General features: G+C 37.6%; 43 protein-coding genes and 5 pseudogenes. 37 read left to right on the forward strand and 11 right to left on the reverse strand.

The window, feature by feature from the left end:
• Positions 1-196 precede the first annotated feature (196 nt).
• The gene (locus SB775_RS15790; protein ID WP_410862145.1) at positions 197-1153 is read right to left on the reverse strand and encodes a patatin-like phospholipase family protein; all 957 of its coding nucleotides are present in this window, start codon (positions 1151-1153) and stop codon (positions 197-199) included.
• Positions 1154-2225: 1072 nt separating this feature from the next.
• Between SB775_RS15790 and SB775_RS15795 the strand changes: the two genes are divergently transcribed.
• A complete protein-coding gene (locus tag SB775_RS15795) occupies positions 2226-2354 on the forward strand; it encodes a hypothetical protein (protein ID WP_410862146.1) in 129 nt (42 codons plus the stop codon).
• A 660-nt stretch (positions 2355-3014) separates the two neighbouring features.
• Positions 3015-5411 carry an immune inhibitor A domain-containing protein gene (locus SB775_RS15800; protein WP_410862185.1) on the forward strand — a complete coding sequence of 799 codons (2397 nt, stop codon included), beginning with the start codon at positions 3015-3017 and terminating at the stop codon, positions 5409-5411.
• 1062 nt (positions 5412-6473) lie between these two features.
• Here SB775_RS15800 and SB775_RS15805 read toward each other — a convergent pair.
• Positions 6474-7952 (reverse strand): Lsa family ABC-F type ribosomal protection protein, encoded by a 1479-nt coding sequence (locus SB775_RS15805; protein WP_410862147.1) that lies wholly within the window; start codon positions 7950-7952, stop codon positions 6474-6476.
• Positions 7953-8794: 842 nt separating this feature from the next.
• Here SB775_RS15805 and SB775_RS15810 point away from each other — a divergent pair.
• A pseudogene (locus SB775_RS15810) lies at positions 8795-9106 on the forward strand (IS3 family transposase); the annotation flags it as partial.
• 72 nt (positions 9107-9178) lie between these two features.
• On the opposite strand, the gene SB775_RS15815 reads toward SB775_RS15810, so the two are convergent.
• Complete coding sequence (locus tag SB775_RS15815) at positions 9179-9658, reverse strand: hypothetical protein (protein WP_089362299.1); 480 nt, start codon at positions 9656-9658, stop codon at positions 9179-9181.
• A 509-nt stretch (positions 9659-10167) separates the two neighbouring features.
• Entirely contained in the window at positions 10168-10338 is a 171-nt protein-coding gene (locus SB775_RS15820) for a universal stress protein (RefSeq protein WP_089362298.1), read from the reverse strand.
• A gap of 95 nt (positions 10339-10433) precedes the next feature.
• Here SB775_RS15820 and SB775_RS15825 point away from each other — a divergent pair, with 95 nt between their 5' ends.
• From SB775_RS15825 to SB775_RS15835, 3 genes are read left to right on the forward strand one after another with little or no spacing between them, the layout of a single operon-like run.
• Positions 10434-11912, forward strand: a complete 1479-nt coding sequence (locus SB775_RS15825) for a spore germination protein (protein WP_410862148.1) — start codon at positions 10434-10436, stop codon at positions 11910-11912.
• 20 nt (positions 11913-11932) lie between these two features.
• Positions 11933-13027 (forward strand): GerAB/ArcD/ProY family transporter, encoded by a 1095-nt coding sequence (locus SB775_RS15830; protein ID WP_089362296.1) that lies wholly within the window; start codon positions 11933-11935, stop codon positions 13025-13027.
• A complete protein-coding gene (locus SB775_RS15835) occupies positions 13024-14100 on the forward strand; it encodes a Ger(x)C family spore germination protein (protein ID WP_410862149.1) in 1077 nt (358 codons plus the stop codon). Before SB775_RS15830 ends, SB775_RS15835 begins: the two co-directional genes overlap by 4 nt.
• 286 nt (positions 14101-14386) lie before the next feature.
• Here the strand turns inward: SB775_RS15835 and SB775_RS15840 are convergent, their stop codons facing one another.
• Positions 14387-14974: a tyrosine-type recombinase/integrase gene (locus SB775_RS15840; RefSeq protein ID WP_410862150.1), complete on the reverse strand. Its 588-nt coding sequence runs from the start codon at positions 14972-14974 to the stop codon at positions 14387-14389.
• Between the two features lie 767 nt (positions 14975-15741).
• Here SB775_RS15840 and SB775_RS15845 point away from each other — a divergent pair.
• Together SB775_RS15845 and SB775_RS15850 are read left to right on the forward strand one after the other, a co-directional pair.
• Positions 15742-16944, forward strand: coding sequence for a macrolide family glycosyltransferase (locus SB775_RS15845; RefSeq protein WP_410862151.1), 1203 nt, complete (start codon positions 15742-15744; stop codon positions 16942-16944).
• Positions 16945-17812: 868 nt separating this feature from the next.
• Positions 17813-18604, forward strand: coding sequence for a phosphotransferase (locus SB775_RS15850; RefSeq protein ID WP_410862152.1), 792 nt, complete (start codon positions 17813-17815; stop codon positions 18602-18604).
• A gap of 1240 nt (positions 18605-19844) precedes the next feature.
• Here the strand turns inward: SB775_RS15850 and dsdA are convergent.
• Positions 19845-21206 carry a D-serine ammonia-lyase gene (gene dsdA, locus SB775_RS15855; RefSeq protein ID WP_410862153.1) on the reverse strand — a complete coding sequence of 454 codons (1362 nt, stop codon included), beginning with the start codon at positions 21204-21206 and terminating at the stop codon, positions 19845-19847.
• Between the two features lie 150 nt (positions 21207-21356).
• On the opposite strand from dsdA, the gene SB775_RS15860 reads away from it, so the two are divergent.
• The 5 genes from SB775_RS15860 (at position 21357) to SB775_RS15880 (ending at position 26794) form a co-directional block, all read left to right on the forward strand.
• On the forward strand, positions 21357-21902 hold the full coding sequence (locus SB775_RS15860; protein ID WP_061463294.1) for a helix-turn-helix domain-containing protein: 546 nt from the start codon (positions 21357-21359) through the stop codon (positions 21900-21902).
• Between the two features lie 977 nt (positions 21903-22879).
• Entirely contained in the window at positions 22880-23722 is an 843-nt protein-coding gene (gene proC / locus SB775_RS15865; protein ID WP_410862154.1) for a pyrroline-5-carboxylate reductase, read from the forward strand.
• A gap of 49 nt (positions 23723-23771) precedes the next feature.
• A complete protein-coding gene (gene proB / locus SB775_RS15870; protein ID WP_410862155.1) occupies positions 23772-24881 on the forward strand; it encodes a glutamate 5-kinase in 1110 nt (369 codons plus the stop codon).
• Between the two features lie 18 nt (positions 24882-24899).
• Entirely contained in the window at positions 24900-26168 is a 1269-nt protein-coding gene (locus SB775_RS15875; protein WP_410862156.1) for a glutamate-5-semialdehyde dehydrogenase, read from the forward strand.
• Positions 26169-26509: 341 nt separating this feature from the next.
• The gene (locus SB775_RS15880) at positions 26510-26794 is read left to right on the forward strand and encodes a hypothetical protein (protein WP_410862157.1); all 285 of its coding nucleotides are present in this window, start codon (positions 26510-26512) and stop codon (positions 26792-26794) included.
• A 213-nt stretch (positions 26795-27007) separates the two neighbouring features.
• Here the strand turns inward: SB775_RS15880 and SB775_RS15885 are convergent, their stop codons facing one another.
• A complete protein-coding gene (locus tag SB775_RS15885; protein ID WP_410862189.1) occupies positions 27008-27301 on the reverse strand; it encodes a hypothetical protein in 294 nt (97 codons plus the stop codon).
• Between SB775_RS15885 and SB775_RS15890 the strand changes: the two genes are divergently transcribed.
• The 6 genes from SB775_RS15890 to speD all read left to right on the forward strand — a co-directional run bounded on the left by SB775_RS15890 (position 27228) and on the right by speD (position 33026).
• Positions 27228-28379: an acyl-CoA dehydrogenase family protein gene (locus SB775_RS15890; protein ID WP_410862186.1), complete on the forward strand. Its 1152-nt coding sequence runs from the start codon at positions 27228-27230 to the stop codon at positions 28377-28379. The two genes, SB775_RS15885 and SB775_RS15890, sit on opposite strands and share 74 nt — an antisense overlap.
• A gap of 203 nt (positions 28380-28582) precedes the next feature.
• Complete coding sequence (locus SB775_RS15895) at positions 28583-29728, forward strand: betaine/proline/choline family ABC transporter ATP-binding protein (RefSeq protein ID WP_061463283.1); 1146 nt, start codon at positions 28583-28585, stop codon at positions 29726-29728.
• A gap of 12 nt (positions 29729-29740) precedes the next feature.
• The gene (locus SB775_RS15900) at positions 29741-30394 is read left to right on the forward strand and encodes an ABC transporter permease (protein ID WP_061463282.1); all 654 of its coding nucleotides are present in this window, start codon (positions 29741-29743) and stop codon (positions 30392-30394) included.
• An 11-nt stretch (positions 30395-30405) separates the two neighbouring features.
• Positions 30406-31323: an osmoprotectant ABC transporter substrate-binding protein gene (locus SB775_RS15905; RefSeq protein WP_410862158.1), complete on the forward strand. Its 918-nt coding sequence runs from the start codon at positions 30406-30408 to the stop codon at positions 31321-31323.
• Positions 31324-31340: 17 nt separating this feature from the next.
• Entirely contained in the window at positions 31341-32003 is a 663-nt protein-coding gene (locus tag SB775_RS15910; protein WP_089362287.1) for an ABC transporter permease, read from the forward strand.
• 186 nt (positions 32004-32189) lie between these two features.
• Positions 32190-33026 (forward strand): adenosylmethionine decarboxylase, encoded by an 837-nt coding sequence (gene speD / locus SB775_RS15915; protein WP_061463279.1) that lies wholly within the window; start codon positions 32190-32192, stop codon positions 33024-33026.
• A 23-nt stretch (positions 33027-33049) separates the two neighbouring features.
• On the opposite strand, the gene SB775_RS15920 is transcribed toward speD, so the two are convergent.
• On the reverse strand, positions 33050-34075 hold the full coding sequence (locus SB775_RS15920; RefSeq protein WP_410862187.1) for a YeiH family protein: 1026 nt from the start codon (positions 34073-34075) through the stop codon (positions 33050-33052).
• Positions 34076-34208: 133 nt separating this feature from the next.
• Between SB775_RS15920 and SB775_RS15925 the strand changes: the two genes are divergently transcribed.
• From SB775_RS15925 to SB775_RS15955, 7 genes and pseudogenes are all read left to right on the forward strand, one after another.
• On the forward strand, positions 34209-35102 hold the full coding sequence (locus tag SB775_RS15925; protein ID WP_089362286.1) for a selenium metabolism-associated LysR family transcriptional regulator: 894 nt from the start codon (positions 34209-34211) through the stop codon (positions 35100-35102).
• A gap of 244 nt (positions 35103-35346) precedes the next feature.
• The gene (locus tag SB775_RS15930) at positions 35347-36261 is read left to right on the forward strand and encodes a hypothetical protein (RefSeq protein ID WP_089362285.1); all 915 of its coding nucleotides are present in this window, start codon (positions 35347-35349) and stop codon (positions 36259-36261) included.
• Positions 36262-36759: 498 nt separating this feature from the next.
• The gene (locus SB775_RS15935) at positions 36760-37386 is read left to right on the forward strand and encodes a metal-dependent hydrolase (RefSeq protein WP_377406093.1); all 627 of its coding nucleotides are present in this window, start codon (positions 36760-36762) and stop codon (positions 37384-37386) included.
• A 225-nt stretch (positions 37387-37611) separates the two neighbouring features.
• Positions 37612-38055, forward strand: coding sequence for a C40 family peptidase (locus SB775_RS15940; protein ID WP_286140782.1), 444 nt, complete (start codon positions 37612-37614; stop codon positions 38053-38055).
• Between the two features lie 776 nt (positions 38056-38831).
• Complete coding sequence (locus SB775_RS15945) at positions 38832-40967, forward strand: ATP-dependent Clp protease ATP-binding subunit (RefSeq protein WP_410862159.1); 2136 nt, start codon at positions 38832-38834, stop codon at positions 40965-40967.
• A gap of 311 nt (positions 40968-41278) precedes the next feature.
• Positions 41279-43270, forward strand: a pseudogene (pulA, locus tag SB775_RS15950) (type I pullulanase); the annotation flags it as partial.
• 299 nt (positions 43271-43569) lie between these two features.
• Positions 43570-43736: pseudogene (locus SB775_RS15955) on the forward strand (hypothetical protein); the annotation flags it as partial.
• Positions 43737-43833: 97 nt separating this feature from the next.
• Here SB775_RS15955 and SB775_RS15960 read toward each other — a convergent pair.
• From SB775_RS15960 to SB775_RS15970, 3 genes and pseudogenes are all read right to left on the reverse strand, one after another.
• Positions 43834-44340: a hypothetical protein gene (locus SB775_RS15960; RefSeq protein WP_410862160.1), complete on the reverse strand. Its 507-nt coding sequence runs from the start codon at positions 44338-44340 to the stop codon at positions 43834-43836.
• Between the two features lie 462 nt (positions 44341-44802).
• Positions 44803-45318, reverse strand: coding sequence for a hypothetical protein (locus SB775_RS15965; RefSeq protein ID WP_410862161.1), 516 nt, complete (start codon positions 45316-45318; stop codon positions 44803-44805).
• Between the two features lie 150 nt (positions 45319-45468).
• Positions 45469-46567: pseudogene (locus SB775_RS15970) on the reverse strand (MobA/MobL family protein).
• On the opposite strand from SB775_RS15970, the gene SB775_RS15975 reads away from it, so the two are divergent.
• From SB775_RS15975 to SB775_RS16025, 11 genes and pseudogenes are all read left to right on the forward strand, one after another.
• A complete protein-coding gene (locus tag SB775_RS15975) occupies positions 46479-46733 on the forward strand; it encodes a hypothetical protein (protein ID WP_410862190.1) in 255 nt (84 codons plus the stop codon). The pseudogene SB775_RS15970 and the gene SB775_RS15975 sit on opposite strands and share 89 nt — an antisense overlap.
• Before the next feature lie 155 nt (positions 46734-46888).
• Positions 46889-47392 (forward strand): PCYCGC motif-containing (lipo)protein, encoded by a 504-nt coding sequence (locus SB775_RS15980; protein WP_061463270.1) that lies wholly within the window; start codon positions 46889-46891, stop codon positions 47390-47392.
• Positions 47393-47966: 574 nt separating this feature from the next.
• On the forward strand, positions 47967-48311 hold the full coding sequence (locus tag SB775_RS15985; protein WP_410862162.1) for a GntR family transcriptional regulator: 345 nt from the start codon (positions 47967-47969) through the stop codon (positions 48309-48311).
• Positions 48308-49210, forward strand: coding sequence for an ATP-binding cassette domain-containing protein (locus SB775_RS15990; RefSeq protein ID WP_410862163.1), 903 nt, complete (start codon positions 48308-48310; stop codon positions 49208-49210). The genes SB775_RS15985 and SB775_RS15990 overlap by 4 nt, the downstream gene beginning before the upstream one ends.
• Complete coding sequence (locus SB775_RS15995) at positions 49191-49931, forward strand: hypothetical protein (RefSeq protein WP_410862164.1); 741 nt, start codon at positions 49191-49193, stop codon at positions 49929-49931. The genes SB775_RS15990 and SB775_RS15995 overlap by 20 nt, the downstream gene beginning before the upstream one ends.
• Positions 49928-50620 (forward strand): hypothetical protein, encoded by a 693-nt coding sequence (locus tag SB775_RS16000; protein WP_410862165.1) that lies wholly within the window; start codon positions 49928-49930, stop codon positions 50618-50620. Before SB775_RS15995 ends, SB775_RS16000 begins: the two co-directional genes overlap by 4 nt.
• 940 nt (positions 50621-51560) lie before the next feature.
• A pseudogene (locus tag SB775_RS16005) lies at positions 51561-52694 on the forward strand (trans-sulfuration enzyme family protein).
• A gap of 200 nt (positions 52695-52894) precedes the next feature.
• Positions 52895-53866 carry a UV DNA damage repair endonuclease UvsE gene (gene uvsE / locus SB775_RS16010; protein WP_410862166.1) on the forward strand — a complete coding sequence of 324 codons (972 nt, stop codon included), beginning with the start codon at positions 52895-52897 and terminating at the stop codon, positions 53864-53866.
• Between the two features lie 490 nt (positions 53867-54356).
• Positions 54357-54929, forward strand: a complete 573-nt coding sequence (locus tag SB775_RS16015) for a site-specific integrase (protein WP_250211804.1) — start codon at positions 54357-54359, stop codon at positions 54927-54929.
• A gap of 1149 nt (positions 54930-56078) precedes the next feature.
• Positions 56079-57257 (forward strand): formamidase, encoded by a 1179-nt coding sequence (gene fmdA / locus SB775_RS16020; RefSeq protein WP_089362275.1) that lies wholly within the window; start codon positions 56079-56081, stop codon positions 57255-57257.
• Between the two features lie 28 nt (positions 57258-57285).
• The gene (locus SB775_RS16025; RefSeq protein ID WP_410862167.1) at positions 57286-57558 is read left to right on the forward strand and encodes a zinc ribbon domain-containing protein; all 273 of its coding nucleotides are present in this window, start codon (positions 57286-57288) and stop codon (positions 57556-57558) included.
• Positions 57559-57671: the final 113 nt, after the last annotated feature.

Here is a 57671-nt window from a genome sequence, read left to right on the forward strand (position 1 = left end):
CGCGGAAAGCGAGTGCCTGGAGTAGAAATCAACGGCCAAATTGTACAACTCATAAAAAATAGACAAACTCGATTTTCCTCGAGTTTGTCTACAGTCTAAAACAGCCAGGTTATGGCTGTTTTTCTATAAAAAATCCAAATGCTTTCAATAAAAACGAAAAATTCAATCACCCAATCGGATTTATGGGATAATTTGATTAATTCCAGTTTTTCTCTATAAATTGAACTGCAGGTTGTAAATTTGTTTTGTTAGCAATTGAAATGACAGCGGGAACCACAGAAGGGTCCGTTTTGGAGAAATTAGGGATCCGTGGATTTAACCGAAAAAAACGATCTCCTAGAAGCTGAGAACTGACCATGGATTCATAGTAACCGGATCCACTAGCGACAATCTGAAGAAATGGCAGTAAGGGTTCATTTGGAGATCGGTCCAAAAGAACTCCCCAATTTGGGGGAAGGTTCTTCATATTTTCGGGACGTATGTTATCTGCACTTACCATCCCCCATCCCTTCGTATCTCGTCTTAATCGAGTCGGCTCTTCACCTGTTCCAATGGATAATACCGCAATTTGATCCAACGGCTGTTTGGCCTTCCCCACCGCAAATGCGATACTGGCTGTACTGGGGTTGGTTGTTACTGTATACCCATCCACGTAGTTTTGATAGGCTCGTTGTGTCGCGGGAGCACCACTGCTCCGTAGTATTACATCACTCGCTTTCTCATTTAAATAGGGAGAGCCAGGAAAGTTGTGGAATAACACAGGAGTCCAACGATTCAGCTCCGGTGAGAATAAATGAAATGCAGGTACAACAATTCGTCTTTTTAAGTCTTTGAGGAGAAGATCTGATGGGAAAAATGTTTGTACCGCTTTAATGAAACCAGAATATGGCAATTGTTGGTTGAAAACAGGTCCACCTGGTCGGGAAACGCTGAAAGCCGGTAGGATTTCATCCTTAAAAAACTGGAGTGTCTCCTTCGGCGATCTTCCACTTGCTAACGCAAGGGCAGTGAATGAACCGATTGAATTTCCCGAAAAAACATTGGTTCGACTAATTAATTTTGGGTTTTGCCGAGCCAGTCTGTTCAAAAGTTGTAAACTTAAAGCACCTAAGGTACCGCCTCCATCAAAGGACATAATCCGATATTTTGTCAAAGCAGATTTCTCCTTTCTAATCTGATCACAAGTATCATTAAGTATATGTTTATTTTTTGTCTGTAGTATGGGTAATGAATACCTCTTTGACCTGAAATCCTTCAGGAGCCGGATTATGTAGCTAAACATCCAAGGAAAGACTCCATCAAGTATATAAAAAAATATTACGACAAGTGTAGAGGAGACTACGTTTGAGTGGCATTACGGGCCAGTGATGAAAAAGTCAGAAAGTACAACCCAAAAAAAGCTTGAAAGAAAATGAAAAAGCCATAGCGGTGGGCTACGGCCTACTAGCATGCCAAAATTTTAGCGGGGTGACAATCCCGATCTCAAACGGGGGCGACGGCTGCCTGTTCCGTCCTCAAACAGGTTATTTTGCAGCCTTGTGCACAATAGGTTATTGATTATTTTTATTATATATCGTGCGATCCTTTAAGATGGAGGCCGCTTTTTCCAAAAACAGGATTGTGAAGAATTACACTTAAACTACCATGAAAATTAAACACTAATAATCAGGAAAAAGACCATATTAAATAAAGCGCAAACTTCAATTTTTTGAAAAAGAGAGCAGCACCCTATTAAAGTTCTCCAAATAAATCGGTGGTTAGGATGCTTCTGAAATATTTACGAAGGGGGATAGGGTGGGACAACAAAACTTGCAGCTTGGAGATTTTTATTAAAAAGTTAGAGAAAAGGCGACTTAATTGTCGTTTTTATTTTGCACTCAGAATAAAGGTTTTGAATTACATATTCTCTTATTCAACGTAGCATCGTTCTAGTGAAATACATAAGTAATTTTTAAAAAAACTACTCGGTATGAGCGTCAAAAAGAACAATCATCAAAGACTAGGAGACAAATTTATTAGTTACTATAGTGAAGTTTACTTCTTAATTATTTTAGGAATAACCTCGATAGAATATATATTTTAATCTAATACTCAAGTTTACAAGGTGACCTAATATAAATGTTTTAAAATGATTTGATTGTGATTCGAATTGTATACGTAATCAATTAAAGGAGGTATGGTGATGTGCACCGATAAATCAATAAGTGGATTTAGGAGAGAATTGGATGACATACTTGAAACAATTCGTACGTAATCGGAGAAGAAGGGAAAAGACCGAGGTATTAACCGCACTCATTCCAGAAAGCTTGTACGGTGATTTCAAAGGTTACTGTGACGAATTTATTTATCAGTGAAGAGATTTGTCTGCTGAAAGAACGTGAAATGACAGGATATCTGGAGAATTAGCAATCAAGGACAAATACAAAATGAATGATGATGTAGTCAATGTAAATACAAAGGTAGTCAATAAGATTGCAAAAGATGTAATTCAAATACAAATAGATTCGTAACGACACAATGGCAAGTAGACGCACAGCTTCCATGTCCTTATAGTGGTCAGTGGGTGGCAGCGACTAACTTTTCCAGACATGCCAAACGACACTTAACAACCACACAGGATATCTTCACGAATGAAAAGTTTATAGATAAAATCAAAGAAATGATCCAGGCGAAAAAAGCTGAAATATGAACTAAATAAGTTGTAATTTTGGATTAACAATAGTTTAAGAATAAAGGGTACGTTCATTGCTATAAATCAGTTTTCATAGTTGTACCTGTAAATATGTATCTGTAGTAATTTACCTTAATGCAAGTGGTAACCTACTTGGTCTCGAGTGTTAAATTTAAGAATGTTTATTGAGAAAATATTTTTAATTATCTGATTAATCAATATATTAACCATTGCCATTTTGTAGCCTGTAGTATAAAATTCTATGAAACTCTTTCTTTTCGCAATTAGTTTCATAGACTTTTTTTAAGGGGGATGGACTTTGAATTGGAAAAAGAAAATTAGCATGCCATTATTATCTGCTGGACTTGCATTTAGTGCGTTTACACCCGGAGTTATAAGTCATGTGAATTTATCTCAAGAAGTTAAGGCTTCTGGAAAAGAGGGAGCACCAATTGATTTAGGGATTGCAAATGATGACCGGCTAATTGAGATGTTAAAGAAAAATGGAACGATTCCAAAAGATGCGACGGCCACAGAAGCAGATAAGGCATTACAAAAGTATTTACATAAGCTAGCGACGGCCTCGGAAACTAATAAAAAAGAAAATTCTTTTGAAAAGAAGCAGGCCGCACTAAAAGAACAAGTTAAAGCAAAAATGGATAGTAACGGTCTAAATGAGGGAAAAGGAAACAAGTCAGGGCAAGCAAAGCAAAATACTGTTTCCTCTGTCAAAAAAGAAGATTGGGATGGTACGGAAAGGAAAGACGAGGTCCTCGTTCTATTAATTGATTTTCCTAATCTTCCACACGGACAATTAACTTCCGATGAAACAGACATGTATTATAGCGGACCCGATGCATATTCCAACCAACATTATCAGGATATGATTTTCGGTGAAAATGGCTATGTCGGTCCGGATGGTAAAAAGAAGATCTCCATGAAACAGTATTACGAGCAACAGTCCGGCGGCAGTTATACGGTGGATGGTAAGGTTGCCGGCTGGTATACAGCCAAACATCCAGCTGCTTATTACGGTGCTCATGATGAAAATGCCGGTAATGATAAAAATCCAAGAGCACTTATTCGGGAAGCCCTTGCTGATGCGGCTAAAGATCCTTCAATTGATTTGAATCAATATGACAAAGAAGATCAGTTTGATTTGGACGGTGACGGCAATATGCGCGAACCAGATGGAATCATTGACCATGTCATGGTCATTCACTCTGGTGTCGGGGAAGAAGCAGGCGGCGGTAAAATTGGTGAAGAGGCAATTTGGTCTCACAGCTGGGATCTAGGCGGTCTCTACCCAATTCCCGAAACAAAAGCGGATGTAAACTATTTTGGTGTCGATAATTTGTTAGGACTAGCCTATACCATTGAACCAGAAGATGGAGCTGCGGGCGTATTTGCTCATGAATTCGGTCACGATTTAGGCTTGCCGGATGAGTATGACACCCTTTACAGCGGTTTAGGTGAACCAGTCAGCTACTGGTCACTCATGTCAAGTGGAAGCTGGACAGGGAAAATTCCAGGTACGGAACCATCTGGCTTCAGTCCATATGATAAAGAGTTTTTACAGCAAACGATGACAACAAATGACTTTATGCCAAACTGGCAGTCAGGAAGTCAAATAAACGTAAATGATGTTACTTCTAAAGGAACAGAGTACTTGCTTGATGAAGCAAGTACAAAAGGCACAAATGATGATGTTGTTAAAGTAAATCTTCCTGAAAAGGAGATATTAGTTAATACGCCTGCAAGTGGGAAGTCAGAGTACTTCAGTGGGAGTGGAAATAATCTAAGTAACAAAATGAACACGACTATTGACTTATCCAATGCTACTTCTGCTCAGCTTACATTTAAAACCTGGTACTCTATCGAACAAGATTATGATTATGCTACTGTTCGTGTCAATGGTCAAACGGTTCATGGTAACATCACAACGAAGGATGATCCTCAAGGGTCAAATCCAGGCAATGGTATTACAGGAGATTCCGGAAACAAATGGGTAGATGCAACATTTGATTTATCTCAATTTGCTGGCCAAAAAGTCCAATTAAGCTTCAATTATGTCACTGATGGCGGATTGGCAATGGCTGGTTTTTATGTTGATGATATCAAGGTAAGTGCGGGTGGCAGCACAATTCTGTCCGATGATGCGGAAGGAACTTCACCATTTACTTTTGTAGGTTTCTCCAAATCTGATGGCAAAAAACATGCAAGTCAGTATTACCTTCTTGAATGGAGATCCCATAACGGTTCTGATTCAGGTTTAGCCAATGTGAACCGTAAAGGAACCATGTTATCTTATGATCAAGGTTTAGTAGTTTGGTATGTTGATAACTCCTACGATAACAACTGGACAGGTCCAGACTACCACCCTGGTGATGGTTTCTTAGGTGTTGTCGACGCCGACCAGCACAATAATATCTGGCATAATAAGGACTGGAAGGATCCAAACGGTGTATATGATGTTAATAAAGTCCTTGGGTCAAACAGCTATCAAATGCATGATGCAGCATTTAGCTTAAACAAAGGTAGTAAAGTGACCATTGGTGATTCTTCTTTCTACTTGAAAGATAACTTTACTCAAAGCAATGCCATGTTTGATGATAATCAGAATTACAGTAATACCCAAGCTCCTGACGTTGGCCGTAATATTCCAAAATTCGGACTAAAGGTTCGCGTAGTTGGCCAAAGTGCTGACGGTACTGTAGGTAAAATTTTACTTTATAAATAATAAGGTGGTTCTCGTATTTAAAGTGTATCCCTTGTAAAGGGTATTTAAAAAAAAGCTAGAAAGCATTGAACAGATGATCCCTGTATTGTGAAGTGAACCCAATAAGTTAGACAAAGTATTTTAAGCAGCTACTAAGGATTGGATCCTGTATTTTACAGGACTCAATCCTTTTAGTTTTGCTTACTTCATACTTCTAAGCTACATTTTTAAAAGATTCATGACCCTCAATAAAAAAATGAACGGCAGCTAGCTTAGTTTCTAACGAATATTTTCTCATAAAAAAACCTCCCCAATAGGCAAACAGATTTTATTTTTTAATCTGTCTACTTATTGGGGAGCGTATCATTGTTAATTGTGACTAACAATTGGGGTGCAGTTCATACTGAGGGGCTCTGTTTTTTCAAAGCCGATAATTAATGCTCTACAGGAATGCTAAAGGGGGCAGCATTCCATATGTTCAATTCAATTTTCCTCACTTATTATAGGTGGTTTTCGTTGTTAGCTTGTAATAAAGTTTGATCAAAGGCATGCTTCAAAAATTGATTTTTCAACAGAAGAAATCCAAACATTTTGAAAAAAGTTTGGTCAAAATGCTTGGGTTGTTTTTTGCTAGTGAATGATTTTTTATAAAAAAGTTTAATGTTGTTTTAGAATAAAGTTGGTTCAAATAAATGCAAATAACCTCGATAAAAGAACAAAAAGAAAGTGCGTGTTTTGAAAAAGATTGATCAAAACTTGCTCTTGAAATATTCTAACAAACTATTTTTGTATAAATAAGTTTAATCAAGTCGTGACTTTATTTTATCTTCAAAATTGAATATTACAAAATTAATCCTGTGTCATTCAAACTTAAACATCTTCTTTAATAGCAGGAAAACCTAATGGTCTTATATATTCCCATATATGAGTGCATTTCGTTAAAGTATTTCCTATTTCCCCAATAAAAAGCCTAATTTCTCAATTTATTGTAGAGGAATTAGGCCTTTTTTCACTACTTCATTAAAGCGCCTTATAGTTTAATGACTTGATTTACTGATTATACTTTCAATCATTCACTTTGAACTACATAGATATAGTTTTTGTTGCAACTGTTTGTTGAAATGCCTGATCATGCTCAACAATAACCATTGTGGGATTAAATTGTTGAATAAGCTCTTCAATCTGCATACGCGAATAAATATCAATAAAATTTAATGGTTCATCCCATATATATAAATGAGCTTTTTCACATAAACTTTTAGCGATAAGCAGCTTTTTCTTTTGTCCACCAGAATAATGAGATATATCTTTCTCAAATTGAATTCGCTCAAAATCCATCTTACGTAGGATAGATTTAAATAATGTCTCATCAATCTCATGCTCTTCAATAAAATCTGATAACGATCCTTTCAAATGAGAAGTATCTTGTTGGACATAGGAAACGATGAGTCCTGAGCCTAAATTAACTGAGCCTGTATGCTGTATCGGATGTCCTAGAATTAGTTTTAGGATACTACTTTTCCCACTTCCATTCTTTCCATCAAGTACAATTCGGTCACCTTGTTCAACTATAAAGCTAATTGGCTCATTCACTATTTGGTCATCATACTTAACAGATACATCAGCCAAAACAACCAATTCATTTGACTGGAATTTCAATTGTTCTAATTTTAACGAATCAGTTTTCTCTACATTTTTTAGTAATTTTGACTTTTCTTCAATAGCTTTTTGTTTCCTTGATTCAAGGTTCTTCGATCTCTTCATCATCTTGGCCGCTTTATGCCCTACAAAACCTTTGTCCAACTTGGAACCAGAATTCCTTGTCCCGTTTTTAGTGGCTTCCACTTGATGAGACCAACCTTCTGAACGCTTTGAAGACTGTTTTAATCTCCCTATGTCTTTTTGTAGCCGCTCATTTGTTGCTTCTTCGTGTTCCTGCTGTCTATCAAAATTTAACTTCCAAGAAGAATAGTTACCACTTTGGACTTCAATGTTTGCTCTATTTATAGATAAGATATGGTCAACGCACCCGTCTAAAAAGATTCTGTCATGTGAAATTAAAATAAATCCTTTTTTCTTCCTTAGATAATCAGAAACCATCTTTCGTGCATCAGTATCTAGATGATTTGTTGGCTCATCAATTAATAGAAATTGACCCTCATTCAAAAACAGTGCAGCAAGCAATACCTTTGTTTGTTCTCCATTTGATAATGTTTTAAATGGTCGGTACATGACCTCGGCATCAACATTTAAATAGGATATTTCACGAAGAAATTCCCAATCTTCTGCTTGGGGACAAATTTCTTCAAGGATTTCATGAGTAAACTTGTTCTTATCTGAAACTGGGTAAGGGAAAAAATTAAATTCTACCGAAGAAGTGATTTTCCCACTATACTCATAATTCCCTAATAATAAATTAAAGAATGTCGTTTTTCCTCGTCCGTTTCTACCGATAAATCCTAGTTTCCAATCCGTATCCATTTGAAAGTTTACACCTTCAAAAATATTATCAAAGCTACCTGGATATGAAAAAGTTAAGTCTTGAACTTTTATCATTGACATAATAATTCCTCCTTTATATATCGACACTTTTCATATAAAGTCGGAATATCCATCAATTTATTAATTCCTCCATATAAGTTTGATGGATACTAACGACTTATATAGAGCATTACATGTGTAACAATAGTGTCTGAATTACTCATTTTTCTCTCTCCTTTGTTTGTGGGGTTAAAGTTACGGATTAATAAATATCGACTTATCTATAAGAGAATAAAAAAAACCTCCCAATTTATAATTGGAAGGATTAGTCTTTCACTCATACTAAATAAGTCCTTATTAATCATTGGAATCATGATAAATAAAGTATGAACTGATTTATAAAAATGGATAGACCAACCCTATTTTTTTAGTTTGAATATTAATTTCAAATTAAAATATAGATTAGTTAATCATTATTCAACCATCAGTCCTCTCATAATTCTATTTTTAAAATAACATTCTTTTATACGGAATGCAATATGTGAATCATTTTCACCTAATCCTATATCCAAACTATTTAAAATTCTTCAATCAAAGAGATAAAGCATCGCATCATTTTTATAAACATCGCAACTTTGTTCAAAGCTTCGCGTCTTTTTTACAAACATATACTCGTTACTTTTTATGCACTTTTACAAGCTTCTGAATTTAATATATTATAACTCCTTGTTGAACTAAACTGTCCCTTTAGTGCCATAAGAGAAAGGCTGCCCTAGCAACCTTCCTTATTGAAGTAAAGTATCAGTTAGTTCTTTAAGCTTTTTTTCTTTTCTTCCAGTCTGTCCCTTAATTTGTTAAAGTTTTGGACTCCCTCAGGCATTGATAATTTTTTTGCTAACAAACTCCCTTTTAGGGAGATTAAGTTGGCTAAAGGTGCCTTTATCCACTCCAATCAAGGAACCCACTATACACACACAGACTTTCGAAGGTTAGTAAAAAAGTATAAATTGGGCCAGTCTATGTCCAGAAGGGGGACTTGTTGGGACAATGCCCCGCAAGAATCATTCTTTGGACATTTTAAGGACGAAGCTTATATAAAGCCATGCCAGACTTTAGGGGAGTTAAGAAGGGAAATCAAAGAATATATGACTTATTATAACCAGTATAGATATCAGTGGGATTTAAAAAAGATGACCCCTGTTCAATACAGAGATCATCTTCTAGAGATAGCCTAACCTTTTTTTAAAATTGTCCTTTACATAGGGTACAGTTTATAACAGAGACCTCCTTTCTTATACTCCCTAATGCTAAACATTCTCTTTGCTGTCATTTACTTGTTTTGCTACTTTTTGGTGAATTTCTGTTTCAATTACATCAATAAGATCATCCTCAATCTTTTGATTGGGCTGAGGATGGAACCATTGTATTTCTCCTTCGTGAACAAATCCTTTGTATTCCTCTCCTTGCACTTGCAAAGAAAATTGTTGGCGTTCATGTACCCGGTCTTCAAATGCTGGTTTTAATTCAAGGTCTGTAATCTCTTTTGGAATTCCATTGTGCCGCATTAATGATTGTATGGTAGATTCAATTGTTTCTACCTTACTTTCACCAATCATTTGTTTCGGGTGTGGGTGGAGCCAATAGATCTCATCATCATGAAAATGCCCCTTGAATTCATCGCCTTCGACCTTAAAAGCGAATGCGTGTCGCTCATGAACACGATTCTCAAACACTTTTTCGACTTCAAAATCTTCAAGTTCGGGTTTTGCATTCATATCTTCAGACATAATATAACCCCTCTCATGAAAGTTTGCACTTGAATTTTTTTACTGGACTATCGTAAATATTCTAGAGTTACAAAACGTTCTAATATCGGAGTAATAGTCCATTAATTGCCTATTATATAGTTCTTTATTTACGACTGTCCATTTAAAAGGTAAAATTCATGAAAAATCAGTCTTTAATAACACAATAGGACAAGGAGAACTGTAAATTGGGGTATACGGTATAAGTGTCATCTGCTCGTTTACTATTAAGGATCTCCATCCGATGGATGTATTAGTATTTCCGCAATGAGCTTGGTGTACAATTATTCCACTTCTCGCTGAAGACCTTATGGAACTGATTCAATAATCGTTCAATGGAGTTCGCAAGGATTCGTATGCTGAGGCCGGGCACCAGTCTGGAAATTCCAAATTTAACTGGATTGCAGGGGTTATGATCTCCTTGTTTTCCTCATCTAGTAGTTGGTCTAGATTGACATTCAAAATGTTTTCTTGCAAGGGAAGATCTTTATTCACTGCAGTATCGTCAACTTTTCAGATCCAACCTTCTTTTTGGCTAATTTAGCTGCATGATGCAGGGCATGAGACGAAGTCGTCGAGCCATCAAATGCTACTAAGATTTTTTTAAAAAATACATATCTTCCTTTCTTGTGTAGTTTACCAAGCCCTATGTTATTCAACATTGATAAGTGTATAAATATTGTTTGCTATATCCATATTAAAATTATCGAATTTACTTTTCCCCAGAGCAATATCAAAGGGAGGTGTTAAATTTCCAATGCGGAAACCAGATTCAGCTTTTCAAAAAAGCGAGCTTGCCAAGCTTTTAACAGCGTGCGGAGAGTCAGCAGACTTTCTTACTTTCAGGCTCCATGAAAACTCTCCCTTTTTCATTGCCTATTTTAAAACTTTAGTTAAACCAGAGATTATTCACCACGATATTCTCCCTACAGTTAAAGAAGATAAGCTTTATACTTTAGGAGAAATAAAAGAAAAGCTATCAATCGGGGATCTTTCTATTACGGACAATATACCGGATATTCAAGATAAATTAATGACTGGAAATTTGATTTTTTACAAGAAAGAAGGGCAGCCTGCCTGCCTGGCTGTTCCGGCACTAGCCGTCGAAAAGCGGCAAGTATCCACTCCGGAAACGGAATACTCAGTGGTTGGGCCGAAGGAAGCTTTTGTTGAATCACTCGATACAAATTTAAATCTCGTGCGTAAACGCCTGCCGATTCTCGAGCTGCAGGTAAAAGAACAGATGGTCGGTAAGTTATCAAAAACCCGGGTCGCGGTCGTGTACGTGAAAGGAATCGCTGACCCGGAAAACGTGAATACGGTCATCCAGCGGATTCAAGGGATTGAATACGATGAAATTGTAGACAGTTCGTTTCTCAGCCAAATGATCGCCGATAATAAAAACTCTCCATTCCCACAGTTCATCGACACAGAGAGGCCTGATAGGCTTGCCGCAGTACTAGCTGAAGGGAAAGTTGCCATCTTTTCGGACGGATCGCCCACTGCGATATCAGGTCCCGTATCATTAATTACATATTTCGCGGCATTTGAAGACTATCTTTCCATTTGGAATGTCGCATCCGCTTTCCGGCTTCTCCGGCTCTTTGCGGTTATTTTCTCTGTTTTAGCCTCATCGACATATGTAGCCGTTTTAACTTATCATTATGAAATGATCCCCAGGGATGTACTGAGCTTGCTGATTACATCAAGGGGAAGTATTCCGTTTCCACCCTTTTTGGAAGCTATTCTCCTTGAATTGGCGATTGAGCTTTTGCGGGAGGCAGGCGCTCGGCTGCCGACAAAGATTGGCCAAACGATTGGGATTGTAGGCGGAATTGTGCTCGGAACAGCGGCTGTTCAAGCAGGTTTGACAAGTAATGTACTGCTTATTGTCGTGGCCACAGGCGCACTTGCTTCTTTCACTACTCCTATCTACCAGCTCAGCAACGCGATCCGCCTGATTCGCTTTCCATTTATCATGCTTGCCCAGCTGCTAGGCCTTGTCGGAGTCGCCGTCTGCTTTGCTTTTCTTATGTCTCATTTATTAAAGCTGACTTCTCTCGGTCGTCCTTTTCTTGAGCCGATCTATCCTTTGCGCGTGGAGGATTTTAAAGACTCTATTATTCGACTGCCATTCACCAAGCAAGCACCACGGCCCCTCCAAATAAGAGCAAAAGACCGTGTGAGATTTCAGCAGGAGGCTCCGCAAAAAAAAGATTGGGATATTGACGACTAAATTGCATATGGAGGTGCTGTATGCTGCCCTTACCGCCGGAGAGCCGGAAAGTTTCTCCTTTCTTTGTTTTTTATCTTATTGTCTCGGCGCAATTTGGCTTGAGCGTTTTCAGCTTTCAACGGTATATTGTTAAAGCTGTGGGCAATGATGCCTGGATTGCTGTTATTATCGCCGGTCTCTCGATTCACATTGTCTTGTGGATGATTTATCAAATATTAAATAAAGGAACGAATGATATTACTGTTATCCACAAGGAACTGTTTGGAAAAGGGCTTGGAGGGCTCCTCAGTTTGGCTTTGATTGTTTATTTGCTGACTTTGGCTGTCTCTGTGTTCCGTAATTATATCGAATTGATTCAAGTCTGGATCTTTCCGCAATTGGAAACATGGTATATGGCCCTGATTCTTTCATCGCTCGTTTATGTGTATGTAATCGGAGGCTTTCGAGTCGTTGTTGGGATTTGCTTCCTCAGTTTCATCTTAACGACTCCTATATTTTTTATAATGTTAGAGTTCCCATTACGGCACGTGCAGTTTTCTCATCTTTTGCCTATTTTGGATCATACGGCAGTTGAGTTCTTATCCGCCTCTAAAAAGATGACGTATAGTTTAACGGGATTTGAAACACTTTTTTTCTTTTATCCTTTTATAAAAAATGCTCCATGCTCGCAAAAGTGGGTGCATTATGGAGCGGCGTTCAGTACTTTTTGTTATTTAGTAATAATGATCGTTTCCCTTATGTACTTTACTAAGGCTCAATTAATTGAGTCGATTTGGCCGACATTAACTTTTTGGAAAATTGCTGATTTTCCTTTTCTTGAAAGATTTGAGTTTATGGGGATCTCCATTTGGCTGTTTAACGTACTTAATAGTGTTTGTTTGCTTATTTGGGCCGGCACGAGAGGACTGAAGCAGCTGTTTACCGTGAAGCAAAAACATAGCCTTATTGTAGTCCTCATCATGACAGCTGTGGTGGCTGTTCTCTTGAAAAACCGCGAGCAGATCGAGCAGCTAAATACAATAATTGGCTTCGTGAGTCTTTACGTCATTTATGCCTATATTCCATTTCTCTTCTTTTACCAAATGATTAAAAGTAAAATGAGGCGAACGTCATGAAAAAGTACCTCTATTGGAGCATCTTTACGCTCATCTTGCTGTTCAATTATTCCATTGAAACAAAGATACTTGAAGATATCCAGCACGTTTCGGCCATTGGTTATGACTATGTGGACGGGGACCGGATGAAGGGAACAGCCGCCGCTCCTTTTTATCCTGCGGGGTTAGATGTTAAGCCGCTCAATGCCTTCTTTACGGCGGTCGGACATACCATTCTAGACATCTTACAAAAGCAGCAGATGGAGGCCCAAAGAAAGCTCGCCACGGGACGTTTGCAAAATTTTTTGATTAGTAAAGAGCTGGCAAAACACGGAGTCGCCGAGCTTACTGATCCGCTTGGACGCTCTACCGATATTGGCAGAGATGTTTACATGGCGGTCGTCGACGGCAGCGTAGAGGAACTGTTAACTTTTGAGTATCCTAATGCGCCGACATCTGCTGAATATCTTTCCGATTTCATGGAGAGAAATCTGAAGGATATTATTCCTCAGCCAACTGTTCATGCTTTCCTGGATCAATATGAAGGGTTCAATCAAGATCCTTTTCTACCTATTATTAGGAAAAAAGACGATCATATTCAATATAAAGGTCTCGCTCTTTTTAAGGATGATCTCTACGTAGGAGAGCTTTCCAATAAGGACAGTTATATATTTAAACTCTTTTACGAAAAGACTAAAACAGGCACATATGAAATAAGCTTCAAAAATAAAAAGTACATTGCTACTGAAAATATTCGATCCAAAGTGAAATATAAAGTGTCCGGCAGCCAAGACAATCCGCGGGTGTCGGTTCATGTCTCGGTGATAGGAGAGGTTAAAGATGCTTCCAGCGTATTGAAGAAAGGGAACACTATGAAAGAAGTGGAGCAGGAATGGAGCAAAGAGACGACGGAAAGAGCGGAAAAAATGATGAGGAAATTTCAGGAGCTAAAGATTGATCCGCTCGGAATCGGCGAAAAAGTCCGGAGCCATTTTCGGAACTTTGATAAAGAAGCATGGAGAGACCGCTACCCAACCGTTCCTGTTCAATTTTATATGAAGGTTCGTATTGTGAACACCGGCATCACCGAATAGAAAGTGACGTCAAAAAAGGGAGCGACCCAAAAGGATCTAAATTAGTCCCCTTGAGGCGCTCCTTTTTTCCCACCCTTTCAATTTAGTTCAAGTAATTGGACTATATTTTGCAGAAAAAAACAAGAAGAATATGTGCTCTAAATAAAGAGCCTAAACATAATATACTAGGCGGTATAACCATGAACGATTCCAAGGAAATGATTGTTCAAATTTACGAATAAGTTCTTAGTTATCAGCGATATGCTTCAAAAACTTCTCTAAATAGGACGACTTTCTTCTATTATATTTACTCTCCAAACACATCTGATTTACACAAATGAATCGCATGGCGTTCTTTTTCAAAAACCTTTTGCAAATAAATTTCTATAGTGGATAGCTGCTCATGGCCCAGACTCTTCATAATCTGATAGACATTAACTCCATTTAAGTGAGAAATGATGGCGAAAGCATGCCTAAAGGTATGAGGACCAACGGAAGAAGAACGGAACTTCAAAAAGAGCAATCCACTCTCTTTTATGACTTTTGTTAAGAATTGAGACAAATAAGAGGGAGAGTAGGCACGGCCGGTATTGGTCGTAAAGAGAGGTTCGTCTCCTTCTGCTGCATCTATATCGTCGATGCCTCTAGCGGAACGGAACATTCGAATACTATTCATTCCTTTTTCAATGGTATTTGCCTTTTTTACTCCCTTACCTAGGACCTCTAAAAAATACGTACTGGAAATGGAATCATATTGAAGATCCTTGACTCGGAGTCTTGTAAACTCTTCATTACGCATGCCTGTCATCGTTAGGATATGAATAATCGAAAAAACGATGGGGTGGTTAATTTCCCTGAAGTGATCAAGTAGCTGAATGATTTCCTTTGGTCCCAAATCCCGTTGGGCCGATCATCTTTATGAACATTAAAGAAACCTTCATGAATAGGTTCCGTGATATAGCCTGCTTCCGAACAGGAATTTCAAAAAACTCTTAATGATGGTTGTCTTTCTGGATAATGTGGCAACGGAATATGCTCCTTTTGTTAAGACATAGGGGCTTTTTTACCTTCGAATGTGCCGGCTAGATAAAGATTTAAAAAGGGTACCCTCCACAACTTTTTCCAAGTCTACATGGATTTCCATTGAATAAGTGGGTAATTGTTCAATAAATTGAAGAAGTTCTCGCTCATTGGCTTGGAAGGTGCGGGTGGACTTTTCATGTTGCAGTTATAAATGCTCTCGCCGTTGAAGAAACCACTGTAGCATGTCTACATCGCTAAAACCTGAAAAAGGATTTTGTCCATTCTTTTCTGTCATATATAATCGTTCTTGTAACTTGGGATTTAACTGTTCTTAATTAAGAGGTGACCTAGTTAATGGGGAAATCAGTAATGCTTGAAGCGTATAACCCTAAGTAGGCCGTTTATATGTTTTTTCTTATTTAGTATTGGGACAGGTAATTGAAAAACAATTTAAAGAAAATCGGTAATGGTGAAGAGAGTGTGAGGATTTTCACTAAACAGGGCAATTTAGTTAAAAATGATACTTGATTGCACTTGCTAAAAGAACCCACGGAGTTTTAACATAGTTAAGAAAGGTATGGGTCAGTGCCCCATACTCTTACAAAATCAAGTGAACGTTTTACTTAAGGAGTGGTTATAATGGCACGTGTTTTATTTATTAATGGTGGATCAGAAGGACATATCAATCCAACTATTGGAGTTGTGCATGAGCTTATTTCGCGTGGAGAAGAGGTGGTGTACTTTACGATAGAAGCTTTTCGAGAGCGTATTGAGAAGACCGGAGCTACTGTACGAACATTAGACGGTGAAAAATTCGTAAAAGCCTTTATCTCTGGTGGAAGAAATTATTTACTCGAAAGAATCAACGGTCTTTTGCATACAGCAGATGTCGTGATACCTAGTGTTCTGAAGCAAATCGAAGGAGAACATTTTGATTATATCATCCACGATTCCATGTTTGGTTGTGGATATTTACTTGCAGAAATACTTAAACTTCCGGCAATTAATTCTTGTACATCTTTTGCGCAGACAAAAGCATCATTCGATAAAATGTTGGAACAACTTTCTAAAAAAATCCCTACAGAAAGAGTTAAACCTATATACGATGAATTTCAAAGCCTGACGGCAATGGTGAAGGAAAAATATGATGTGGTGATCGATTCTCCTTACGAAGTTTTTTGTAATCCTGCACCACTTACAATCATTTATACAACTAGGGAGTTTCAACCTTTCGGAGAACTATTCAACCAAACTTACAAATTTGTTGGTCCATCCATCTCCACACGATTAAAGCAAGAAAACCTCGACCTTACTTCAATCAAAGGAAAAAGCCCAATTTACATTTCACTGGGTACTGTCTTTAACCAAGAAATTGATTTCTATAAGCTATGTTTTAAGGCATTCGAGGCCACTGATCATACTGTCTTGATGTCTATCGGGAAAAATGCTCAAATATCTGACTTGGGGGAGATTCCTAGAAACTTCATTGTGAAAAATTATGTTCCACAAACTGAGGTGCTGAAATACACGAAATTATTTATCACTCATGGTGGAATGAACAGTACCAATGAGGGTCTCTACTACGGGGTTCCGCTAATTGTAATTCCGCAAAGTGCGGATCAGCCGGTAATTGCCAAGCAAGTTGCCAATATAGGAGCAGGTATTCAATTACAAATGCAAAGTTTGACGGCAAATCAACTTAATGAAGCGGTAGATCATTTGTTAAACCACCCATCCTTCCATAAAGCTGTTTCAAATATTAGTGAATCCTTTCAAAAATCGGGTGGGTATCATCAAGCTGTCGATGAGATTTTCCAATTTAAAAGCCAATATGATATATAAATATAAAGATTTCCTCAGCTGCCATTATTGGCGGCTTTTTTTAGTTGTTTCGGCAACTTCTGTTTTTAATTAAGTAATGGAACAGGAACTATTATAAACGCTAGATTGTGCTCACAACGATATGGATTAGAAAAAGAGAATTTGAGGTTCATTAATGAAAATCACGGAGACTTTGTGAAAGTTTGGCCAAATGCAGTTTAATCCTTTGTTTTTTGTGGGTAGCGGGGGGAAATCCGAATTGGTATTTATGAATGCAGCATTCGTCCAGGGAATTGCTTGCCAACTTCTTGTATGGTTCCGCAGTGGGCTGCTCTGCATTAAAGACTCTTGAATACCATCCAATTAAGTAAAGATACCCTAAACGGTTATCCAGTACATGTCCTGGCAATGGAGGATTCGCCAGAGGAGTAGGGGCTATCTCGGGCTTATCATAACAGGAGAGGCAAAGGGCTTATAAAAGTCATGAATTTGGAAGTGAATCCGCGATATGGTTCAAGGATTAGAGAACAATTTGAAGAAGGATGGAATCATTAAGGCTGTGGGTATAAGGTAAAAACATAACACCTGGTTGAAGGCGCGTTTCCAAATAGCCCCACCTAATGAAGTCACGGGAATGGGAGATGATCTTTGTTGAATGGTATGACGGACAGGGAGACTGTTGCAACCAGGGAATGGTTGAAGAAAAGCAGGTTTATCCTGTAACGATTATAAAGGAAAGTATGGATCGGGGGTTAATCCATTTTAGAGGCAGCTCTAAGGAAATCGGAATCTCCAGTACCTTGTCTCGGTATAAATTGAAAGAGATTAGTTTAACAAACAGGATTTATTTTATGGTTTATAGAAAGTCATATCAAGGAGGGATATTTAAATGTCAAAACATGAAAACGAAGAGATGCTAACAGGAGGGAATGTCTCTAGGGTTTATCGTTCGGGAGATACTGTGCGACGAGAATTAAAGCCAGATAGTCCCAAAATTCATAAGCTATTAAAGCATTTGGAGAACAAGGGTTTCAGTTATGCCCCAAAGTTGTTAGGTATTGATGAAAAAGGAAGGGAGATATTATCATTTATTGAAGGAGAAGCTGGTAATTATCCCTTAAAAGAATACATGCGGTCTAATGATGTCTTAATAGAAATAGCGAAAATGCTCCGTCTTTATCATGATGCTGTCAGTGATTTTTCATTTGATGATAGCTGGGAATCGATAGATAACACCCCCCAACAATTTGAGGTACTATGCCATAATGATTTTGCGATATACAACATTATTTTTAAACATGAAAGACCAATAGGTATTATTGATTTCGATGTTGTTGGACCTGGCCCAAGACTTTGGGACATGGCTTATACTCTTTATAATTGCGTCCCCTTAAGTAGATTTTACCTTTCTGAAACAGGTGAGAGAGTTTATTATAATTCATTACAGCATGCTAACCGTATAAAACAAAGAGTTAGATTGTTTTTTGAATCTTACGGTGAAGGAATAGACGAAGCTTATTTGGAAATGGTATTGCTACGATTAGAGGGGTTATGTAAAACAATTACAAAAAAAGCCAGTGAAGGTGACATTGCATTTCAAAAGATGAAAGATGAAGGGCATCTTGAACATTACCAAAACGATATTAAATTCATTTGTGAACATGGAAAAGAGTGGATTTAAAGGTAGGCTTTTGTTGAACTCCCATGAAAATTTAAAAAGCACAAAAAGGGCGCGACAGTCGGTGGTACACCGTGGTCGCCGGAGTCAGACTAACGGATGAGCTCAAAGGCACATAGTTCGACGACCTTCTTCGCCAGCCAGCCATTAAAACAGTATCGATATAGATACCAATTTTCATTCTCTGTGGTAAGCGCTGATTTTGCGCTTCATGAATGGCTAACGGTGCATTCGTTGAAAATTGAGGGGTCTTTAAGGAAGCTTTTTTTTATGAAACTATTGGGCAAGATAATCAAATGAATATATATATTGCTTTAATTATCTTGGTTATTTGTTTTTTTTACTGCGAATATAACACAAGTAATTGATCCTGGAGTAACAACTTTTCGTGTATTAATGATATGTGGAATCATTATATCGTTCTCTTTTTCTTTTTCAGTGAGAAAGGACTTTGGAGAAAGTTAGCTTTAGGTCTTAGTATATTTGCTGGTTTCGTTTACTTTATTGCCATCGAATTAATGAGAATAGTATCCATGGTAATGGATTTTAAATTAGTTATTCAACTGGAAAGGTGCTTTACGTCAATAAGGAAGGTTGCTGCCGTAGCCTTTTTTTTATGGCACGAAAGGGGCAGGGTAGTTGAAGTATGAATGTGATTTTTTATGGTAAAAAATCAACTTAATAATCTTCATTAAGGAGTCTACCTGCAATATGAAATTAGATGATAAAAAGAAAAAGGTACAAATGAAATATAGAGAGAAAATAAGGATATAAAAGAAGATAGAAATTACAGTAAAAAACTGCTTGTTATTGTTACTGTAATCATTATTATTCTAGTGGCATACTGGGCAAACTCCTTATAAAAACATATGTAATTCAAATTATAAGCAAAAGCGTGATGTATATGGATTGTGACGTGATTTCGATTTTATCAATCAATCTTATATTCAAATTTGCTCAGCGTACCATATGCGCGTTTTTTGTTCTGGCCCCTGTTTGGGAAAGATCTTGCGGAATAGATCATACCTGTACAGACCATAAAACGCTAAGAGAGAACATAAAAGCTCTCTTAGAAGAGGGCCAACTGGACTTGCGAGGGCCAGAAAAGGTCTAAATAATGGAGAGGTCAGCTATTTTCTATAACAGCTTCAAATCCAATAAAAAATCAAAAAGGTTTCGGAATGAGAACATTCCGAAACCTTTTGGTCTACAAACTGACAGGGTTAAACTACCTCGTGTAAAATTACTTCTGTTTCTCTAACGCTAATTTCAACCCTTTTTGATAATATTGCGTCATCATTTCTTCAGGAACCATGCTTCCACCAGTCCCCCAAATAATATGTGTAGCTTCACTCATCTTTTCCGTTAAACTATGCTTTTGTAAATAATTGATGCCCTCTTTACATAATTTACTTGGTCCTATCATGCCTGCTAGTGCAGAAGGTTCTAAATGGATCCCCTCTGTATCGACTAGTTCTTTTAGCAACTTATACAACTGTTCATCGCTAACCGTATAATTGCCACTTAAAAAAGGTTCCATAGTTTTACCCACAAACCCTGATGGCCTTCCTACAGCAAGTCCATCCGCGTCTGTTACATTATCGATACCAACATCTTGTACAGAAACTTTATCATGAAGTCCAGTCATTAAACCGAGTAACATACATGGTGAGTGGGTAGGTTCTGCAAAGAAACAGTGAATATGGTCTTGGTACAATAATTTCAAACCAAAAGCTACGCCTCCAGGGCCACCACCTACTCCACATGGAAGGTAAACGAACAAAGGATGATTTTCATCTATTATTATCTCTAGCTCTTCTAATTGTTTTTTCAATCGAGATGCAGCCACTGCATATCCTAAAAATAGGTCGTGAGAATTTTCATCATCCACAAAATAACATGTTGGATCACTATCTGCTTGGATTCGGCCTTCCTCTACAGCTTTACTATAATCAGCTTCATATTCAATAACTTTGACATTTTTGCTTCTAAGCAAGTCTTTTTTCCACTGTTTTGCATCAGCTGACATATGAACAGAAACATTAAAACCTAACTTTGCACTGATGATGCCAATACTAAGTCCTAAGTTTCCAGTTGAGCCTACCGCGATTGAATATTTTGAGAAAAGGGTCCGGAATCTATCACTATCTAAAATCGAATAATCATCTTGTTTTGTTAACAATTGATGTTGAAAAGCTAATTCTTCAGCATGTTTGAGAATTTCATAAATCCCGCCTCTTGCTTTAATAGATCCTGATATAGGAAGGTGATTATCACATTTTAGTAATAATTCTCCTGAAATAGGTTGTTGATAATCCTGTTCTAAGGATTGTTTCATGGCAGGAATTCTCACTAAGGGAGATTCTATGATACCGTTCGTTCCTTTTGTTTCAGGGAAAACCTTGGCGATATATGGAGCAAAACGCTTCAACCGTTCCTCTGCATCTTTTACATCTTCTTGAGTAAGGGAGGATTTTTTTATTCCCGTTTGAAATTTTTCGACATTTGGATTCAGCCAAAATACTTCATCCATCGAAATGAGCTTGTTTAGTAATGGATATTGGTCTTTCCATGTTTGTATTTCTTTGCTTTCAATCTCTTTCATTTGCTTGATCCTCCTCATTTCTTGTAACAAGTTGTTTTGTAAATTATAATTAAATAAAATTTAATACAGTTTAACATATAATCATCTTTGTGTTAATTTATATTTACCTTTTTTAAATGAAATTTAACAACTTGTTAAGGAGTATTGATTATGGAAAATATAGATATTGGTAAGAAAGTTGAAAAATATAGAAAAGCTAAAGGATTGAGTAGTAGAGAGTTGGCAAAATTAGCTGAAATTACACCTTCAATGTTAAGCCAAATTGAACGAGGTTTGGCGAATCCTTCTATTCAAACCCTAAAGGTTTTAGCTAAAACCCTGAATGTTCCAACTTTTAGTTTTTTACTTGAAGAAATAAATACGGAAGACTTGATCGTTAGATCCGGTAAACGTAAGAAAATGATCATTGATAATTTGTCTTATGAGTTATTGTCACCTGATTTTACGGGTAATTTAGCAACAGCGATTATGAAAGTTCCTTCCAATATTTCTTCGTCAGAAAATCTTCTAGAACATAAAGGAGAGGAAGTAGCATTTATTTTGGAAGGGAAAATTAAGCTGTATTTAGGCGAAGAAGAATATCTTTTAGAAGCTGGTGATAGTGTGAAAATACCAGCAAATTTGAAACATAAATGGGAAAATAATTTTAGTCAAAATGCTGTTGTATTATTTTCAGTTACCCCACCTGCGTTTTAATGTGAAAAATGTCGAGTGTAATATTTTAACAAACAGACGCGATTATTGAAGAAGACTCGCTTTTCTTAATGAACTCCCATGAAAATTAAAAAAGCACAAAATCTAGAAAAAACCACAGCAACAACAAAATAGACCCAATAAAAAGGCTGAGATTTATGAGCGATATGATTGAGTTTGGTAAATCGTTAAACAAAAACCTCCATTTATAGCAAATTAAGTAGAGGCTAGGGCGACGACAAAAAATGGATTAATCCCCCATGAGCGCTACCTTAAAGGGAGCGACAGTCGATGATAACGTTGGATCGTTGGAGGTAGACTAACGGATACTTCGCCAGCCATTAAAACAGTATCGACATAGAGATCAATTTTCATTCTCTGTGGTGAAGCGCTGATTTTTGCGCTTCATAAATGGCTAACGGGGGAGTTTGTTCTTTAAGAAAAAGTAAAAAAAGTCGATTTCTTAACGTTGAACTGCACCCCAATTGTTAGACACAACTAACAATTGGGGTGCAGTTCACGTAGTGGAGATCGACTTTTTAAGTTGAAAATTCTCTTAACGTATAAAAATTCTGAAATAGGTAATATAGCATTGTCGCTGCCGTTCATAAAAGATACTTTTATGAATGGGGAATTTTTGATTAAAAACAACTGTTTTGAGCGTTTGTAAACCCACAAAAATCATTTTCGAACGTTCGCTAATTTTTAATATATTATTTCGAACGAGAAAACAGCTACTGAATTGTTTTATTTCGTTTTTCTTCCTAAAATATCCGCAAATACCCCGATTACAGCGGATTATCCCTGATTAAATGACCTTACTGGCATGTAAGCACCGGATGAAAACGCTTCCTTTCACTATCTCGGCCTTTTCCTTATGAATGTCCTCTCTTCCCTTGAATCTAAATCTCAGCATGTTACGATAAAAAGGTTGAAAAATACGAACGGAATTACGAACAATGAATTTTTAGGGGGGCATAATGTTGAGAGATAAAATTGTTGCATTTTTAGGAGCCGGTTCGATGGCAGAGTCGATGATTTCAGGAATTGTGCAGGTTGGGAGCATACCAGCAGAGAGAATTTATGTGACAAATCGCAGCAATCAACTGCGACTAGAGGAAATGAATCACGTGTATGGAGTTCATGCGGTCCATCAGGATGCATTGCCATATGAAGAAGTTGATTTCTTTATTTTGGCAATGAAGCCCCAGGGAGCAGCAGATGCTCTCGATGCACTCAAAGATAAAGTAAGAGTGGATCAAGTTGTGATTTCTGTATTAGCGGGCATTTCCACTGAATTTATGGAAAATCATCTACAGCTTGGACAGCAGGTTGTGCGGTTGATGCCGAATACGTCGAGCATGATCCGGGAGTCGGCAACTGCGTTATGTCCGGGAAGACATACAGGGATGGACAATGTGATAGCAGTGAAAGAATTGCTTGGCTGTATGGGAAAAGTGTTCTTAATTGAGGAAGAGCAAATGGATATTTTTACAGGAATTGCAGGAAGCGGACCTGCATACTTCTATTATTTAATGGAGCATATGGAACACGCTGGCGTTGAAAAGGGGATGGATGAAGCGATGGTCCGTGAGATTGTCGCCCAAACGATTTTAGGCGCAGCCAAGATGATTATGATGAACGACGAAGCACCGGCAAGTCTCAGAGAGAAAGTCACTTCACCAAATGGAACAACAGCATCCGGACTTGCTGCTTTACGGAAAAATAATGGAGGCAGAGCCATTTCACAGGCGATTCATCAAGCGGCGAAACGTTCGAAAGAGCTGAATGAAGAGATGGCAGTAGCATTGGTGACGTCTTAATCAGAGTTTAAGAATGTAGGTTTAAAAGAGAAAAATCAGGAGGGATAGGATGTTCAAAGAAAAGAAACAGATAAAGAGAGTTGTTATTAAGATTGGAAGCAGTTCACTGACCAGCATGCATGGTGAGCTAAGCCGCAGAAAACTTGAGAAGCTGGCGGATCAGATTGTAGTACTAAAGGATGCCGGATATGAAACGGTTTTAGTTTCCTCTGGAGCAGTAGCAGCTGGCTATCGTAAGTTAGGGTGCATCAAGCGTCCATCTGCCTTACCTGAAAAGCAGGCAGCAGCTTCCATCGGACAGGGTCTATTAATGGAATCTTACTCAGAACTCTTTTTATCTCACGGATACGTCGCTTCACAGCTGTTAATTACAAGAAGTGATTTTTCCGATGAAACACGCTATGGCAATATGAAAAATACGATGAATGTCTTATTGGAACGCGGAATTATTCCGATTGTAAATGAAAATGATACAGTCACAGTCGATCGATTGAAATTTGGAGACAATGATACGCTGTCTGCTAAGGTGGCCGCGCTGATTGGTGCTGATTTCCTGATTATTTTATCTGATATTGATGGACTTTTTAATGACAATCCGAACAATAATCCAGATGCGAAATTGCTTAAAAAAGTAGATGCCATCACACCTGAAATTGAAGCAGCAGCTGGGGGAACAGGAAGCCCAGTCGGTACAGGCGGCATGAAATCAAAAATTGCAGCCTTTAAAATTGCGATGGCATCCGGCATTCAGTCCTTTTTAGGGAAATCAAGCACAAGGGATATCCTGATGGATGCAGTGAAGGGCACTGCCAGAGGTACGTATTTTGAGCCGAATGCCTTTAACCTTGATAAGAAAAAGCAATGGATTGCGTTTCATTCAGGTCCTGAGGGCAAAATCATCATTTCTCAAAAAGCGAAAACAGCCATAATTGATCAGCAGAGAAATATATATCCAATCGATATTCAAGAAGTGAACGGAAGATTTAACGATGGGGCCGTTGTGACCATCCTTGACGAAGAGGGAGAAGAATTCGGTCTCGGCAGAATCAACTTTTCAACTGAACAGCTGACACAAGAAACTAAAAACGAAACGGCGGCAGCTATTGATCAAGAGACGTTTGTATGTTCTCTCGATTTCTCAATGAAGGTGCCAAGCTAAAAACTTACAGGAGGGGTTTTGATGAGTGTTGCATCGCTTAAACCAATGACGGTGGAAGAACAGGCAATCTCAGCGAAAAAAGCAGCGAAAATATTAAGCATGCTGACAACTGAGGAAAAAAATGATGCACTTAGAATTGTAGCGAATGAATTAGAAAAAGAATATGGAATCATTTTGGACGCAAATAAAAAAGACTTGAAAAAAGGAAGAGAAAAAGGGTTTGACCAGGCGTATATGGATCGTCTTGCACTAACTCAAGAAAGAGTCAAGGACTTTGCAGAGGGACTGCGCCAGGTTGCTGGTCTTCCGGATCCAACGGGTGATGTTCTTTCCGACTGGACGCTTGAAAATGGTTTGAAAGTGCAAGAGGTACGCGTTCCCCTTGGTGTCATTGGAATGATTTACGAAGCACGTCCAAATGTAACGGCAGATGCGGCAGGACTTGCATTGAAATCAGGTAATGCAATTGTGCTGAAAGGAGGATCATCCGCGCTTTCATCCAACAAAATGATTGTTGAAGTGATGCACCGCGCCCTTGAAAAAACAAAGATACCTAAAGAAGCCGTGCAATTCATTGCTTCAACTGACCGTGCGACAACTCAGAAGTTATTTACCATGAAGGAGCATATCGACGTTTTGATTCCTAGAGGCGGTGCTTCTTTAATCAAGGCGGTTGTAGAAAATGCGACGGTTCCGGTCCTTGAAACAGGTGTAGGAAATTGCCACATCTATTTTGATAAAGAAGCTGAGACAGAAAAAGCTTTAAACATAATTATCAATGCCAAGACAGATCGTCCTGCTGTATGCAATGCAGCGGAAACACTTATCGTTCATAAAGATTGGCTGAGTGAAAATAAAGAAATCCTTGCAGAAACGTTAAAGGAATATGGCATTACGATTCACGGTGATCAAGAAGCAGCTGCAGTCTTGCTCAATGTGATCCCTGCAAACGAAGAAGATTGGGCCAACGAATATTTAAGCTTAGATCTTGCAGTTAAAACGGTCAACAGTCTAGATGAAGCCATTGAGCATATTGATCAGTACGGCACAAAGCATTCAGAGGCTATCATTACAGAAAATGATGATACGGCTAAGCGATTCATGCAATTAGTGGATGCAGCCGCAGTATACCACAATGCTTCCACTAGATTTACAGATGGAGGAGCACTCGGCTTTGGGGCAGAAATCGGCATCTCAACCCAAAAACTTCACGCGCGCGGACCGATGGGATTGCCTGCACTGACAACGATTAAATATATGATGAGTGGGAATGGGCAGATTAGGTAAGAAGTCTATTTTCAACAGGACCGATCATCCTTTTTAGTAAGGGTGGTCTTTTTTTGCGGAAATCAGAAAAAAATTCGCAAAAATTCTTTGGTTAAAGGCATAACAGCATCCTTATTTTGAACATTGAGCACGTTTTAGCCGATGCGGGATATGCTTTTAAAGCTGTTTATAGAAGAACAAAAACAATACCGTGAAGATTTGTTGCAATGGTGTGATATCTTATTTATTTTCACTGGGAAAATATAAAACCGAGGTTTTCAAAACTCTTTTACATAAAAAGTTTAGAGGAATGGAAAAAGTCAAATCGCGAATTAAAAGGGAAATTACAGATAGATTTAAAAGTGGATTTCGATGACTATCAGATAGCTAAAAGCCTATATGAGCAGTCAGAACTGCTACACGAAGAATCACAGGGGTATCAAGAAAAAGAAGGTGAATCTGGTGTGAGAGATACCTGGGGGTTACCCGCTGATTCTGATAGGGGAATAGAAATGCTAAGTATGGAGGCAAACGATACAGTAGAAGAACTTGATAAAGAATGGATTGAACTCATTAAAAGGGTTATTAATTTGGAAATACCGATACAAGAATTAAAAATTTTTGTATCAGACTATAAACGGCAGTAAGTTGATAAAAAAGGGTACCGCGTCCCCCAAAAACGATAAACTGAGCTTATAAGTTACAAGAAACGTCCAAAATTTCGTACTGGGGATCCTGCAAAACTTTAACTTGATGGCAATGTGACGCTACCCTTATAAAAAAATTAAGACAAAATATTTCAAAAATAACCTCGTAAGAATATAAAATAAATAAATAATTTAGCAGTTAAGCATTTATAATCAAAAAATAATTCCACTTGTTAAAAATAGATTTTTAAAAGGGAATTCATTATTTTTGTTGAACATGAATATTGTAGGCCAATTTACCGTTTGATGATTTTTATTGTAACCGAATACATCGAGGTAATTAACATATTTATCTTGTTCATGGTAATGGATTGTATCAAAAAAATCATTGGCAAATGGAGGTTTACCCATGGTTAGCTCGATGGCGATCAATATGGAGGATTCACGTTCCTTCCTCACTGAAAAACACTTATTATTTAAACAATCAATTCGTGAATTTCTCCACAAGGAGGCTTCCCCCTATTATGATCAGTGGGAAAAAGAGGGGGGGATACCCCGCTTGTTTTGGAAAAAGATTGGGGATAACGGATTTTTATGTACATGGCTTGATGTAGAGTTCGGTGGGGCGGGAGCAGATTTTGGATATTCAGTTGTACTGGCAGAGGAACTGGAAATGGTTGGATCAGCCTTAGGAGGAATATCAATTCACTCTGATGTTGTGGCCCCATATATTGCTTCATTCGGCACAATAGATCAAAAACATAGATATTTACCCAAGTTCATTACTGGAGAAATGATTTCTGCCTTTGCAGTGACAGAGCCAGGGCTGGGTTCTGAATTAGCGAATATTCGAACCACAGCCATCAAGAAAGATGGATATTATATTGTCAATGGAGCGAAATCGTTTATTACAAATGGCTTTAACGCTGACTTCTTGATAGTAGCATGCAAAACTGATCTAGATGCTGTTCCTTCTCATGACGGAATCAGTTTGTTGCTCATTGATAAAGATACACCAGGGTTTTCACGAGGAAGAAAACTTGACAAAGAAGGCCAGGAAAGTTCAGAAACTGCAGAACTATTTTTCGATGATGCCTCTGTCCCTATTGGGAACCTTCTTGGGGAGGAAGGTAAAGGCCTTTCATATTTAATGCAAAAACTGCAGCAGGAAAGGCTTATGTGTGCGATTGGGTCTTTAATGGCAGCTAAAGACATGCTCGACTTAACCGTGAATTTTATTAAAGAACGAAAAGCATTTGGTAAGAAAATTAGTAAATTAAAAAATGCACAGTTTACCATCGTTGAAATAGCGACCGATATTCAGTTGGGAAGAACGTTTGTTGATGGTTTGATCTGTAAACATATGAAAGGGGAGAAGATCATAACGGAAGTATCGATGGCTAAATATTGGATCACTGAGATGTCTAAGCGAATATCTGAAAAGTGCATGCAGTTACATGATGGATACGGAAATATGGGTGACTTTAAAATTGCCCGGCGTCATCGGGACATTCCTGTGACAACATTCTATACAGGGTCAGATGAAATCCTGAAAATCCTCATTGCTAAAAATATTGGGTTATAATTCATTTTTAATAACTTAAATCTATTAACTACCTTAAAATGAGGTAGTTTTTTTATTCCATTTATTCAATATAATTAAAATGAACTAGTTTTTTTTGTTAAAATGGTTTATGTAGTTTTTTTCTGGGTATAAGAGACTGTGCATATAAAAAGTAACATATTTGTAAAAATTGTAATTGTATGCGAATGATGGAGGTGCTTGTTGTGTTAAAAATTGAAAATGTATCGAAAATCTATAAGGGAGGAAAGAAAGCTGTAAAGAATATATCATTGGATATTAAAAAAGGAGAGTTCATTTGCTTCATTGGTCCGAGTGGATGTGGCAAAACAACGACAATGAAAATGATTAACCGTCTAATCGAACCAACTGAAGGAAAGATACTTATTAATGGGGAAAATATAATGGATAAAGATCCAGTTGAGTTAAGAAGACAGATCGGGTACGTTATCCAGCAAATCGGACTTTTTCCACACATGACGATTCTTGAAAATATCACCCTCGTTCCAAAACTTCTTAAGTGGAATGACCAGAAGAAAAAAGAACGTGCACTGGAATTGCTTCAGCTTGTCGATATGGGACCCGAGTATTTAGAAAGGTATCCATACGAATTGAGCGGCGGGCAGCAACAAAGGATTGGCGTTCTGAGAGCCCTTGCTTCAAATCCCCCACTCATTTTAATGGATGAACCTTTTGGAGCACTAGATCCAATCACCCGCGATGCCCTTCAGGAGGAATTTAAAAATCTGCAGCGCACACTTGATAAAACAATCGTTTTTGTTACCCATGATATGGATGAAGCCATTAAGCTAGCCGACAGGATCGTCATCTTAAAGGCTGGTGAAGTCGTCCAAGTGGGAACACCGGATGAAATCCTCCGATACCCAGCCAATGAGTTCGTGGAAGAATTCATTGGTAAAGATCGATTGCTTCAAACAAGACCAAATGTTGAATTGGTAGAACAGATCATGAGCCGGAATCCCATATCCATTACTGAGGAAAAATCCCTTACGGATGCTATTACGATAATGCGCGAGAAAAGGGTCGATTCTTTACTTGTGGTCGATGAGCAAAATGTTTTGAAAGGGTTCGTAGATGTTGAAACGATCAGTGAATACCGAAAAAAAGCAAAATTTATCAGCGAAGTCATCAATACTGAAGTCTATTCAGTAAAGCAGGATTCATTAATTCGTGATTCCGTTCAGAAGATATTAAAACGGGGATTCAAATATGTGCCTGTTGTTGACCAGAATAAACATTTGGTCGGAATTGTCACTAGGGCAACATTGGTAGACATCGTATACGACAGTATATGGGGAGAGGTAGAAAATCAAGTGGCAGAAATGTTCTAGGAGGTGTATGAGATGGAAACATTGCTCGATTTTTTACAAACGAACTGGCAAGAATTCATTTATAAGGCATGGGAGCACTTATATATATCCATGATCGCTGTTTTACTTGGAATAATAGTCGCCGTACCACTAGGCATTATGTTGACCCGAATGAAAAGGAGCGCATCCATTATAATCGGAATTGCAAACATTATGCAGACATTGCCGAGCCTGGCAGTCCTAGCCTTTTTCATTCCTTTCCTCGGAGTAGGGAAAACACCCGCAATTATTGCGTTATTTTTCTATTCTGTTTTACCTATACTCAGGAATACTTACACAGGTATTAAAGGCGTAAATGAAAATCTGCTGGAATCCGGTCGCGGTATCGGGATGACAAGCTGGGAGAGGATTCGTCTGGTTGAATTCCCGCTTGCACTTTCCGTCATTATGGCTGGTATCCGTACGGCTTCCGTTTATTTAATTGGTTGGGCAACCTTGGCTTCCTTTATTGGAGGAGGAGGTCTTGGAGATTACATTTTTATCGGATTGAATTTATACCAAACAGAATATATCGTCGCAGGGGCAGTTCCTGTAATTATCATGGCTATCCTGGTGGATTATGTATTCTCGATCATTGAACGAAAAGTCGTACCAAAAGGATTAAAAGGTATGAAGGAAGTTGCATGAGGAGGAATAGCATGTATAAAAAAAGGAGAAGTTCAATTTTCATAGCCCTTATAGTTTGTTCATTATTCATCAGTGGCTGTTCTTTACCTGGATTGGGGTCATCTTCTGAAACTACAGTAAAGATCGGTGCCCAAAGTATGACCGAATCCGAAATTCTGGCGAACATGATCGCTCAACTCCTAGAGCGGAATACGGATCTTGATACGAAAATCATCAAAAACTTAGGTTCGAATTTCGTTCAGCAAAAAGCGATGGAGAGCGGTGATATAGATATAGCCGCAACTCGATATACAGGGACGGATTTAACGAGTGTCCTGGGACAGGAAATTGAAAAGGACCCAGTAAAGGCAATGGAAGTTGTTCAAAGGGAATTCAAAGAACAATATGGTTTCAAATTTTTTGATTCATACGGTTTCGATAACACCTATGCCTTTACGATTTCAAATGAATTGGCAGAGGAAAAAGGTTATAAGAAAATATCGGATTTGGAAAAGGATGCAGATAATTTAAGGTTAGGTGTCGATAGTGCTTGGCTGAAAAGAAAAGGGGATGGCTATAAAGGGTTCGTAAATACATATGGATTGGAATTCGGGGAAACTTATCCGATGCAGATTGGCCTGGTATACGATGCAGTCAAAAATGGTCAGATGGATATTGTACTTGCATACTCTTCCGATGGACGGATTAAGGTTAATGATTTGATGCTTCTAGAAGATGATAAACAATATTTCCCTCCATATGATTGTTCACCGGTCGTTACCGGAGAATTATTGGAACGATACCCTGAAATTGAAGATGAACTTAACAAGTTAATTGGCGAAATCAATACTGAAACCATGCAGGAACTGAACTATGAAGTTGATGGGAACTTGAAAGAGCCATCGGTCGTAGCTTCGGAATTCCTTAAAGCACATAAATATTTTGAATAAATGGGAGGTGCAAACTAATGGAAACCTTACAACAGCTGGGAACGTATTATTCTCAAAATTGGATGTATGTACTTACTGAGTTTTATCGCCACTTTTTAATGTCCGCTTATGGAGTTTTATTTGCTGCAATCGCAGCCATCCCGATGGGGATTTTCATCGCGAAACATAAGAAATTGAGTAATTGGGTATTTTCCATAACTAATGTTATTCAAACCACACCAGCCTTGGCCATGCTTGCTCTTCTTATGCTAGTGATGGGGCTAGGAACAAATACAGTTATCTTATCATTGTTTTTATACTCCTTACTGCCAATCCTTAGGAACACTTATGTCGGAATTACAAGTATAGATCATGCTTATTTAGAATCTGGCAAGGCAATGGGGATGACGAAGCTCCAGTTACTAAGAATGGTCGAACTGCCATTATCCCTCTCTGTCATCATGGCTGGATTACGCACAGCTCTTGTGGTTGCAATTGGAGTCACTGCTGTAGGGACATTCGTAGGGGCAGGAGGGCTGGGGGATATCATTGTCAGGGGAACGAACGCATCTAATGGAACGGCCATTATACTTGCAGGAGCAATCCCGACGGCATTGATGGCCATTCTGTCAGACCTCTTACTAGGATGGTTGGAACGGTTGCTTTCTCCGATAAAAAAGAAAAAAATTCATTCTGCCTAAAACAAACCAGGACATTGAAAGAGCCATTGCATGTTATTGCAATGGCTCTTATTCTTAGGTTTTTGGCCAGAAAAATAACCATTGCCGATTAAAAGGTTACAAGCAGGGACTGACCGGCTTAGTTTTTTATTTCAGAAAAAGGGTAACTATAAGGATAGTTGTAAAAAATTATAAGGGGAATCAATCATGAAACTTACACCAGAGCAGCGTATTGAACTTCACGGCTTTAATAATCTTACGAAATCTCTAAGTTTTAATATGTATGATATTTGCTACACAAAAACCAGGGAAGAGAGAGAGGCCTACCTGGATTATATCGATGAACAATATAATGCAGAAAGGCTTTCGAAGATCTTGCACAACGTTTCTGATTTAATAGGTGCACACGTTTTAAATACGGCCAAGCAGGATTATGTCCCTCAAGGCGCCAGTGTAACCATTCTTGTTTCAGAAGGTCCTGTCGTCGAAGTACCTACTGGAACTTATGAGGAATCACCAGGGCCCTTACCTGATAATGTGGTCATGCAACTGGATAAGAGCCATATTACTGTTCATACATACCCTGAATTCCATCCAAATGAAGGCATTAGCACATTCAGGGCCGACATCGATGTCTCTACTTGTGGAGAAATATCACCGCTTAAAGCCCTTAATTATCTGATCCATTCCTTCGATACCGATATTATCACGATTGATTACCGTGTAAGAGGGTTTACGAGAGATAAAGATGGGCGAAAATTGTTCATTGACCACGATATTAATTCCATTCAAAACTATATTCCTGATGAAGTAAAGGGTTTATATGACATGATTGATGTGAATGTATACCAGGAAAATATATTCCATACAAAATGTAAGCTGAAAAGATTCGATATTAATAATTACTTATTCGGTTATACAGAGGAAAAGCTGAAAACAGAAGAAAGGCAGGTAATAATAGAAAGGCTTCAAACGGAGATGGACGAAATTTTTTATGGTGCCAATGTCCCGCATCCAACAGAAAAGAACAAGCATGCCGATTAAGGGATGCTTGTTTAAGTGAAATATTAATTTAACTGGAAAACATGAACCAATACATAACCGAGACACGTTAATAAAATTGAGCCAATCAATCCAGCAATAAAAGGTTTGCCGCCATATTTTTTAAAAGTGATAAGGTCAATATTCAATCCTAGTCCTGCCATGGACATAGCCATGAGGATATAGGAAAGCATAACAAGTTTTTCGGCTATTAGTTCAGGAACTGCCCCTGTAGAGTAGAGGGCACTCATTAATAGAAATCCAAAAATAAACCAAGGTATCTGAATGGACTTCCAGGAAAATCTCTTTCCCTTATCTGTTGATCGCTCTTTCCAACTCATGATGAATCCAATTAAAAGGGCTACGGGAATGAGCAGGGCCACCCTAGTCAATTTGACCATGACTGCCAAGTCGACTGCTTCATTTCCCCCTGGTGCTGCAGCAGCGATGACGTGAGCAATTTCATGTAGTGTCGCACCCGAAAATATACCGTAACCTGGATCGGATAACCCCAAAAAGGGATAAAGGATCGTGTAACCGAAAGTGAAGGTTGTACCTAAAACAGCAACCGTCGCTACAGCTATTGCTGTATCTTTTTCTTTTGCTTTAATTTGGGAGGAAATTGCGAGGACTGCAGCTGCTCCACAAATTGCTGTACCACAAGCTGTCAGTAAGCCTAGCTTTTTTTCCACTTTAAATAGACGGGTCAATCCATAAACTACCAATATAGCAAATATTAGACTAATGGCTCCAACAGCAAACGTTTTCGGGCCGGCGTTAAAAATATCCTTCAGGTTCAAGCGCATCCCCAATAAGATAATGCCCATTCTCAAAAGGACTTTACTAGAATAATTTGTCCCAGCGACGGCGTAAGCGGGTACGCCGATAATCGATTTCCAAACAACACCAATCAGTATCGCAATGACTAGCTGTCCCAATATATGAAGGAATGGAAGCTCTGCTAAGTATTTAGCTGCAATAGCAATTAGCAAAGTTAAAGCTATTCCTTTTGTAAATCCAAGTTTTCTAGTTTCAACCTCTGTTCGTTCCAGTGTGATCACTCCATCTATGTTGATGCCTTTACTTTAAAGCTTAATTAAGAATAAGTGAAATATATTTTTGCTATTTCAATGATTACTTCTACTTATGATAAAATAGAATGCATAGGTAAATAAGGAGGTAACCATGGATCCTTTAAAAGTATTCGTAACCGTGATAGAACAGAAAAACTTTTCTAAAGCTGGGGATATTCTGAACCTGTCGCAGCCAGGAGTCAGTCTCCATATTAAGAATCTGGAAAATGAGTTAGGAACGAAATTAATTTATCGTTCTCCCAAACAAGTTCAAATAACAGAGCCGGGAAAAATTTTATATAGACATGCAAAGCAAATGCTTGATCATTATGAGACAGCAATAAGAGAAATAAATGAATTTAATAACGTGGTTAGCGGAACGATGAAAATAGGTGCAAGCTTCACGATAGGGGAATACTACCTTCCAAAAGTTTTAGCAGAATTTGCGGCTCAATATCCGATGGTGGACATACAAATAATCATCTCGAATTCTAATGAAGTCATACAAGGAATACGTTCGAATAAGCTTGATATAGGCTTGATAGAAGGGGAAACGGATTATAAAGATATCGATGTCAGACCCTTCATGAATGACGAGATGATTGTCGTCGTCCCCCCGGTTCATCCACTTTCACAGACGGATATCATCGAGGGCACATTGCTCCAAAACCAAACATGGGTGCTTAGGGAGCAAGGATCGGGGACCCGTACATATTCGGATAAACTTCTGAGCAGTCTGGAACTAAACATAAAGAAAACCTTTATTTTCACCAGTATCCAAGGAGTGAAAGAAGCGGTGATGGCCGGACTTGGCATTGCCTTGTTATCCCGTTTGACTGTACAAAAAGAATTGAAATCCAATGAATTGAAAACCTTTCATTTGAAAAATGAACCCATTATAAGACCTTTTTCAATCGTGAAAAAGTTAGACTTTGAAGCATCAAAAGCCATGGATCTATTTTTAAGGAAGGTAGAAGACTTTGCGATAAAGGGTCATCCTAAATAAAACCTTACACTTTAAGCCCATCCTTTACATTTCATGAATGAAGGGGATGGGTTTTTATTGAATGACGAATTTTTTTTAATTTTAATGAAAACGTCGAAAGTATTATGGTATATGTCAATCAATAAACAATTTTTACGTATTTTAACATAATTACCAACATATAAATTAAATAGGTAGTCTCCAGGAACTTTTCAGTCCCTGTAGGACTTTTCCGCATTTATTAATCTTAAAAGGAGCAACCACATTGGCTATAGAGCAGAAAGATAAGCGGATTTCTGTTTTCGACAGAATTATAGGGTTCATGCCAAAATTATATGTGATTGGAACTATTTTAATTTTTGTATATACGCTTGTTGCGATGTCTCATTTAGGTATCCAAACTTGGAATAAGCCAGAGGAAGCTGTTGGTCCGGTAATTACACAGAATCCCCCTATTTCTGAGGGCTTTGAACATACATTGATTACATTAATCATCGAGCCGATCGTAACTTCAGAATTTTATCAAATTATCTTTAACACGTTATTCCTTTACCTTGTATGGATACTGCTTTTCCTATTAGCACCGATTGCTTTTTACCGTTTAAAGCACTTTAAGTTTTTTAATATAGAAATTGAAATTGAAAAACAAGATGCAGCCGTTTATGAGGTGTTCAGCGTGAGCAGTTCGAAAATGAAATTTGCTGCGTATTTAACATCAGAGGAATATCAATTGGAAATATCAGAGGAAATTGCCAACAGCAAGGACTTTAAAACCCCCTTAATCTATACATTGGACAGTGCCATGGACTTTTATTCCAATCAATTAGGACTTTCCTTTACCTATGATATCTATACCTTGAACCAGTTCAAGAAAGCGAAGCTGCCTAAATCCATCAAAGCGATGCTTGATAAGTCTATCCAAACCGGTGATCCGTGCATAACGAATAAAAGCAATAGTGATAGTGAATTTTACAAAAATTTTCTTCTCCATTATTTTGAAAACATGGACGGGAAATTTGTCACTGTCTTAAATAGCTACCAAACTGAATTCGATACATTTGATAAATCACTGCTTAAGATCCTGCAAAATGTCATATATGATTACTATTTACAGTATAACTATATTTATGGTGTGAGCGAGAAAATGGAAAAAAATGAAGAGCTTTCCGATAATAAATAAAAAAACCACCCTACAAGTGGTTATTTTTTTTGGAAAGGTGATTGTTAATAATATTTTGTACAATTACATTATTTCCAATGAGCTCTGACGATTTATTTACGTGTTGTTCCCGAAAATCCATGTTCTTTATTTTCTTGGACTTTTTCCCTTTTTTAAAATTATTGAAGGCATTTAAAAAAGCTATCTGAATCACTCCCCTTATAGATTAGTATATTCATATGACGGATAAAATTTCATGAAATACCTCTATTCACAGAAAAATTTTTTGCGGTTTTAATTGTTGAAAATTACCTAAGCAAAGGAATTATAGACATTCTAGAAGAATTGATTTTAATTAGAACGAGGAATTTATAAGCACTAATTATTGATTACTACGGCTTTTTTATAAAATATAAAGATATTTTATTAAAAATATTGTATAGTTAGAATGCTGGGATTCGAACAAACATTCGTTTCTTGGTAACAGCGATTACTTCTTAGTAGGACAGGAGAGAGACAGTGAACGGTACAGCACACATGGCATTAGGGGCAACAGTTGGATTCTTAACGGCAAACACACTTCAAACAGATCCAACGACCACTTTATTCTTGGTTGGCATTGGGGGGATTTCAGGCCTTATGCCCGATATGGATATTGATGGGAAGTTAAGTAATAGGATTACTTTTTCACATAAGTTTATCCGAACGATAGCACAAACGATTGGTATATTAATGATCATTTATAGTCTTTTGGAAGGCACTGATAAGGAAAAGTGGATCGGTGTAGGAGCAGGAATCGGAATCATCATCATTTCATCATTCATGAGACAAAGGCATATGCTGACCTTGACTGGATTAGCGGTTTTAGGCGGCGGTATATCTTTGCAGGAAAGCTGGTTGTGGCTGTTAGGCGCCTATATAATCCTGGCATCCTTTACACCACATAGAAGTTATACCCATTCGATTGCCGGTATCGCTTTCTTTGGCATCATTGCTTTTCAATTCGAAGCCTTTATGGGGATTGACGGAATTTTGACTACTTGTTTATTCGGATACATAAGTCATTTAATTGCAGATTTGAAATGTTTACCTTTTAACAAACGTGGGGTAAAGTTATTTCTACCATTTTTCACAAAAGAATTTTGACAGTGGTTTTCTTACCGCTGTTTTTCCATGAGGAATAGTAAGTTTTAAAATAGGTGCTTTCAAATAGGCGGATGTTGGAAGCTTGATTCGACTTATTCTTATGTTTTATATGGTCATTCTTCCTATATCTACTAAATGTAACATATTTGTAAAGATCCTGTGATGCGAGTGATATACCCATTCTAGTATATTAGGTTTAGCAAATCACATCAGGGGGTAAAAAATTTGTTTAAGAAAATTGTCGTCGGATTGTCATTGGCTATCATGCTTGTAACCGCATCCTTTGCTGGGGACCAAGTGGAAGCTGCTTCATATCATACAAAAGCGATTAAAGTGGCTAAAAGTGAATTAGGTACAAAATATAAAATGGGTGGCATTTCTTCTTCAGGTTTTGATTGCTCAGGTTTAGTGAAGTATTCATATCAAAAGGCTGGTAAGAATTTACCAAGAACCGCCGCTGACATATATAAAAAAGGAAAGAAAGTCAAAAGCCTGCAAAAAGGTGACTTAATGTTTTTTGCACCAAATAAAGCGAAAAAACCTACACATGTGGCTATTTACATAGGAAACAATGAATTCATACACTCTGCATCATCTAAAGGAGTGTCATATGCTAAAACCAATAATAGTTATTGGAAGCCAAAGTATATTGGTGCGAAACGTATATAATAGAAGAAAATCAACCTTAATATAAAAAACTCTTTCAGTTTGTAGTCAAAAAGGTTTCGGAATGGTATCATTCCGAAACCTTTTTGATTTTTTATTGGAATTGAAGCAGTTATAAGGAAAGCATGGAATGGGTTGGACAACGAGGGGACTTATAAGAAAGTATCTTTATGACCTCAAGTTTTAATACTACTATTTTTAAAAACAAAAAAGACTGTAGGGAAAAGTGTTCTATCTAAAAGTTAAAACAAAGTAGATTAGAACGGGTGTTTGAGATTCCTGCAGGAAAAACGCACCGAGGGAGGACCGCCTACGGAAATCGAGTGCCTGGTGGCAACGATCAAATTTGAAAAGACCCTAAAAAATTGTAGATAATTTTCATCGAGTTTGTCTACAGTCGGTAAGAGACTTAATGAAGTCTCTTTTTTTGTATTAAAAAATGAGAGTGGCTGAGGCATGAGGACAAGACTATTATTAGTCCTGAAAAAGGGTGAATTGGTGTTTTGTTAATAGTTTAGGCTATGGTTATCCTGAACGAAGTAATCAATCATGACTGAATATACTAAGAGGATACATAGAATCTTTTTATTTGACTGGAAATGGATAGTTTAATATGCTTAGCAAACCAAACCGAGGGAGTTTTTAATTTATTTCAAAAAAATTCCCAGACAAAAATCTTGAAAGTCAAAGAAGGTCAATGTATAATAAAAACAGAAAGTCAAAGAAGGTCAAAGTTTTTTGTGAAATTACCAATATTAATACTAAAGGAGGAGTACTACATGCTTTGTGAAAAATGCCATGTAAACCAAGCTAATATTCAAGTACATCTTAATATGAATGGTCAGGAGCATGAAGTTAAACTGTGCTCCACTTGTTATAAAGAAGAGCGAAGTAAACTTGGAGCAGCGATGGGGGGAATGGATACAGGGCATTTCCAATATAACGGATCCCTAAATTCATTCAATCCATTTAATTATAATGAAGTTCCTAAACCGGATTCCGTTGAACACAATGATGGCGGAGGATTGCTTGAAGAGTATGGCCGCAATCTGACCGATGTTGCTAGAGCAGGACTGATTGATCCGGTTATCGGAAGAAATGAAGAAATAAAACGTGTCATCGAAGTCCTTAATAGACGTAATAAAAATAATCCAGTTTTAATTGGTGAACCCGGAGTTGGTAAAACAGCCATTGCTGAAGGTCTGGCTTTAGCCATTGCTGAAGGTTCAGTGCCTGGTAAATTACGTAATAAGCTGGTATATATGCTTGATGTCGCGTCACTTGTTTCGAATACTGGAATTAGAGGTCAATTCGAAGAACGAATGAAGCAATTGATCAGTGAATTACAGGAAAGAAAAAATGTCATTTTATTCATCGATGAAATTCACCAACTTGTGGGTGCGGGCTCAGCCGAAGGGTCAATGGATGCAGGAAATATTTTAAAACCAGCACTTGCACGCGGGGAACTTCAGCTTGTCGGAGCCACCACTTTATCTGAATATAGGAAAATTGAAAAAGATGGTGCCCTTGAGAGACGCTTTCAGCCTGTACAGGTTAATGAGCCGACAACAGCTGAGACATTGGTCATCTTACAGGGTTTAAAAGAAAGTTATGAATCTTATCATGGAGTCACATATAGTGAGAAAGCACTAAAAGCGGCTGTTGAACTCTCGAACCGTTACATTCAAGATCGATTCTTGCCGGACAAGGCAATCGACTTGATGGATGAAGCAGGTTCCAAGTTGAACTTGACCATTGAAGACGGCCAGGTAGAACACATGAAAGAGCGCCTGGCGCAAATCTATAAAGAAAAAGAAAAGGCCTTAAAAGAAGAAGCATACGAAAAAGCTGCAGTTCTTCGTGATGAAGAAGAAAAATTGGAAAAATCTTTACAGGCTGGAGAAAATGCAGTTAAACCAACCGTTAACGTTGAAGACATTCAAAATATCATCGAACAAAAGACTGGTATTCCTGTAGGTAAGCTGCAAGAAGATGAGCAAGAAAGAATGGTCAATCTTCAAGAGGAACTTATGAAAAAGGTCATCGGGCAGGAAGAGGCTGTCAAAAAGGTTTCTAAGGCCGTCCGAAGAAGTCGTGCCGGGCTAAAATCCAAAAAACGTCCAACCGGATCTTTCCTTTTTGTTGGTCCAACAGGTGTCGGTAAAACCGAATTGGCGAAAACTCTAGCTGAGGAATTATTCGGGGACAAGGAAGCGATGATCCGTCTTGACATGAGTGAATTCATGGAGAAACATAGTGTTTCTAAATTAATCGGTTCTCCTCCTGGATACGTAGGACACGAGGAAGCGGGACAATTGACTGAAAAAGTTCGCCGCAAACCTTACAGTATTATTTTATTGGATGAAATCGAAAAGGCTCATCCAGATGTAATGCATATGTTCCTTCAAATCATGGAAGATGGCCGGTTAACGGACAGTCAAGGCAGGACAGTAGCTTTTAAAGATACAGTGATTATCATGACAAGTAACGCTGGAGTCGGTGAAAAACAAAAAGTAATGGGATTCGGTACAGGTACAAGTACTGCTGTAGAAGAAGCATCAATCCTCCAATCATTAGGCAGTTTCTTCAAACCGGAATTCCTGAACCGTTTTGATAGTATCATTGAATTCTCAGCTTTAAAGAAAGAAGATCTTCTTCAAATCGTTGATATCATGATTCAAGAACTTGATGAAACACTTGCAGCAAATGGTTTGTCTTTAGATGTAACTCATGAAGCGAAACAAAGGCTAATTGAACTCGGATATCATCCAACTTTCGGAGCGAGACCGCTCCGCCGTGTTCTTCAAGAACAGCTCGAAGACGGCATCACTGATTTTATCTTTGAGCAGCCTGAAGTTAAGAACTTCACTGCAATTGTGGAAGGTACTTCTGTGAAAATTATTAAAACACCATAAAGAGTACTAGAAATGCCTCCAAGACCGTAAAACTGTTATGGAGGCATTTTTTTATCTTTTTCAGGTTTTACTTTTTATAATGTCCATTCAAAAGGATAGCAAAGGTCCAGTCCGGAACTTGAATCACATGGAGCATTTGGTAATTTGAACTGTAAAATCCGCTTATTGAGTTCTGAATCTTCAATATAATCTGCAGTGAGGATGTTTTGAAGGGTAATATCTGCGGAATAATAGCTTACGATAAGATTCACCCTTGATTTTAAATAAAAAATTCCTGTTCTAATATGGGAATTTCAATGGAGGAATGACCTATTAAAGATTCGCTTTCTTCTTTTGAAGAGGAAAATACCAATATTCGAAAACCCGTGGACATAAAAACCGAAAACCAGTCGGAATCCCTTCCGGTTGCAAATATTAATCCAGTGAACCCGGCAGAACTAGATGAATTTTATTACTATGACGGAAAAGATTTGGGGAACTCCTATCAAAAGGATAAAACGGCATTCCGGTTATGGGCACCTCTTGCATCTGAAGCTAAACTAGTTACTTATAAACATTGGGATGATTCAGGTGGAATGGAAATTCAGATGGATCGTTCGGAAAAGGGAACCTGGACCATTGAACTTACGGGTGATCAGGATGAATTGATTTATACATATAAAGTGAAAGTGGGAGAAGTCTGGAGTGAAGCCGTAGATCCCTATGTTCGTGCAGTCACGGTAAATGGTAATAAGGGAGTCGTAATAGATTTAACGGACACGGACCCTGAAAAGTGGACACGGGATAAACCACCGCTCGACAAAGCTGAGGACGTTATCATTTATGAATTGCATACACGGGATTTGTCGATTCATCCTGAAAGTGGAATCCAACATAAAGGTAAATTCTTAGGAGTAATTGAAACCGGAACCAAAGGTCCAAAGGATGTGAAAACGGGTCTTGATCATATAAAAGATTTAGGTGTAACCCATGTGCAATTTATCCCCATATTCGATTTTGCTACTGTCAATGAAATGAAATTGAATGAACCACAATATAACTGGGGATATGATCCGAAAAATTATAACGCTCCCGAGGGCTCTTATTCGACTGACCCGTATCAACCAAAGGTCAGGATCCGGGAGTTAAAGGAAATGATCCAAGGCTTACATGATCACGAATTACGAGTAATCATGGATGTTGTATATAATCACGTTTATTCCGTGGATGATTCAAATTTTAATAAACTGGTTCCTACCTACTTTTTTCGGTATAACGGTGACGGTACCTTATCAAATGGTACTGGTGTAGGAAATGATACCGCGTCTGAACATAAAATGATGCGGAAATTCATCGTTGAATCCGTAACCTATTGGGCGAAAGAATTTAACCTTGATGGTTTTCGTTTCGATTTAATGGGAATCCATGATGTGGAAACGATGAATGAAGTGAAAAAGGCGCTGGCAGAAATTGATCCGACCCTTATTGTTTTGGGCGAAGGCTGGGATATGAACACCCCCTTGGCCCAAGAGCAGAAAGCAAATCAAAAGAATGCTTTTAAAATGCCTGGCATCGCTCATTTTAATGATGCTATCCGCGATGGTTTAAAAGGCTTTGTGATGAATGAACATGATAAAGGGTTCATTAATGGCAAACCAGGTATGGAAGATATTATAAAAAAGGGCATCGCTGGCGGTTTGAAATATGATGAAAATATCGCCACATACAAAAAACCAGATCAAGTGATCAATTATGTTGAAGCACATGATAATTATACTTTATGGGATAAGCTTCTCATCACTAATCCTGATGCGACAGAACAAACACGTAAACAGATGCATAAACTGGCTTCAGCAATTGTCTTACTGGCACAAGGAATTCCAATGATCCATGCTGGACAAGAATTTATGCGTACAAAGGGTGGGGATGAAAATAGCTATCAATCTTCTGATTGGATTAATAGGTTGGATTGGAAAAGAAGAGCGGAGTTAGATAGCGAAGTGGAGTATATGAAAGGGCTGATTTCGCTCAGGAAAAACCATTCTGTATTTAGGTTAAGCACACCGGAAGAAATTGAGGAGCATTTACAATTCATCGATGCTCCACCAAATGCAGTTGCCTTCACTCTAAAACATAAGGATTACAAACTTGCAGTGATTCATAACGCAAATTGGGACGCGATAAGCATTACACTTCCCCATGAAGGAGAATGGTCCGTTTTAGTGAATGGACAGCAGGCGGGCCTGGGAGGTATAGAAAGGATTAAAGGGAGTCAGGCAACCGTTGCCGCTTTAAGTTCGTTTGTATTGAAAATAAACTTGTAATCAATTGAACTAAAGTCGAAGTGAGAGAATGCTGTTTCTCACTTCGTTTTAGATCATTATTTGATATGAAATCTATTGGCGGAATTAAATCCTCCATTATGTACTCTCACGTTTGAGAAAAAAATGTCGGGGTAGAAAATTATAAACTGGATTATAACATTTTTTATAAGGGAGCGATTATTTTTCTCAGATAAAATACATATAAAAATCAAAGGTGCCGAGGCCAGGCTGGACGGTAATCGAACGATATTACAAATGCTAACAGTAAGCTTCATGTTATCATCCTAGTTTAGGAACTATTCTATCGATATAATCCGTATCAATGCATCCTTTGCGGCCGTAGTGTTGAAGCATGCCAAGCTGACAGGCCACTGAAACATTGACTTGATTGAAGCAAAACGCCCACGTGTCATTTTGGATAATCAATGAATCCTCATGTGTATCATGTGGACACTGTTCCACAGTTAGGTCAAGGGGGGCTTCTCAAAATAGAAGCTCCTCCTTAAATATAAAAACAGTGGTTCGGAAACTGAACCACTGTTTTTATATAGCTCGTAGACTTTTTAACTCGGATCTCTAAACGAGAGGTTTTCATTAGTGTAATACATATAAGTTATTTTTGATAAACTTGGTTTCACACCACTAGTGTAAACTGATACATGGTAAGCATGCTTTCCTGAATTATATGCTGCAATCAAACTATCAGGACTTCCTGCAAGTGCAGAAGCTACCGCAGTTGCTACTCCAGCTGGAGCAGTTGGACCACCAGCAAATACAATAGTACTTACGATATTTAACCATGTGGATCCCTTTTGATAAGCCTTTACCATTTTTCCTAATTCTGCATTTGATAGTTTAGCTTGATATGCAATAGGTTTGCTCATTTCAATAATTCTAGCTTTTGGTTGTATTTCTTCACTAAATAAATTGACTTCCACAATTGGGTTTACTGCTGTTGTAGAAGGAGTTACTTCTTTTTTTGACTCCTCTGCAAATGTGTTAGGAACACTAGAAACTACTAATAATCCTACTGTTACTATTGAAAATAAAGACTTTTTCATTTTACTCAAAATAACACCCCTTTGCTTTATCTGAATATTCGGTATATTCTAACACTATATAAAAGAATATAGGAGGTCAAGGGAATTATGGTAAAAAAGAAGAAATCCTCTAATACTTTATGGATTGTATTTATTTCTATTTGTTTAGGATTTGTAATAAGGATATATTCTGTTTTAAATGCAGATCAAAATTTATTTTCTGTCTACAATATAGATATATTAATTTTATTTATAGCAATAATTGGATTAATAATATTGTTAAATAATAAGAAAAAAAACAAGACCTAATTTTATAGTGTATTAGTATAAAATAAAATCAGCTATTTTATTTGACACCAGATTATCACTCCCTTTTAATATTTTTATGTAAGATTTAGAAAAGGCTTTAATCAGCAAGTAAAATCAACTCGTAAGTTCGATAATGATGAAATAGAAAAGGGTTCTTATCTAGAATTAGATAAGAACCCTTTTCTATTCCCTGTCCATGCCTTGATAGGGCTGTCTTGATTTATCTTTACCTTTGCCCTTAACCTGTTGCTGGTGAAGACTTTGTTCTAATTGCATGTCCCTTCCTGCCTGTTCAACGCCATTCATAATTCCCTCTAATAGGCCGAGGCCCTTTTCTTGTGAGCGAATCTGATCTTTAAATGCAGGAACTCTAGCTTTCATTTCCCCTAAAGTATGGAACTGTTTTTCAAGGTCCTTTCTTCCAGAAACGCCTTCTTTCTTCATCGAATCTTGGGAGTTTTCCCGTGTAGAAATAGCCTGTTCATATTCTTGTTTAGCTGATTTTGAAACAAGCAATTTCCCTTTGGAGAAAGGATTGTTCTCGATTTTTTCAACAACGGCATGATGTTTTTCATATTTTTTCAAATAGCCTTCAGCTCGGTGTAACCGTGACCGGTGCTGATTCACACGATCCAATTCACCATGGGAGCCTTTGAATTTCTTCTTTACGGTTATGTAGCGTTTTCTGGATAGTCTCAATTGGTACCACTTTATTTCCGTTTGCTTTATTAATTTCCATAAGCTTTTTAGCCGTTTCAAGACTTATATGGAGCATTTCAGGACGTTCAGGATATTTTAATGAAGTCACTTGACGCTCAAAAGCATTCTGATAGGCAGTCTCAGCCTTTTTTAAGACGTCTCTTTCACGATTGATTTGTCCACGCGTCTGTCGATTTTTTCCAGGAGTCCAGGATACTCTGTGTGATGTTGACTTTGCACCTGGTGAAATTCTTTTTCGGTATGGAAGCCAAGCTTTTTACGGTAGCTATGTAGCTTTTTATCACGTAATGTTATTTGGTCTTCCGCCTTGAAAATTTCTAGTTCGGATTGTTCCTTTGTCATTCGATTTTCCTTTAATTTAAAGGGATTCATCCAATTGATTGTTTCCAAATGTTGCTGTGCTTGCTGGCGTTGATTTTCAAATAGTTGAATCCAACGGTAGGTTTCTGAAGCGCTTCTGATGGTTTCATCTTTCCATCGAATCTGTTGGTCATCCTTATTCACTTGATTCTCCCACTGATCGAGCTCTTTACGTTTTACAAAGATTTCTTTCAAGGTAGGTTCACGATCTATGTTCAAAAGCTTAGAAGCTTCTTTTAAATGAGCACGTTCTGCAGGTGTGTTGAAGCGTTCGGATTGTTGCCGTAGTTCTTGTTTTCGTGCTTTTTCTTGTTCCAGGGCTTTCTTTTCTTCCCGGTATGTTTGAAGATCCACAACAAGACGATTGTATTCTTGGCGATCACGATTGATCGTTCCTCGGTCCGTTTGGACCCCGCGCATCTCCATTTCATGGGCAACGTGGCCAAGATGGACCGCTGGAAAAATAATCAGGTTTCGTTTTGCATGGGATTCATGGGAGATACGGTCTTGAATGCCTTCTCGTTCTAAGGATTGATTCGCATGTTCTGCCCACTGTTCACGCCATTGCTGCAGCAACTCTTATTTGTTCCAGTCCCGATTTTTAACGGTGAATCCTTCTTTGGAAATTTCGCGAGTGGTCAACATGACATGCGCATGAGGATTTTTCGTCTCGGTGAATCGCTACATCGGCAATCATGCCTTGATCGACGAATTCTTTTTGCACATACCCACGAATTAACTCAGCTTGTTCTTGATGGGATAATTCTCTAGGTAACGCGATGTTCATTTCTCTAGCCACTTGTGAGTTTTTTCTTGTTTCCCAAAAAGCCGGCCTTACGGCCAAAAATATCAACCAACAAAAAATCATGGTCCAAGACGAGCCAACATTGGATATATCCGTGGATGATTGTCCAGGGGAAAACGGATTGATCTGTTTTCAAGTGTCGATTCTTCCTGAAAAACCTGAAAAAAAGGAAACATCCAAGCCTGTAAAGATCCAAGTAGCAGAAAATAAACAGAAGCAAATAAATTGAAAACCTTTTTATTATTTTTATGAGTCCTTATCATGATACGAAGACCCTTATCATATCAATTAAAGGAGATTTATGTACCTTTTGTGAATTATCTTGTAGAAAGTGCATCCCATAACATAAAATGGAAGTATCAAAAATATTCAAGGAGTGTATAAATGAAGACTAAATTAATGACCATGACTTTTGGGATCTGTTGTTCTTTATTACTTTCAGGCTGTTCGAGTGAAGGAGAAAGTGTTGTTCAAAAAGAAAGCAGTCATGAAGGACACCCAGCACATACAGTATCCGGTGACCTTCAGGAAGAGACAGGCAGTAAGGACATAGCACCGGATTTCTTATCTGAAAAACCAGAAGAAATGAAGACGATCTATTTAGCTGTTGCTCAAAATAAAGATTTACTAGAAAAAATACCTTGTTACTGTGGTTGCGGGGAATCAGCGAACCATAAAAACAATTACGATTGTTTTATCCATGAGAATAAGAAAAATGGGGAAGTGGTTTGGGATGACCACGGGACAAGATGTGGAGTTTGCCTAGAAATAGCTGCACAATCCATTTTAGATTGGAATGAAGGTATGAGCATTAAAGATATCCGGAATAAAGTGGATGAAAAATACAAAAGTGGATATGCCAAACCGACACCAACCCCTGAGGTTTAAGGATTTGAAAGGTAATAATAAGTGTTTTCTAGCATAGAAGTAGTTCAAGAACCAGACAGACATCTTAACAAAAAATGGTGCAGTTCAGTTCAAAGTCAGGCAAATACGTTGTTCTGGACGGCAACGTGGAAAAAATCTACAGTTATAACCTAACAAAAAAAGGAAGTTGTCTACTGTTATCATAACGTTGGCAGTGATAGTAATACCCGAGGTGTCACTTCAGGAGTGATTTTGTACTATAAGTAAATATAAAAAAGTCCAATTTCTCAGCATTAAAATTGAGAAATTGGACTTTTTATCGTTACTCCGGAAAAGTGCCCGATTACAGAAGATCTTAACTACGAACATTTCTTTTACGATGTTTCAATAAACTGCTTTATGCTTCCCCTATTCCAATGCCAAGTAGAATTATATAAGGGAGCCGAATAAAGTACAAACTGGAACCTAAACATGCAAATAAAAACAGGTATTGTAATATATTCCAAGTTAATATATACTACATTACAACAGTAATGCACCACATCTGAAGGAGGCGGAAACAATTCTAAATACGGATAGTACTAAGCCTATTTATGTGCAAATTGCAGATTGGATTGAATCGGAAATTTTAAATGGCCATTTTGAAAGTGACGAAAAGGTGTACTCACAATACCAATTAGCTGAAATGTATACGATCAATCCTGCAACTGCAGCAAAGGGCCTCAATCTTCTGGTGGACGAAAATATCCTGTATAAAAAGCGAGGACTTGGTATGTTTGTCGCTGGTGATGCAAAAGAAATCATCATCTATAAACGAAAAAACCAAACATTGAAGCGATTAGTACGGGAGTTGGTTATAGAAGCTAAGCAATTACAAATAAGTGAAATAGAATTAATCAAAATGATAAAAGTGGCAAATAATCAGGAGGCTGAACAATGAGGGTGATTGAATGTACGGATTTAACGAAAACTTATTTAAGGAAAAATATTTTAGATAAGCTCTCTTTTTCAATTGAAGAAAATAAAATAACGGGATTAATTGGTCGAAATGGAGTTGGAAAAACGACCTTACTTAAAATTATTGCTGGGTTCATCAAAGAAACGTCAGGACAGGTCAAGGTTTTTTCTGAAAGACCATATAACAGCCTGAACGTCTCTATAAACTCTATCTTTGTGGACGACCAAATGAGTTTTCCACCAGCCATACCACTTGGTGAAATATTAACAGTGGCGGGGAACTTCTATCCAAATTGGGATGGGAAATTAGCTAAGCGCTTGCTTGACTATTTTTCTTTTGATCCAAAATCTTATCATAATCGGCTTTCGAAAGGAAAAACAAGTACCTTTAATATGGTTATCGGCTTAGCATCCCGTTGTCCGTTAACAATTTTTGATGAACCAACTACAGGAATGGATGCGGCAGTAAGAAAGGACTTCTATCGAGCATTGCTTAAGGATTATATTGCTTATCCACGTACTATTATTCTATCTAGCCATCACTTGGATGAAATTGAGGATTTACTGGAAGAAGTGCTACTCATTAAAGCTGGGAAGAAACATTTCCAAATGTCAATCTCTGAGTTAAAGGAATGGGCAATCGGATTAAAAGGAACAACGGAAGAAGTACTTAATTTAACGAGTGGAAAGGAAATCCTTTTTAGGGAATACTTAGGTGTGAATACGATGTATGCGGTTATAAAAAATGATTTTTCTGAGTCCTTACTTAATAAAGCTCGAATTGTAGGAGTGGAAATCTTACCCGTTAAATCAAGTGACTTATGTGTTTACTTAACCAGTGAAACGAAAGGAGGAATTGATGATGTCTTTAACAAAAGTTAATTTGAGGAAAACGATAAAAAAACAATACTTTTTTAAGCTAAAAGCAAATATAGATGCTTTTAGTTCACTCATTGGAATCCAGTTATTAGCACTTCTCTTTTCAATTGGTGGTGTTGGCTCAGCTGGAATGGGAGGAAGCAACATTAATGTTAATATAAAATACTATTCTGCAGATTTAGTCATTGGTTTCACACTGATATGGGCTTTCGTTACAGCGATTACAATAACTGCGAAACCATACAGAAATCATGATTTTACTTTCGTAACCAATCGCCTTAGTAGTAGTCTATCGAATATTCTCTTTTTATTAACGTCAAGTATCGTTGGGAGCATCACTGCCATTCTGGCTGGGAATTTGTTGGAAGTCTTAGCTTATATTTTTCTTGATGAGCGGATTTATGGCGTTCATGCTGGGCTACAAGAACTTGTTATGGGTATAGGTGTAACAATTTTTTATGTTTTCTTCGTTACCTCCATTGGCTACTTTATTGGGACACTAGTCCAAGTAAGTAAATTGTTTATCATTCTTATTTCTGTTTTGTTATTTGGAACACTATTTCTTGAGGCCTCAATGCAAAAAGAGCCTTTTCTCGTAAGCGTATTTACATTTTATACGATGGAATCGACGCTTTCTCTATTTATTATTAAGGTGGTTGTAACGGTTGCTGTATTTTTTACAGCTGCTATAAGCATCTTGAATCGAATGGAGGTAAGACGATGACCGTTATGAAAGCAATATTGCCGTTAGTCATTCTAATTCTTATATTTGGTGTTTTCATTTTTATGGTTAGGTTTGCCGGAAAATTTGCAACTCCCAAAGTAACTCACTGGCTTCTCTTCATCTATATTGGCGTACTACTTCTCGGCACGGCTTTTGTCCCTTTCATCATTGATGATTCGATGAGTCAGAAAGGAATGGAAAAAGTGGTGGATACAGACCGGGAATTAAGTGATTTATATTCGAATCTTAATAAGGGAGAGATCGACCAGGTTGATGCTGAGTATTTAATGAAAGAAAGGAACTTTAGTAATTACCGAAATCAAACAATAAAGGTCAAATCTAGTAACGATGACGGTTCGCAGATTTTTGTAGAAAGAAAGACAAATAACGATGACACGATTGAAGCCTTCGTTTTTGGCAATGGATTAATAATAGACGGTTATGATTTTTCTAGAAAACTGAAGCCTTATCATCTCGAGTTAATGGATGATACCCTTACCATTAATCTTCCTCAACAACAAGATATTAATCTTATAATAACTAAAGCTGATTTTCCAATACGACAATTTACAGGTGAATCGATCTTAAATCCATCTTTCAGTACCGACCAAGTCGTTTATTTACGAATACCCAATAATCTTGAGTTAATAGCTGATGATCATGTCTTTCTTGAATTTATTGAGAAGTAAACGAATGGTTGAGAGATTTTCATCTCTTTGCATGGAATACAACCATGTTATAAAGTTTGTTTGAGAGTACAGAAAATCAAATACTTATGAAAAAACGAAGAAATTAAAAAAGTGATAAAGGTTAAGGCAGGACCCTTAACCCTAATAGATAAAAACGGAGTTGTTTTGTGAAATATCAATAAGGTTATGGGGATTTCTCTAACAGGTATAACCATCATCTAATCCATACTGAAATGCAAGTCATCATAATGATGAAGGAACAGATCTATATTATTCTATGGATTATTATAATGCATTATAAAAGGTAGAAAACACTTTACGAACGTTCGTGTAAAAAGCCATTAACAGAAAGTGTTAATATATATCTAAAATAGTAAAAAATGCTCTGGGTTTGTGTCACCAGAGCATTTTCTATTTTAAAGATAGTATTTGTGATAGTAGTAAGAAAGAGCAGAGAAACGACTTAAGGGTCAAGTTTTTAAAGGGGAAAGGAAATGTTCTTTAATTGTGCAAGTAACACATTCAGAACGAGTGGATGGGTGTATAAAAAAATAGAGTGGTTTGAATCATGAACCTGTTTTATAAAATTAAGTACGGATAAATTTTATAGAATAGGGACATACTTTAATAGCCCAGATGAGATTTAATGGATATACGGATATGGAGTAGACAGGAGAGAGTTGTTTTATTCTTATTGAAGGTGTAAAACCATTACCGCCAAAAGATGTTCATTTGCAGCCCACACCTACCTACATTCCTATACCCGTTAATATGGACCCCGAAATACAAATATCCATTAAAGTGAACCGGATTGCCACTATACAATTAACTGCTTATATTATAGAAATCAAATCACTCTTAAAACTACTCATAATAAGGTAAATAGAAGGAGGAAACCATGCAGAATCCTGAGAACTTCTTTAGTGAACAAGAAATTTGTATGCACTTTGATACGGGGTCCGAACTGTTTGGTGGAGCGATCATTCCTCCAATATTCGGGAATTCTTTATTTGTCTACCCCACACATGAAGAGTTTGTCAAAGCAGAAAATGATCAACAAAATCATTATGTATATACACGAGGGACTAACCCAACTGTTGAAATCGCCGAAAAAAAATTAGCTGCATTGGAGCAGGGGGAACAGTGTAAATGTTTTGCTTCAGGAATGGCTGCGATTACTGCAGCAATTTTCAACAGTGTAAAAGCCGGAGACCATGTGTTATGTATAAGTAATATATATAAATCCACAATGGATCTGTTAACTTATTTGCAGAAGTTTGGAATTAACCATTCAGTTGTTTACTCGACTGTAAAGAAAGATATCGAGAGAGCTATCATGCCAAATACAAAATTAATATAGCTGGAAAATCCGACAGATTTGAATCTTCAACTTGTCGATCTTAAGGTTATTGGTGATATGGCAAGGTCTTGTGGTGTTCGTACGATCATTGATAATACATGGGCCACCCCCCTCTTTCAAAAGCCTTTAACTTATGGGATTGATATTGTAGTTCATTCCGCATCTAAATACTTAGGAGGACATAGTGACTTGTTAGGCGGTGCATTAATTACTAGTGGTGAAGTAATGAAGGATCTTTTTAATAAGGAGTATTTATTGTTTGGTGGAACGATGGGGCCGCGCGAAGCCTCACTATTGTTGCGGGGATTGAAAACATTGCCATTACGTATGAAAGTACATCAAGAAAACGCTAAGCAAATCGCAGGTTTCCTTTCTTCCCATCCAGCTGTATCAAGGGTAAATTACCCTGGACTTCGCTCGCCGCGTAATACAGAAATAAATAATCAACAGCTAACTGGCTTCTCGGGTTTATTGACTTTCGAACTTAAAAGTGCAAATTATGAAGCAGTAAAGACAGTGATAAACAAAGTAAGGATCTTTAAAATTGGCGTGTCCTGGGGTTCTTTCGAGAGTCTTATTATGTCTCCAAACTTAGGTAACAATGCTGACAATCTAATCAAGGAACATGTAAGCCCTGGGTTAATTCGTCTCTCTGTAGGAATGGAACCAGCAGAAAAATTAGTCGCAGATCTTGAACAAGCACTAGATTTATGAGATCTCTGTTTGCAGGATAACCTGAAATGTATCATCCTATTGACACTAGAATGGGGAATTACTTAAGTAATAACTGGCATTTGTGTATGGCGATCTATTTTTTATAATTGCTGTTAGAGATGGATTTTTTCCCATATGGATTTATTAATGATTTAATGGGATACTTCCAATAAACAAAAAAATGTAAAGGAGATATCCATTTGACATTAATCCGCCTAGGTTATGTAGCCATGAGTACTCATGTGCCAAACTGTTCACCATCGCAAACGATGACTTTTGCTCAGTTTTCGAAAATTAAGGACAAAGATGCGGCGATAAGGAAACTTGAACGCATTTCGATTTCCAATCTTCATAATTGTTGGCGTTTACTGATACATAACGAAGCTAATAATATTCAATTCTTTAGACTTTCTTCTAAACTCATACCTTTAGCCAATCATCCAGAAATCCCAGAGTGGGATTACATAGATCCTATTTTGGAGGAACTTGCCAAATTAAAATCATTTATTACAAATCATCCAAAAATAAGGATAGATTTCCACCCAGATCATTACGTCATCTTGAATAGTTCAAATATAGATATACTGAAGACATCATTAAGAACATTAAGGATGCATTATACTTTATTGGAGAAAATGGGGATTAACCCTGAGCATCGCTGTGTTCTGCATGTTGGCGGCGGTTATGGCGAACATGTACAGGCTTTGGAGCAGTTTATTCATAATTGGGGGTTGATTCCTGAATCGATTCAAAGAATGGTCATTCTAGAGAATGATGATACTACTTTTACTTTGACGGAAACACTTTACTTATGTGAGAAATTGGGGATTCCTATAGTTTTTGATTATCACCATTACCTCGCACATCGGTTACCAAGTGAAAATTGGAAAGATCATTGGGACCGAATATTAAATACCTGGAGTAATTCCAAACTGCCTCCTAAAATGCATATTTCAAGTCCAAGGTCCGATAAAGAATTTCGAGCACATGCTGACTTTGTGGATACAGGAATCTTCATGGATTTTTTGCAACAAATTAAGGGGAGTTTACCACAATTGGATTGTATGATTGAAGCAAAACAAAAGGACGGAGCACTTTTCCAGTTGATGGATCAGCTGCAAGTTTACAAAGATATAGAGATCATTGATGGAGCCAGTTTTTATATTCATTAATAAATTGAGGCGATTTGATAAAGAGGATGCATAAGATTCTCTTTATCAAATGTAATAAATAATAATTGAAGAGATTTGTTTACATAACATAGTTATGGTAAATAAAATTGATTTTATAAAAATGAACAATATGATTAAATGATAGAAATATTCAAAAGTATACATTAACTTACAAAAATATTAAAAAAGACAAAAAAACAAGCTTCATATTTAGTTTTTAAAGCCGTTTTTTTAAGTTCATAGAGTCATTGATCAAAACTGTCTTAAAAGCGCTATATGGCTCTATACAGACGTTTAAAGGACGTTGGCAGATTTTAAGGGCTTATTGGGTGATTTCGCAAGAATATTCCGAATGTAACAAAGGACCTCTATTGATACATTCGAAATCGCGTTAAATCAAGGTTTACAAGGGTATTGAAATTAAAAAAACTTGCCTTTTTTTCTCCAGTTCACGTACAATGAAAGAAGGGGAAAGGGGAATGAGTCATTCATGCAAGCGACCTCTCAAAGAATCAAGAATGTCCAGCCGATACGCCGGCTCGATCACATAGAAAAGATGAAAAAGTCACTATTAAAATATTGCAGCTACAGGGATTATATGATGTTTTCAATTGGGATAAATATCGGTTTGCGTATAGGGGATCTTTTACAATTGCGAGTGAAAGATATCCTAGAAGGCACGCATATAGTCATTGTGGAGCAAAAGACAGATAAAATTAAACGGTTCATCGTCAATCCTCAACTTCGTAAGGAAGTAAAGAAGTATGTCCGGAAAATGAACCTGAATAATGAACAATATTTATTTCCAAGTCGAAAAGGGAATGGACCGATCACTAGGGTACAAGCCTACCGGGTCTTGAACAAAGCAGCTGAAATGGCAGACATTCCGGATGTAGGTACACATACCTTAAGAAAAACTTTCGGCTATTTGCATTACCAAAAATTCAAGGATATCGCATTACTGCAGCAAATCCTAAATCACTCCAACCCAAAAGATACGATGATTTACATAGGTCTTACACAAGATTTAATGGACGAAACATTAATGGATTTCTATTATTAACTGACCGGGCCGATTTATAGCCGACCAGTTTTACTCAGTTTGTTATTGGTTACCACATTCCTATAATAGGGAGGTATTCCAGCGCAAACATTATTTCGATATAACTGGATGGTTAAAGAAGACTGGTCTTTAATCGGAGAGGTGAAAGAGGAAGAGCTTCTCCGTTCCACAACTAGCGGAGTGGGGGGGATAATCCAAACACTTTTCCATTTAACAAGGGAAAAAACCTCACTGAGAGTTTTGGAAATTACAAGAGTTTGGATCAGTATTGAAATTGGATGCTGTTTTTCGTACGGAAGTGAAGGGCTTTGTATACAAGCGGACTATCGATAACAACCTGGTAAGTTGGTGAATGAAGGGCATTTTATTAGTCTCCATATTTACTTTGCGGTCCAGAGCAAGAAGCATGTCATTAAGTCTTGATAACAACTAATGAATTAGCTGATCTCAGAAATGAATAAACAGGCCTCATTAAGTAGTTACCATAATATAATTATGGTAACTACTATTCCTGATTTATTCTACTATTCATAAAAAAACCTATGATTATAGGGTTCCAGACTGTAGACAAGCTTCAACTAAAGAAAGGTTTTCTTTTTTTAATGAACTCTGGCAATCAACGCCAATGTTGAATAATATTTATCAAAGTATAAGAAGGAGAGGATGCTCTGTCTTTTAAAACTAAATTTCGTGAAAATCCTTATTTTAGAGGAAGAATCTCAGGGGACATTCAATATTATAAAAAGGCATTCTGTTGAGGAATGCCTTTTTTATAATATTATTCAGGATTTTTCAAGTTATTAGTTAAAAAATTAACCTTTGCTCAGCGGGAATAAATAGGGGGATTTTAAAATAAACCTATTTATCTATTGAATCAATAGGTTGTTCTAATCTCATATGAATAATAACAAAGAACAAAATGGAGCGTGCACCTTTAAAAGCTAAGTAAAAACGATCAACTCAACTAAATATTAAAAACAGGTAGTTGTTCTATTGATTCTTAATATTACTTTATCACTTCATCAAGATTAAGTTCATTAAACCCAACTGTTATAATATTAATAATTTGACTATATTTGTTAAAAATACTATTATGAAAACGCGTACATAGTTTAACCTCATAGATTAATAGATTGAAGGAGGAGTAATATGCCTAAAACTTTGTTTAAACTGGATCTTAGTAAACCGATGGAGCAACAAGCACACCCGGGGCATAATCGTTGGCATCCGGATATTCCCGCTGCTTTTTCAGTAGAGCTGGGCCAATCGTTTCGTATGGAGTGTAAAGATTGGACGGATGGACAAATTAGCAACAATGACGATCCTCGTGACATTAGGGATGTTATTTTGCCGCGAGTTCATGTATTAAGCGGACCGGTTTATGTAAATGGAGTGGAACCGGGTGATTTATTAGTTGTTGATATTTTGGATATCGGTGCGTTTGCTGAGTCTGAATGGGGTTTTAATGGAATTTTCGCCAAAGAAAATGGAGGAAGTTTTTTAACAGAACATTATCCGGAAGCAGCGAAATCTATCTGGGACTTTGAAGGAATTTATACGACTTCAAGGCATGTGCCAGGTGTTAAGTTTGCCGGGCTTATCCACCCTGGATTAATTGGTGTGGCGCCTTCAATGGAGCTTTTGCAAGAGTGGAATAAACGAGAAAATGAATTGAAGATGACAGATCCCGACCGTGTACCTGAACTAGCAACTTCTCCCCAAGCAGAGCATGCAGTGCTAGGCACGTTAAAAGGAGCAGAATTTGATCGGGTGGTCAAAGAGGGAGCGAGAACAGTGCCTCCAAGGGAAAATGGAGGAAACTGTGACATTAAAAATTTATCAAAAGGTTCAAGAGTTTTCTTCCCAGTATTTGTGGACGGAGCAAAACTTTCGGTAGGTGACCTCCATTTTTCACAAGGGGATGGCGAAATTACATTCTGCGGCGGGATTGAAATGGCGGGATGGATTGATCTTCGTGTCGACGTGATTAAGGGAGGTATGGAGAAATATAAAATTAAAGACAATCCTGTCTTCAAACCTGGTCCGGTTGAACCAAATTATTCCGATTATTTAGTGTTTGAAGGCATTTCAGTAGATGAGTTTACAGGAAAGCAACATTATTTGGATGCAAATATTGCTTACCGCCGAGCTTGCCTGAATGCAATCGAATATTTGAAAACACTCGGTTATACAGGAGAGCAGGCATATATGATATTAGGTACAGCGCCTATTGAAGGCCGGATAAATGGAATCGTCGACATCCCTAATGCGTGTTGTACCGTGGCCATTCCGACCCAAATATTTGATAAAGATATTAATCCGAAGTAATAAATAGATGGATGAAGGGGGACTTTCCTTGCCTAGTTACACCTTTAAATGCAGTCAATGCGGTGAGTTCACACTATTCTTTAAGTCAATGGCAGGCAATAAAGGAACAGCGCAATGTCCGGGCTGCCATCAAGGGGCTCCCCGTGTCTACCAACCACCCAATTTGTTTTCTAATTCGAAGGAAATACGCACCCGTATTGAACGGGGGATGGAGCCTCGTAGAATGACAAAAGAAGAATTAGGGCCAAAACAAAGTAAAAGGAAACCACAAGTCAGCCGTCCATGGCAAGTTGGGCATTAAGCTAAGACGATTTCTTCTATAAACACTAAAAAAGCACAAAAAGGAAGATCAAATTCCTTTTCGTGCTTTTGGTTTTTATTTAAAGGGATAAAAGGTAACACATAAGATTTTAC

It is taken from the genome of Peribacillus sp. SIMBA_075 (assembly GCF_046534585.1).

Coding starts and splice junctions, on each gene's coding strand:
- SB775_RS15795 (WP_410862146.1), top strand. CDS start 2,226: ATGACATACTTGAAACAATTCGTACGTAATCGGAGAAGAAGGGAAAAG.
- SB775_RS15800 (WP_410862185.1), top strand. CDS start 3,015: ATGCCATTATTATCTGCTGGACTTGCATTTAGTGCGTTTACACCCGGA.
- SB775_RS15805 (WP_410862147.1), bottom strand. CDS start 7,952: ATGTCAATGATAAAAGTTCAAGACTTAACTTTTTCATATCCAGGTAGC.
- SB775_RS15815 (WP_089362299.1), bottom strand. CDS start 9,658: ATGTCTGAAGATATGAATGCAAAACCCGAACTTGAAGATTTTGAAGTC.
- SB775_RS15820 (WP_089362298.1), bottom strand. CDS start 10,338: ATGTTGAATAACATAGGGCTTGGTAAACTACACAAGAAAGGAAGATAT.
- SB775_RS15825 (WP_410862148.1), top strand. CDS start 10,434: ATGCGGAAACCAGATTCAGCTTTTCAAAAAAGCGAGCTTGCCAAGCTT.
- SB775_RS15830 (WP_089362296.1), top strand. CDS start 11,933: ATGCTGCCCTTACCGCCGGAGAGCCGGAAAGTTTCTCCTTTCTTTGTT.
- SB775_RS15835 (WP_410862149.1), top strand. CDS start 13,024: ATGAAAAAGTACCTCTATTGGAGCATCTTTACGCTCATCTTGCTGTTC.
- SB775_RS15845 (WP_410862151.1), top strand. CDS start 15,742: ATGGCACGTGTTTTATTTATTAATGGTGGATCAGAAGGACATATCAAT.
- SB775_RS15850 (WP_410862152.1), top strand. CDS start 17,813: ATGTCAAAACATGAAAACGAAGAGATGCTAACAGGAGGGAATGTCTCT.
- dsdA (WP_410862153.1), bottom strand. CDS start 21,206: ATGAAAGAGATTGAAAGCAAAGAAATACAAACATGGAAAGACCAATAT.
- SB775_RS15860 (WP_061463294.1), top strand. CDS start 21,357: ATGGAAAATATAGATATTGGTAAGAAAGTTGAAAAATATAGAAAAGCT.
- proC (WP_410862154.1), top strand. CDS start 22,880: ATGTTGAGAGATAAAATTGTTGCATTTTTAGGAGCCGGTTCGATGGCA.
- proB (WP_410862155.1), top strand. CDS start 23,772: ATGTTCAAAGAAAAGAAACAGATAAAGAGAGTTGTTATTAAGATTGGA.
- SB775_RS15890 (WP_410862186.1), top strand. CDS start 27,228: ATGGAGGATTCACGTTCCTTCCTCACTGAAAAACACTTATTATTTAAA.
- SB775_RS15900 (WP_061463282.1), top strand. CDS start 29,741: ATGGAAACATTGCTCGATTTTTTACAAACGAACTGGCAAGAATTCATT.
- SB775_RS15905 (WP_410862158.1), top strand. CDS start 30,406: ATGTATAAAAAAAGGAGAAGTTCAATTTTCATAGCCCTTATAGTTTGT.
- SB775_RS15910 (WP_089362287.1), top strand. CDS start 31,341: ATGGAAACCTTACAACAGCTGGGAACGTATTATTCTCAAAATTGGATG.
- speD (WP_061463279.1), top strand. CDS start 32,190: ATGAAACTTACACCAGAGCAGCGTATTGAACTTCACGGCTTTAATAAT.
- SB775_RS15925 (WP_089362286.1), top strand. CDS start 34,209: ATGGATCCTTTAAAAGTATTCGTAACCGTGATAGAACAGAAAAACTTT.
- SB775_RS15945 (WP_410862159.1), top strand. CDS start 38,832: ATGCTTTGTGAAAAATGCCATGTAAACCAAGCTAATATTCAAGTACAT.
- SB775_RS15975 (WP_410862190.1), top strand. CDS start 46,479: ATGTTCATTTCTCTAGCCACTTGTGAGTTTTTTCTTGTTTCCCAAAAA.
- SB775_RS15980 (WP_061463270.1), top strand. CDS start 46,889: ATGAAGACTAAATTAATGACCATGACTTTTGGGATCTGTTGTTCTTTA.
- SB775_RS15990 (WP_410862163.1), top strand. CDS start 48,308: ATGAGGGTGATTGAATGTACGGATTTAACGAAAACTTATTTAAGGAAA.
- SB775_RS15995 (WP_410862164.1), top strand. CDS start 49,191: ATGTCTTTAACAAAAGTTAATTTGAGGAAAACGATAAAAAAACAATAC.
- SB775_RS16000 (WP_410862165.1), top strand. CDS start 49,928: ATGACCGTTATGAAAGCAATATTGCCGTTAGTCATTCTAATTCTTATA.
- SB775_RS16015 (WP_250211804.1), top strand. CDS start 54,357: ATGCAAGCGACCTCTCAAAGAATCAAGAATGTCCAGCCGATACGCCGG.
- fmdA (WP_089362275.1), top strand. CDS start 56,079: ATGCCTAAAACTTTGTTTAAACTGGATCTTAGTAAACCGATGGAGCAA.